The sequence below is a fragment of the Streptomyces sp. NPDC046335 genome, assembly GCF_055587985.1.
In genome coordinates this window covers 1-55176 of record NZ_JBVJFF010000004.1, presented here as the reverse complement: position 1 = coordinate 55176, position 55176 = coordinate 1, and the positions used below count along the sequence as shown (strand labels likewise).

51 protein-coding genes (1 of these 51 only partly in view) are annotated in these 55176 nt (G+C 72.5%); 25 read left to right on the top strand and 26 right to left on the bottom strand.

The window, feature by feature from the left end; translation table 11 throughout:
- On the top strand, positions 1-659 hold the 3' portion of the coding sequence (locus ACZ6JY_RS09685) for an enoyl-CoA hydratase/isomerase family protein (RefSeq protein WP_469194020.1). Its footprint begins 394 nt before the window's first position; 659 of the gene's 1053 nt are visible here — the last part of the coding sequence; its start codon lies beyond the left edge, outside the window; its stop codon occupies positions 657-659.
- A 43-nt stretch (positions 660-702) separates the two neighbouring features.
- Here the strand turns inward: ACZ6JY_RS09685 and ACZ6JY_RS09680 are convergent, their stop codons facing one another.
- The 3 genes from ACZ6JY_RS09680 to ACZ6JY_RS09670 all read right to left on the bottom strand — a co-directional run bounded on the left by ACZ6JY_RS09680 (position 703) and on the right by ACZ6JY_RS09670 (position 2926).
- Positions 703-1161 carry a hypothetical protein gene (locus ACZ6JY_RS09680; protein WP_469194018.1) on the bottom strand — a complete coding sequence of 153 codons (459 nt, stop codon included), beginning with the start codon at positions 1159-1161 and terminating at the stop codon, positions 703-705.
- A gap of 68 nt (positions 1162-1229) precedes the next feature.
- Positions 1230-1982 (bottom strand): ABC transporter permease, encoded by a 753-nt coding sequence (locus ACZ6JY_RS09675; RefSeq protein WP_469194999.1) that lies wholly within the window; start codon positions 1980-1982, stop codon positions 1230-1232.
- Positions 1979-2926 carry an ATP-binding cassette domain-containing protein gene (locus ACZ6JY_RS09670; protein WP_469194016.1) on the bottom strand — a complete coding sequence of 316 codons (948 nt, stop codon included), beginning with the start codon at positions 2924-2926 and terminating at the stop codon, positions 1979-1981. The genes ACZ6JY_RS09675 and ACZ6JY_RS09670 overlap by 4 nt, the downstream gene beginning before the upstream one ends.
- 108 nt (positions 2927-3034) lie before the next feature.
- Here ACZ6JY_RS09670 and ACZ6JY_RS09665 point away from each other — a divergent pair, with 108 nt between their 5' ends.
- From ACZ6JY_RS09665 to ACZ6JY_RS09655, 3 genes are all read left to right on the top strand, one after another.
- Positions 3035-4252 carry a sensor histidine kinase gene (locus ACZ6JY_RS09665; RefSeq protein ID WP_469194014.1) on the top strand — a complete coding sequence of 406 codons (1218 nt, stop codon included), beginning with the start codon at positions 3035-3037 and terminating at the stop codon, positions 4250-4252.
- A gap of 14 nt (positions 4253-4266) precedes the next feature.
- Entirely contained in the window at positions 4267-4929 is a 663-nt protein-coding gene (locus ACZ6JY_RS09660) for a response regulator transcription factor (protein ID WP_469194013.1), read from the top strand.
- Between the two features lie 97 nt (positions 4930-5026).
- The gene (locus tag ACZ6JY_RS09655) at positions 5027-6184 is read left to right on the top strand and encodes an ROK family protein (RefSeq protein WP_469194011.1); all 1158 of its coding nucleotides are present in this window, start codon (positions 5027-5029) and stop codon (positions 6182-6184) included.
- A 67-nt stretch (positions 6185-6251) separates the two neighbouring features.
- On the opposite strand, the gene ACZ6JY_RS09650 is transcribed toward ACZ6JY_RS09655, so the two are convergent.
- Both ACZ6JY_RS09650 and ACZ6JY_RS09645 read right to left on the bottom strand, forming a co-directional pair.
- Positions 6252-7013 (bottom strand): GntR family transcriptional regulator, encoded by a 762-nt coding sequence (locus ACZ6JY_RS09650; protein WP_469194009.1) that lies wholly within the window; start codon positions 7011-7013, stop codon positions 6252-6254.
- Between the two features lie 308 nt (positions 7014-7321).
- Positions 7322-8212, bottom strand: coding sequence for an RNA polymerase sigma-70 factor (locus ACZ6JY_RS09645; RefSeq protein WP_469194007.1), 891 nt, complete (start codon positions 8210-8212; stop codon positions 7322-7324).
- A 154-nt stretch (positions 8213-8366) separates the two neighbouring features.
- Here ACZ6JY_RS09645 and ACZ6JY_RS09640 point away from each other — a divergent pair, with 154 nt between their 5' ends.
- Complete coding sequence (locus tag ACZ6JY_RS09640; protein ID WP_469194005.1) at positions 8367-9254, top strand: alpha/beta fold hydrolase; 888 nt, start codon at positions 8367-8369, stop codon at positions 9252-9254.
- Here the strand turns inward: ACZ6JY_RS09640 and ACZ6JY_RS09635 are convergent.
- Entirely contained in the window at positions 9212-9622 is a 411-nt protein-coding gene (locus tag ACZ6JY_RS09635; RefSeq protein WP_469194003.1) for a VOC family protein, read from the bottom strand. The genes ACZ6JY_RS09640 and ACZ6JY_RS09635 overlap by 43 nt on opposite strands.
- Positions 9623-9975: 353 nt before the next feature.
- Here ACZ6JY_RS09635 and ACZ6JY_RS09630 point away from each other — a divergent pair, with 353 nt between their 5' ends.
- Together ACZ6JY_RS09630 and ACZ6JY_RS09625 are read left to right on the top strand one after the other, a co-directional pair.
- Entirely contained in the window at positions 9976-11592 is a 1617-nt protein-coding gene (locus ACZ6JY_RS09630; protein WP_469194001.1) for an alkaline phosphatase D family protein, read from the top strand.
- Between the two features lie 101 nt (positions 11593-11693).
- Entirely contained in the window at positions 11694-13148 is a 1455-nt protein-coding gene (locus tag ACZ6JY_RS09625; RefSeq protein WP_469193999.1) for a GNAT family N-acetyltransferase, read from the top strand.
- On the opposite strand, the gene ACZ6JY_RS09620 is transcribed toward ACZ6JY_RS09625, so the two are convergent.
- Entirely contained in the window at positions 13060-14337 is a 1278-nt protein-coding gene (locus tag ACZ6JY_RS09620) for a trans-sulfuration enzyme family protein (protein ID WP_469193997.1), read from the bottom strand. The two genes, ACZ6JY_RS09625 and ACZ6JY_RS09620, sit on opposite strands and share 89 nt — an antisense overlap.
- Before the next feature lie 60 nt (positions 14338-14397).
- On the opposite strand from ACZ6JY_RS09620, the gene ACZ6JY_RS09615 reads away from it, so the two are divergent.
- The 3 genes from ACZ6JY_RS09615 (at position 14398) to ACZ6JY_RS09605 (ending at position 17491) form a co-directional block, all read left to right on the top strand.
- Positions 14398-14904, top strand: coding sequence for an Lrp/AsnC family transcriptional regulator (locus ACZ6JY_RS09615; protein WP_469193996.1), 507 nt, complete (start codon positions 14398-14400; stop codon positions 14902-14904).
- 60 nt (positions 14905-14964) lie between these two features.
- Positions 14965-15654: a hypothetical protein gene (locus ACZ6JY_RS09610; protein WP_469193994.1), complete on the top strand. Its 690-nt coding sequence runs from the start codon at positions 14965-14967 to the stop codon at positions 15652-15654.
- Positions 15655-15781: 127 nt separating this feature from the next.
- Positions 15782-17491, top strand: a complete 1710-nt coding sequence (locus tag ACZ6JY_RS09605) for a DUF885 domain-containing protein (RefSeq protein ID WP_469193993.1) — start codon at positions 15782-15784, stop codon at positions 17489-17491.
- 30 nt (positions 17492-17521) lie between these two features.
- Here ACZ6JY_RS09605 and ACZ6JY_RS09600 read toward each other — a convergent pair whose 3' ends face one another.
- Together ACZ6JY_RS09600 and ACZ6JY_RS09595 are read right to left on the bottom strand one after the other, a co-directional pair.
- Positions 17522-18379, bottom strand: coding sequence for an SDR family oxidoreductase (locus tag ACZ6JY_RS09600; RefSeq protein ID WP_469193991.1), 858 nt, complete (start codon positions 18377-18379; stop codon positions 17522-17524).
- 304 nt (positions 18380-18683) lie between these two features.
- Positions 18684-19259 carry a rhodanese-like domain-containing protein gene (locus ACZ6JY_RS09595; protein WP_469193989.1) on the bottom strand — a complete coding sequence of 192 codons (576 nt, stop codon included), beginning with the start codon at positions 19257-19259 and terminating at the stop codon, positions 18684-18686.
- A 93-nt stretch (positions 19260-19352) separates the two neighbouring features.
- On the opposite strand from ACZ6JY_RS09595, the gene ACZ6JY_RS09590 reads away from it, so the two are divergent.
- A complete protein-coding gene (locus tag ACZ6JY_RS09590; protein ID WP_198501875.1) occupies positions 19353-19799 on the top strand; it encodes an Lrp/AsnC family transcriptional regulator in 447 nt (148 codons plus the stop codon).
- Positions 19800-19811: 12 nt separating this feature from the next.
- Here the strand turns inward: ACZ6JY_RS09590 and ACZ6JY_RS09585 are convergent, their stop codons facing one another.
- From ACZ6JY_RS09585 to ACZ6JY_RS09575, 3 genes are all read right to left on the bottom strand, one after another.
- Entirely contained in the window at positions 19812-22871 is a 3060-nt protein-coding gene (locus ACZ6JY_RS09585; RefSeq protein WP_469193987.1) for an AAA family ATPase, read from the bottom strand.
- Complete coding sequence (locus ACZ6JY_RS09580) at positions 22868-24031, bottom strand: exonuclease SbcCD subunit D (protein WP_469193985.1); 1164 nt, start codon at positions 24029-24031, stop codon at positions 22868-22870. The genes ACZ6JY_RS09585 and ACZ6JY_RS09580 overlap by 4 nt, the downstream gene beginning before the upstream one ends.
- Before the next feature lie 95 nt (positions 24032-24126).
- Positions 24127-24753: a YigZ family protein gene (locus ACZ6JY_RS09575; protein ID WP_469193983.1), complete on the bottom strand. Its 627-nt coding sequence runs from the start codon at positions 24751-24753 to the stop codon at positions 24127-24129.
- A 160-nt stretch (positions 24754-24913) separates the two neighbouring features.
- On the opposite strand from ACZ6JY_RS09575, the gene ACZ6JY_RS09570 reads away from it, so the two are divergent.
- Positions 24914-25579, top strand: coding sequence for a 4'-phosphopantetheinyl transferase family protein (locus tag ACZ6JY_RS09570; protein ID WP_469194997.1), 666 nt, complete (start codon positions 24914-24916; stop codon positions 25577-25579).
- Positions 25580-25696: 117 nt separating this feature from the next.
- Here the strand turns inward: ACZ6JY_RS09570 and ACZ6JY_RS09565 are convergent, their stop codons facing one another.
- The gene (locus tag ACZ6JY_RS09565; RefSeq protein WP_469193981.1) at positions 25697-26380 is read right to left on the bottom strand and encodes a transcriptional regulator; all 684 of its coding nucleotides are present in this window, start codon (positions 26378-26380) and stop codon (positions 25697-25699) included.
- 150 nt (positions 26381-26530) lie between these two features.
- Between ACZ6JY_RS09565 and ACZ6JY_RS09560 the strand changes: the two genes are divergently transcribed.
- Entirely contained in the window at positions 26531-26986 is a 456-nt protein-coding gene (locus ACZ6JY_RS09560; protein ID WP_447035371.1) for a tellurite resistance TerB family protein, read from the top strand.
- Positions 26987-27010: 24 nt separating this feature from the next.
- Here ACZ6JY_RS09560 and ACZ6JY_RS09555 read toward each other — a convergent pair whose 3' ends face one another.
- Positions 27011-27943, bottom strand: coding sequence for a M56 family metallopeptidase (locus tag ACZ6JY_RS09555; protein ID WP_469193979.1), 933 nt, complete (start codon positions 27941-27943; stop codon positions 27011-27013).
- A gap of 23 nt (positions 27944-27966) precedes the next feature.
- Positions 27967-28374, bottom strand: a complete 408-nt coding sequence (locus ACZ6JY_RS09550) for a BlaI/MecI/CopY family transcriptional regulator (protein WP_469193977.1) — start codon at positions 28372-28374, stop codon at positions 27967-27969.
- A gap of 139 nt (positions 28375-28513) precedes the next feature.
- On the opposite strand from ACZ6JY_RS09550, the gene ACZ6JY_RS09545 reads away from it, so the two are divergent.
- The gene (locus tag ACZ6JY_RS09545; protein ID WP_469193975.1) at positions 28514-29089 is read left to right on the top strand and encodes a TerD family protein; all 576 of its coding nucleotides are present in this window, start codon (positions 28514-28516) and stop codon (positions 29087-29089) included.
- Positions 29090-29140: 51 nt separating this feature from the next.
- Positions 29141-29551 (top strand): CoA-binding protein, encoded by a 411-nt coding sequence (locus tag ACZ6JY_RS09540; protein ID WP_469193973.1) that lies wholly within the window; start codon positions 29141-29143, stop codon positions 29549-29551.
- Here ACZ6JY_RS09540 and ACZ6JY_RS09535 read toward each other — a convergent pair.
- Entirely contained in the window at positions 29548-30624 is a 1077-nt protein-coding gene (locus ACZ6JY_RS09535) for a PucR family transcriptional regulator (RefSeq protein WP_469193971.1), read from the bottom strand. The two genes, ACZ6JY_RS09540 and ACZ6JY_RS09535, sit on opposite strands and share 4 nt — an antisense overlap.
- A 109-nt stretch (positions 30625-30733) precedes the next feature.
- On the opposite strand from ACZ6JY_RS09535, the gene ACZ6JY_RS09530 reads away from it, so the two are divergent.
- From ACZ6JY_RS09530 to ACZ6JY_RS09520, 3 genes are all read left to right on the top strand, one after another.
- Entirely contained in the window at positions 30734-31174 is a 441-nt protein-coding gene (locus ACZ6JY_RS09530) for a nitroreductase family deazaflavin-dependent oxidoreductase (RefSeq protein ID WP_469193969.1), read from the top strand.
- A 152-nt stretch (positions 31175-31326) separates the two neighbouring features.
- Positions 31327-32211: an AAA family ATPase gene (locus ACZ6JY_RS09525; RefSeq protein WP_469193967.1), complete on the top strand. Its 885-nt coding sequence runs from the start codon at positions 31327-31329 to the stop codon at positions 32209-32211.
- 5 nt (positions 32212-32216) lie between these two features.
- Complete coding sequence (locus ACZ6JY_RS09520; RefSeq protein ID WP_469194995.1) at positions 32217-33605, top strand: vWA domain-containing protein; 1389 nt, start codon at positions 32217-32219, stop codon at positions 33603-33605.
- 13 nt (positions 33606-33618) lie between these two features.
- Here ACZ6JY_RS09520 and ACZ6JY_RS09515 read toward each other — a convergent pair whose 3' ends face one another.
- Positions 33619-34281 carry an endonuclease gene (locus tag ACZ6JY_RS09515; protein ID WP_469193965.1) on the bottom strand — a complete coding sequence of 221 codons (663 nt, stop codon included), beginning with the start codon at positions 34279-34281 and terminating at the stop codon, positions 33619-33621.
- Positions 34282-34452: 171 nt separating this feature from the next.
- On the opposite strand from ACZ6JY_RS09515, the gene ACZ6JY_RS09510 reads away from it, so the two are divergent.
- The 3 genes from ACZ6JY_RS09510 to ACZ6JY_RS09500 all read left to right on the top strand — a co-directional run bounded on the left by ACZ6JY_RS09510 (position 34453) and on the right by ACZ6JY_RS09500 (position 39421).
- A complete protein-coding gene (locus ACZ6JY_RS09510; RefSeq protein ID WP_469194993.1) occupies positions 34453-35706 on the top strand; it encodes an ATP-grasp domain-containing protein in 1254 nt (417 codons plus the stop codon).
- 79 nt (positions 35707-35785) lie between these two features.
- Positions 35786-37822, top strand: a complete 2037-nt coding sequence (locus ACZ6JY_RS09505) for a CocE/NonD family hydrolase (protein ID WP_469193963.1) — start codon at positions 35786-35788, stop codon at positions 37820-37822.
- A gap of 39 nt (positions 37823-37861) precedes the next feature.
- Complete coding sequence (locus tag ACZ6JY_RS09500; protein ID WP_469193961.1) at positions 37862-39421, top strand: FAD-dependent oxidoreductase; 1560 nt, start codon at positions 37862-37864, stop codon at positions 39419-39421.
- A gap of 22 nt (positions 39422-39443) precedes the next feature.
- Here ACZ6JY_RS09500 and ACZ6JY_RS09495 read toward each other — a convergent pair whose 3' ends face one another.
- The 6 genes from ACZ6JY_RS09495 to ACZ6JY_RS09470 all read right to left on the bottom strand — a co-directional run bounded on the left by ACZ6JY_RS09495 (position 39444) and on the right by ACZ6JY_RS09470 (position 46185).
- Entirely contained in the window at positions 39444-40415 is a 972-nt protein-coding gene (locus ACZ6JY_RS09495) for an anti-sigma factor RsbA family regulatory protein (RefSeq protein ID WP_469193959.1), read from the bottom strand.
- Positions 40412-41308, bottom strand: coding sequence for an MEDS domain-containing protein (locus tag ACZ6JY_RS09490; RefSeq protein WP_469193957.1), 897 nt, complete (start codon positions 41306-41308; stop codon positions 40412-40414). The genes ACZ6JY_RS09495 and ACZ6JY_RS09490 overlap by 4 nt, the downstream gene beginning before the upstream one ends.
- A gap of 75 nt (positions 41309-41383) precedes the next feature.
- Positions 41384-42541, bottom strand: coding sequence for an XdhC family protein (locus ACZ6JY_RS09485; RefSeq protein WP_469193955.1), 1158 nt, complete (start codon positions 42539-42541; stop codon positions 41384-41386).
- On the bottom strand, positions 42534-44657 hold the full coding sequence (locus tag ACZ6JY_RS09480) for a xanthine dehydrogenase family protein molybdopterin-binding subunit (RefSeq protein WP_469193953.1): 2124 nt from the start codon (positions 44655-44657) through the stop codon (positions 42534-42536). Before ACZ6JY_RS09480 ends, ACZ6JY_RS09485 begins: the two co-directional genes overlap by 8 nt.
- Complete coding sequence (locus ACZ6JY_RS09475; RefSeq protein WP_469193951.1) at positions 44654-45646, bottom strand: FAD binding domain-containing protein; 993 nt, start codon at positions 45644-45646, stop codon at positions 44654-44656. Before ACZ6JY_RS09475 ends, ACZ6JY_RS09480 begins: the two co-directional genes overlap by 4 nt.
- Complete coding sequence (locus ACZ6JY_RS09470) at positions 45643-46185, bottom strand: (2Fe-2S)-binding protein (protein WP_447035388.1); 543 nt, start codon at positions 46183-46185, stop codon at positions 45643-45645. Before ACZ6JY_RS09470 ends, ACZ6JY_RS09475 begins: the two co-directional genes overlap by 4 nt.
- A 235-nt stretch (positions 46186-46420) precedes the next feature.
- Here ACZ6JY_RS09470 and ACZ6JY_RS09465 point away from each other — a divergent pair, with 235 nt between their 5' ends.
- The 4 genes from ACZ6JY_RS09465 (at position 46421) to ACZ6JY_RS09450 (ending at position 49852) form a co-directional block, all read left to right on the top strand.
- Positions 46421-46999, top strand: a complete 579-nt coding sequence (locus tag ACZ6JY_RS09465; protein WP_469193949.1) for a TetR/AcrR family transcriptional regulator — start codon at positions 46421-46423, stop codon at positions 46997-46999.
- 217 nt (positions 47000-47216) lie between these two features.
- Positions 47217-47912 (top strand): type 1 glutamine amidotransferase domain-containing protein, encoded by a 696-nt coding sequence (locus tag ACZ6JY_RS09460; protein ID WP_447041796.1) that lies wholly within the window; start codon positions 47217-47219, stop codon positions 47910-47912.
- A gap of 3 nt (positions 47913-47915) precedes the next feature.
- Positions 47916-48500: a TetR/AcrR family transcriptional regulator gene (locus ACZ6JY_RS09455; RefSeq protein ID WP_469193947.1), complete on the top strand. Its 585-nt coding sequence runs from the start codon at positions 47916-47918 to the stop codon at positions 48498-48500.
- Positions 48501-48502: 2 nt separating this feature from the next.
- The gene (locus ACZ6JY_RS09450) at positions 48503-49852 is read left to right on the top strand and encodes an aldehyde dehydrogenase family protein (protein WP_469193945.1); all 1350 of its coding nucleotides are present in this window, start codon (positions 48503-48505) and stop codon (positions 49850-49852) included.
- Positions 49853-49876: 24 nt separating this feature from the next.
- On the opposite strand, the gene ACZ6JY_RS09445 is transcribed toward ACZ6JY_RS09450, so the two are convergent.
- The 3 genes from ACZ6JY_RS09445 to ACZ6JY_RS09435 form a co-directional block, all read right to left on the bottom strand.
- The gene (locus ACZ6JY_RS09445) at positions 49877-51241 is read right to left on the bottom strand and encodes an FAD-dependent oxidoreductase (protein WP_469193943.1); all 1365 of its coding nucleotides are present in this window, start codon (positions 51239-51241) and stop codon (positions 49877-49879) included.
- A 242-nt stretch (positions 51242-51483) separates the two neighbouring features.
- On the bottom strand, positions 51484-53724 hold the full coding sequence (locus tag ACZ6JY_RS09440; RefSeq protein ID WP_469193941.1) for a penicillin acylase family protein: 2241 nt from the start codon (positions 53722-53724) through the stop codon (positions 51484-51486).
- Positions 53725-54390: 666 nt separating this feature from the next.
- Positions 54391-55023, bottom strand: coding sequence for an acyl carrier protein (locus tag ACZ6JY_RS09435; protein WP_469193939.1), 633 nt, complete (start codon positions 55021-55023; stop codon positions 54391-54393).
- Positions 55024-55176 lie beyond the last annotated feature (153 nt).

The following is a 55176-nucleotide window of genomic DNA, read 5'->3' as shown; positions in this document are numbered from 1 at the left end:
TCACCGAGCGCTCCCGGATCGCGATGCCCGAGACCGGCATCGGCTTCGTGCCGGACGTCGGCGGTACGTACCTCCTCACGCGCACGCCCGGCGAACTGGGCACGCACCTCGCCCTGACCGGCTCCCCCGTGGCGGCCGGTGACGCGCTGCTCTGCGGGCTCGCCGACCGCTACGTGCCCTCGAAGCGCCTGCCGGAGTTCACCGCAGCCCTCGCCGCCATGCCCGCGGCCGACGCCGTGCGCCGGTACGAGACCGCCGCCCCCGGGGCCGAACTGGCCGAGCACCGCGAGTGGATCGACCACTGCTACGCGGCCGGCACCGTCGAGGAGATCGTGGACCGGCTGCACGCCTGCGGCGAGCGGCACGCCAAGGAGGCGGCCGAGACGCTCCTGGCCAAGTCCCCGACCGCCCTCAAGGTCACGCTCGCCGCGCTGCGCAAGGCCCGTGAACTCCCTGACCTGGAAGCCGTGCTCGCCCAGGAGTACCGCGTGTCCTGCGCCATGCTGGGCGCGCCCGACCTGCCCGAGGGCATCCGCGCCCAGGTGGTCGACAAGGACCGCAGGCCGCGCTGGTCGCCCGCGGAGCTCGCTCAGGTGACGGAGGCGGAGGTGGCCCGCTTCTTCGCCGAACCCGTCGGGGGACCGCTGCGCCTCGGCTGACCCACAAGTCCCGCGGCGGCCCCGCCGACCGCCGGACCGTGTGTCAGGGCGGGGATATCTCCGTCACCACGGCGAGCAGTTGGAAGGGCAGTTCCTTGTCCCACTGGGCGACGCCGAGGGCTACCCAGCGGCCGTCCACGTGCCACAGGTGCAGGTCGGGCACGGACGAGGCGAGCTGGGCCCACGGCTCCGGTATCTCCTCCGCGGCGTCGTCACCGAAGCCCGCGCCCATCATCCGGTCGAGGAGGCTCGCCAGGCTGAACCGCTGGGGCGGCCCCCAGCGGTCGGCCAGGAGGACCGTCAGGCCGTCGCGCTCGGCCTCGTACTGCTCCTCCGTGAGGTGCCAGCGGGTGCCGTCGTCCTCCCAGAAGGTGTCGCTCGTCAGTAACTCCCCGATGTGGTAACCGGGCCCTTCGGAGCCGCACTCCGACCTGCCGTGCTCCGCGGGGAACTCCCGGGAGCGCAGCAGGTCGATCACGGCGAGATGCTGTGCGGTACTCATGAGGCCAAGTAAAGCGGGCGGCACTGACAATCAGTCATCCGCCGGATGTCGCGGAGCCGTCGGCGGCCTCACGCGTCGCGTCGGCGCACCGCCCACCAGCCCGCGAGCAGCGCGGCGGCCGCCCAGGCCGCCAGCACGGCAAGTCCGGCCCAGGGCCCCAGCGTTCCCGTCGGTGCCTCGTGCAGCACCTGCTGGCCCGCCTTGTCGGGCAGGAAGGCCGCGACGCCGCTGTCCATGTCGCCGACCACGAAGGACACGATGAGCGTGAAGGGGATGAGGATGCTCAGGACGGCGACACCACTGCGCAGCACCGCCGTCAGGCCGACCGCGAGGAGCGTCATCAGGGCGAGGTAGATCCCGCCGCCCACGCAGGCCCGCACCGCGCCGGGGTGACCGAGGCCGATGCCGTCGTCGCCCAGGAACGCCTGGCCGACCAGGAAGGTGCCGAAGCCGGTGAGCAGCCCCGCGAGCAGCGCGAGGCCGCCGACGACCGCGACCTTGGAGCCGTAGAAGAGCCCGCGGCGCGGCACCGCGGCGAGGGAGATCCGCAGGGCACCGCTCGTGTACTCCGACGCGACGGCGGTCGTACCGAAACTGATGGCCGCGATCTGGCCGAAGTTGAAGGCGTAGAAGGCGTCGAAGAGCGGTTCGGCGTCGGCGCTGTCCGCCTCGGCCACGCCGACCGTCGCGAACACCAGGGCGGTGATGGCGACGGTCGCCGCGAACACGGTGACCAGCGAGATCAGGCTGGACCGCAGGGACTTGACCTTGATCCACTCTGCGTGGGCGACGGGCAGCACGGCGCTGTGGGACACGGTCAGACCTCCTGGGTGGACGGGGCGGCGGGCGTGGCCGGAGCGGTGGCCGAGAACTCGGTCTCCTCCGCCGTGAGCGCGAGGTAGGCCTGCTCCAGGGAGGCCCGTTCGTCGGCGAGTTCGAGCACGGGGATGCCGGCGGCCGCGGCGAGGGCGCCGATCTCGTCGGCCCTGGCGTCGTCGACCGTCCAGCGACCGTCGTCCGCGTCCCCGAGCACGTACCCCTTGGCCAGGAGGATGCCGCGGAGCCGGTCGGGTTCGGTCGTGCGCACCCGCACGCTCGGGTGGCTGTGCGCCTCGATGAAGTCGGGCATCGGGGTGTCCGTGAGGAGCCTGCCGCGGCCGAGGACCACGAGGTGGTCGGCGAAGGTGGCGGTCTCGTTCATGAGGTGGCTGGAGACGAGGACCGTACGGCCCTCCCGGGCGAGGCGCCGCATCAACTCGCGTATCCAGATGATGCCCTCGGGGTCGAGTCCGTTGGACGGCTCGTCGAGCATCACCACGGCGGGGTCGCCGAGCAGGGCCGCGGCGATGCCGAGACGCTGCCGCATGCCCAGCGAGAACGTCTTGATCCTGCGTCCGGCCACCGTCTCGAGTCCGGCCTCTTCGAGGACGTCGTCGACGCGGCGCGCCGGGATGCGGTTGCTGACGGCGAGGGCCAGCAGGTGGTTGCGGGCGGTGCGTGAGCCGTGTGCCGCCTGGGCGTCCAGAAGGGCCCCGACGTGGCGCAGGGGTTCGTCGAGGCCGGCGTAGGCGCGGCCGCCGACCGTGGCCGTGCCCGAGGTCGGCCGGTCGAGGCCGAGGACGAGGCGCATGGTCGTCGACTTGCCGGCGCCGTTGGGGCCGAGGAATCCGGTGACTTTGCCGGGGCGGACGCTGAACGAGAGGGCGTCCACGGCCCGGGTCGTGCCGTACTCCTTGGTGAGGTCTTGGACGTCGATGCTGGTCATGGGGCAAGCCTCGCCGCGTGCGGGCCCCGTGGTCTTCCCCCGTCCGGGGAGTCCGTCTCCCCCGGGCGGGGGAGCCGCGCGGCGCGGCCCTGCTGGCACGATGACGGTATGCCCGGCTTCCTGAAACCCCTGACGCGCGCGATCACTTACACGCGCTGGCTGCACGTCTTCCTGGGGTCGGGCGTCGCGTGGGTGAGCGCCTCGATCTATCCCGGGCTCTACAAGCCCACGTACATCGACTGGGTACTCGTCGCGGTCGTCCCCGCTCCCCTGCTGATGGCGGCCGCCATGGTGCCCGCCATCCGCAGGGCCGAGGGGCTACAGGCCCGCATGATGCTGTTTCCCGGTCAGCACGCGCGCGTGGCGGGCGGGGAGGTGGAGGAGTCCGGCATCTCCGTGGCCCCTTCCGCCTCCTGGCGTGACCGGGTGCGAACCGCCGTGTGGCTGGTGTTCCGCCTGGAGGCAGGCATCGCCCTGGTCCTTGTGACGGGCCAGCTCCTCGGGACGGTCTTCGTCCTGACGGGGGCGAACGGCCAGCCCCCGGAGTCCGATGGCCTGCTGTTCCCCATGCCCGATCCCGGCTGGTTCAGACTGCCGCTGAGCGTCCTCCTGGCCCTCGCGGAGTACGGCGCGCTGCTGGCGGCGGGCCATGTGACGGCCGTGGTGGCCCGCCGTCTGCTCGGCCCCTCCGCCGCCGAACGCCTCGCCGTCATGGAGGAGCGCACCGAGCAGCTCCTTGAACGCAACCGCATCGCGCGCGAGCTGCACGACTCCATCGGCCACGCGCTGACCGTCGCCGTCGTCCAGGCGGGCGCCGCGCGGGCCGCGGCCGACCCGGAGTTCACCGCGCGGGCCCTGGAGGCGGTCGAGGAGACCGGGCGGGCCGCTCTGGAGGACCTGGAGCGGGTCCTGCGGGTGCTGCGCGAGGACGAGCAGCCCGTGGGCGCCCGGCCGACCCTCGCCGACGCCGAGCGTCTCCTCCAGTCGGCGCGCGCCTCCGGGGCGAAGGTGGACGTGGAGGTGACGGGCCCTGTGGAGCGGCTGCCCGGTCCGGTCTCCCGTGAGGGGTACCGGATGCTCCAGGAGGCGTTGACCAACGTCCTGCGCCACTCGGGTCCCGTGCCGGCGCGGCTGCGGATAGCCGTCGACGACAGCCGCCTGGTGATGGAGGTGCGCAACGCGCTGCCGGGCGGGGCCGGTCCGACGGGGCGCGGCGGCAGCGGTCTGCGCGGCATCCGGGAGCGGGCCACGCTGCTCGGCGGGCGGGCCACCACGGGCCCCCTGGACGGCGACTGGCAGGTTCACGTCGAACTGCCCCTGCGGTGATCTACGCTGGCCGGATGCCGGTCTCAGTGCTCCTCGTGGACGACGAACCCCTCGTACGCGCGGGTCTGCGCGCCGTCCTGGAGGCGCAGCCCGACATCCGTGTCATCGGCGAGGCGGCCGACGGGGCTGCGGTCATTCCGCTCGTCCGTCAGCTGCGGCCCGATGTGGTCGCGATGGACGTCCGCATGCCGCTCCTGGACGGCATCGAGGCCACCCGCGCGGTGCTGCGCACGGTGCGAGAGCCTCCCAAGATCCTCGTGGTGACGACCTTCGAGAACGACGAGTACGTGTACGAGGCGCTGCGCGCGGGCGCCGACGGCTTCCTGCTGAAGCGGGCGCGGCCCGCGGAGATCGTCAACGCCGTGCGTCTGGTGGCCGAGGGCGAGTCGCTGCTCTTCCCCGCGGCGGTGCGGCAACTGGCGGGCGAGCACGGCAGGCGGCGCGGCAACGCCGAGGCCCGGGCCGCGCTCGACCGGGCGGCCCTGACCGAGCGTGAGGCGGAGGTGCTGAAGCTGATGACGCGCGGCCTGTCCAACGCGGAGATCGCCGGCCGTCTCGTGGTCGGCACCGAGACGGTGAAGTCGCACGTCAGCGCCGTCCTCGGGAAGCTGGGGGCGCGCGACAGGACGCAGGCCGTCATCGTCGCGTACGAATCCGGTTTCGTGGCACCACGATGACGGCCGGGGGCGGCGGGAAGGCGGGCCCGGCACTCGCCGGGGCCCTGTCCTACGAGTACGATCCGCCCATCATGCGCACGAGCTGGAAGGACGGACGTTGGGGCAGCTGACCGGCGGGGACCCCTCTCTGTTGCGGCGGATCAACTCCGCGGTGGTGCTGCACGCGCTGCGCGCCGCGGACTTGGCGACGCTCACGGAGATCACCCGCGTGACCGGGCTCTCCCGGCCCACCGTGGAGGGGGTCGTCGAGGGGCTCATCGAGGCCGGGCTCGTGGTGGAGTCCGCGGCCGATGACAGCGGTGCCCGGCGTCAGGGCCGGCCGGCCAGGAAGTTCCGCTTCCGGGCGGAGGCGGGTCATCTGCTCGGCCTGGAGATCGGGCCGCACCGGGTGGCGGCCGTCCTGTCGGACCTGGACGGCAAGGTCCTGGGAACGGCGTCGAAGGACGTCTCCGAGGACGCCCCCGCGGACGACCGCCTGGAGCGCCTGCGCACCACGGTCGCCGATCTGCTGCGCCGCGCGGGCATAGCCCGCAACACGCTGCGCGCCGTCGGCGTGGGCAGCCCCGGCATCCTGGAGGCGGACGGCGCGGTGCGCCTGAGCACGGCGCTGCCCGAGTGGACGGGGCTCCAGCTCGGCGAGCGGCTGCGCCGGTCCTTCAAGTGCCCGGTGCTCGTGGAGAACGACGCCAACGCCGCCGCGGTGGCCGAGCACTGGAAGGGCGCGGCGGCCGGCATCGACGACGTGGTGTTCGTCCTCGCGGGGCTGAGCCCGGGGGCGGGGTCGCTGATCGGCGGGCGGCTGCACCGCGGCTTCGGCGGCGCGGCGGGCGAGATCGGCGCGCTGCACCTGCTCGGCCGTGAGGTCACTCCGGAGACGCTGCTCTCCACCACGGGCGAGCCGCTGCACCCGCTGGACGAGCAGGCCGTCGCCGCGGTCTTCGCCCACGCCAAGGGGGGCGACGAGCGGGCCCGGGCGGCCGTGGAGCGCTTCATACAGCGCCTCGTGCACGACGTGGCCGCCCTGGTGCTCGCCCTCGACCCGGAGCTTGTCGTGGTGGGCGGCTGGGCGGCGGGCCTGGACGGCGTCCTCGAACCGCTGCACCGCGAGTTGGCGCGCTACTGCCTTCGTCCGCCCCGCGTCGCGCTGTCGCTGCTGGGTGAGGCCGCGGTGGCGACGGGGGCGCTGCGTCTCGCGCTCGACCACGTCGAGGAGCAGCTCTTCGCCGTCGAGGGCACGGTCACCGCACGCCGTTGAGAGCACGCGACCCCGCCGGGCCGAGGGGCCGGGCGGGGTCGTCGTACGCGTACGGGGTGCGGCGCCGTCAGGAGGCCGGGTGCTCGGGGCCGTGGTGTATCTCCACGGAGCCTGAGTCGCCGAAGGTGAGGCGGCAGGTGTCCGCGCGGTAGGTGGCGACGGAGACGGCGGCCGTGCGGCCCTCGGCGAGGAAGCGGGTCGTCACGAGCAGGACCGGGGCTCCCGGGAGCCGGTCGAGCGCCTTGGCGTCGTCGGCGCGCGCCGAGCCGAGCTCGACGGCCCTGTCCTGGCCTTCGAGGCCGAGCCGTGCCAGCTCGCGCAGGACCACGCGCGCGCGGGCGGCGCCGGAGGGCGCGTCCATGCCGGTGAGCTCGGCGACGGACGACGTCGGTACGTACAGCAGCTCGGCGGCGACGGGCTGGCCCTGCGAGACGCGGGTGCGCCTGATCACGTGGACCTGCTCGTCGGGGAGGGTCTCCAGCATCCGGGCGATGTCCGCCGGCGGGGCCGCGGGCGCGCAGTCCGCGGGCTGCCAGGCGTCACCGGCCGCGCCGGGCCAGGAGCCGTGGGCGGAGCCGACGGCCACGCCCATGCGCGGCGGCGCGACGGTCGTACCGACCCCGCGGCGGCGCTGAAGCCTGCCTTCCAGCTCCAGCTGTTCGAGCGCCTGACGGAGCGTGGCGCGGGCGACGCCGAAGCGGGCGGCCAGGTCGCGCTCGTTCGGCAGGATCTCCCCGACGGCGAACTCGGAGTCGAGCGCCTCACTGAGCACGGTCTTCAGATGCCAGTACTTCGGCTCCGGCGCCGTTTCAAGCTGCGTGGTCCCCACCCTGTCCTCCGCAATCGCCGTTTACCGGCGGCGTTTTAGCGCCCTTGTTTATTAAAGGTTCCTGCACTATCTCTGCGACCATAGGCCCGCACCCACCCTTGGTCAAGACCAATCCTCGATCCGTAACGGTCCGCACAGGGGTGATGCCACAGAGCATTCACGCGGAGTTCGCACGCGGCCAAGCAGGCCTTATCGGCCACCGGGGGCCCGGAAGGCGGAAGATCGCACAGGAAAGGGGCCCCCGCCCGGCGGCGAGGACCCCTTTCTCACGAAACACACGCTTTGCGTGGGTCCCTATTGGTTGAGCCCTAACGGGTCAGCGTCACGAGCTTGTCCGGATTGCGGACGATGTAGACGCTCTGGATACGGCCGTCGACCACATCCAACTGGAAGACGCTGTCCGGCTTGCCGTCCACGAGGAACACCAGGGACTCCGCGCCGTTGAACTCCGCGAAGCGGAATTCCCGCCGGGCCGATCCTTCGACGCCCTTGCGGGCGGCGCCGTGCAGAAAACGGCCCACCTTGTCCGCGCTCTCCAGGACGCGCAGCGGGGCCTTGGCCTTGCCCCCGCTGTCGCCGACCAGGCGCACGTCCGGGGCGAGGAGCGACATCAGCCCGTCGAGGTCGCCCTCCGTCGCCGCGGCGAGGAAGCGCTCGGTCAGGACGCGGCGCTCGGCCGGGTCCACCCGGTAGCGCGGGCGGCCGGCGTCGACGTGCTTGCGGGCCCGCCCGGCGAGCTGGCGGACGGCGGCCTCGCCGCGGTCGAGCGTGGCCGCGATCTCGGCGAAGGGGAAACCGAACGCCTCGCGCAGCACGAAGACGGCACGCTCCAGCGGCGAGAGGGACTCAAGAACGACGAGGACCGCCAGGGAGACCGACTCCGCGAGCACAGCGCGCTCGGCCGTGTCCGGCACGGTGGGCCCGTAATCGGTGACATAGGGCTCGGGCAGCCAGGGCCCCACGTAGGCCTCGCGCCGGGACTGCACGTGGCGCAGCCGGTCGATGGCGAGCCGCGTGGTGACGCGCACCAAGTAGGCGCGGGGTTCGCGCACCTGGTCGTGGTCGGCGGCGGACCAGCGGAGCCATGCCTCCTGGACGACGTCCTCCGCGTCGACCACCCGGCCGAGCATCCGATAGGCGACGCCCATCAGGACAGGACGGTGTTCTTCGAAGACGTCGGTCACGCTGTCGTTAGCCACCACTCCATCCCAGCCCACGGGAGACCGGCTGTCCAGGAGAAAAAAAGCGGGGCGCGCCACCCTCTTGAAGTGGAGGCTACTGGGCGGTAATTGTTGCTGACAACACGTCTAACGATTTGCCGAGCCGTCGCCCGCGGCGGGGACAGGAGCAGCCATGGCCACCGAGGTGTCCTTCGACGTCGCGTCGCCCGGCGGCCCGCGCACCGCGACGATCTCCTACGCGCGCTCGGGCGCCGGCGAACCCCTGCTGCTCCTGCACGGCATCGGCCACCACCGGCAGGCCTGGGACCCGGTGGCGGAGATTCTCGCCGCCGAGTACGACGTGATCGCCGTGGACCTGCCCGGCTTCGGCGTCTCGCCCTCGCTGCCGGACGGCCTGCTCCACGACCTCCCGACGGTCGTCCCCGTACTCGGCGCCCTGTGCGAGGCCCTGGGCATCGAACGCCCCCACGTCGCGGGCAACTCCCTGGGCGGCCTGCTCGCCCTGGAGCTGGGCAGGCGAAGGCTCGTACGGTCCATCACCGCGCTCTCCCCCGGCGGCTTCTGGACGCCCGCGGAGCGCCGCTACGCGTTCGGCACGCTGCTCGCCATGCGGCACGGCGCCCGCCTGCTGCCCGTGCCCGCGATCGAGCGCCTCTCGCGGTCCGCGGCCGGGCGCACCGCCCTCACCAGCACCATCTACGCCCGCCCCTGGCGACGTTCACCCGAGGCGGTCGTCGCCGAGACGCTCGCGCTGCGCCACGCCACGGGCTTCGAGGCGACGCTCACGGCCGGGCGCGACGTCCCCATGGGCGAGGACGTCACGGGCCTCCCCGTCACCATCGCCTGGGGCGACCGGGACCGGCTGCTGCTGCCCCGCCAGGGCATCCGCGCCAAGCGGGCCATTCCGGGCGCGCGGCTCATCCGCCTCCGCGGCTGCGGCCACGTCCCGATGAACGACGACCCCGCCCTCGTCGCCCGCGTCATCCTGGACACCTGCCGCGCGGGAGGGGCCCCCGCTCAGGAGTTGGACCACGCGCGCGTGGAGAGCACGAGCCGGTAGCCGTCCGGGTCCTCGACCGTGACGCCCCACTCGTTCCAGTAGGGGTTGGGGGACGTGACCCGCTTGCCGCCGTGCTCCTCCAGCCGCGCGAGGAGTTCCTCGGGCACCTGCCCGTCCACGTAGACGACGAGCAGATCCTCCTCGGTGGGGCGCGGCCGGACGGGAGCGGCGGCCTCGTTGACGAGTTCGAGGTGCCAGGAGGCGTCGGGCCACCCCACCATCAGCAGGGCATGCTCGCCGGGGGCGTCGCCGCCGTCCCCCCGGTACACGACGCTCAGGCCGAGGCCGTCGACCCAGAAGCGTTCCGCCGCCGCCAGGTCGCGCGACGGACGGGCGATGCGGATGTGGCTCTGACCGTTGACGGGCATGGCGTTCCCCCTGGATGTGCGGCTCGATGTGCGACTCGATGTGCCGCTCGATGCGCGGCGCGCCCTGTGACGTGCCCTGGTCATGAGCGTAGGCAGCCGTGGATCTTGTGACCATCGGTCGTACGTCGGGGGCGCGCGGCCTCGGCATCCATCCCCAGACCTGCGTCCGACGGCCTAGGACCGGACGGGGGACCGGACGGTCAGGCTCGGCGCGACCGGCCCGAGGCGATCCTCGCGCGGCGGTTCCCCTGCCCGGGTGACGAGTTGTTCACTTGTGGTTCGCGTGAAGGCTGTGGCGCGCCCCCGACGGGGCGCCCGCAGACTGGTCGCACCCGTCAACTGGAGGCGCATTCATGTCATCACGTCAGCCGAGCCCGTCCCCCCGTCGCCGCAGCCTGCTGCGCGGATCGCTCGCCGTACCCGCGGCGCTCGCCGTACCCGCGCTCGCCGTGCCGGCGCGGGCCGGGGCGGCTCCCGCGCCGACCGGGGCGGCTCCCTCGCTCGCCCTCTCGGGCCGCCCGGGGGCCAAGTGGGGTGTGCAGGCGGGGGACGTGACCGCGCACGCGGGGCTCGTCTGGGTCCGCTCCGACCGTCCGGCGCGGATGATCGTGGAGACGTCGGCCACCGAGTCGTTCCGCGGCGCCAGACGCTGGCGCGGGCCGCTGCTCGGCCCGGACACGGACTTCACAGGGACGACGCGGCTGCGCGGCCTGCCCGCGGGCGAGCAGATCCACTACCGCGTGCTGCTCGCCGACCCCGACGACCCGCGGCGCACCGGCGAGCCGGTCGGCGGCACGTTCCGTACGACGCCCAAGGGCCGCAAGGACGGCGTGCGCTTCCTGTGGTCGGGCGACATCGCGGGGCAGGGCTGGGGCATCAACCCGGACCGCGGCGGCTACCGGATCTTCGAGGAGATGCGCCGCCGCGACCCCGACTTCTTCCTGTGCAGCGGCGACAACATCTACGCCGACGGGCCCATCCTGCCCAGCGTGACGCTGCCCGACGGCAGCGTATGGCGCAACGTCACGACGGAGGAGAAGTCCAAGGTCGCCGAGTCCCTCGCGGAGTTCCGCGGCGCGTTCCGCTACAACCTGCTCGACGAGAACCTGCGGCGGTTCAACGCCCAGGTCCCGTCCATCGTGCAGTGGGACGACCACGAGGTGCGCAACAACTGGTACCCGGGGCAGATCCTGGACGACGCCCGCTACACCGAGAAGAACGTGGACGTGCTCGCGGGCCGCTCCCTGCGGGCGTTCAGCGAGTACTTCCCCATCTCCACGCTGCCGCCGGGCGACGAGGACGGCCGGGTCTACCGCGTACAGCGGCACGGCCCCCTCCTGGACGTGTTCGTCCTGGACATGCGCACGTACCGCAACGCCAATTCCACGAACAGGCAGCCCGAGGACGCCACCGGCATCCTCGGCGCCCGGCAGCTCGCCTGGCTGAAGCGGGAGCTCTCACGCTCGCGTGCGGTGTGGAAGGTGATCGCCTCCGACATGCCGCTCGGGCTCGTCGTGGCGGACGGCAGAACGAACTTCGAGGCCGTCGCGCAGGGCGACCCCGGCGCCCCGCTCGGCCGTGAGCTTCAGATCGCCGAACTCCTGCGGCACATCAAGCACCGGAAGATCACAGGCACGGTGTGGCTCACCGCCGACGTGCACTACACCTCGGCGCAGCACTACGACCCCTCGCGCGCCGCGTTCAAGGACTTCGCGCCGTTCTGGGAGTTCGTGTCGGGGCCGCTGGCCGCGGGCGGCTTCCAGGCCGCGAAGCTGGACGGAACCTTCGGACCCGAGCAGACGTTCATCAAGGCACCGAACCGCTCGAACACCTCGCCGGCCGAGACCCCGCAGTATTTCGGCGAGGTCGACATCGACGGGGACAGCGGCGAGCTGACCGTGCGGCTGCGACAGGAGGGCGGTGGCGTGCTGTTCACCAAGGCACTCAAGCCCGGGCGCGTGGGGCAGTAGCGGGCGGCGCAAAGCGGGCAGATGGCGACTTAACCCATCGGTCACAGCACGTTTGTGATCACGCAACACCGGTCCCGCACAGTGGCCGTATGCGCACTGACATGTCTCATGTGACTCGGACCAAGCACGGCCGCCCCGCCCACCACTGGCGGCGCGACGTGGTCGAACTGGCGGCCCTGTTCACCGCCGTGGCGGTCGCGGACGCCGTGGCGAACATGATCGGGCACGGTCCCGGAGGGCCTGCCCTCCTCGTGATCTCGGCCGTGGTGCTCATCGCCACGGCCGGGTTCCACATCTGGTGGGCACGGCGCCACAACCACGCGCCGCCGCCTGCGGCACACGATATCGGCGCCCGGCCGCCCACCCCCGCGGAGCAGGCCAGGCCCGAGGGTCCGCGGACGCCGGAGGCGGCTCCCGCCGGGAGGACGTCACTCTGGCGGATGCGTACGACCGTACGGGACGAGCCCGGCTCGCTGGCCGCGCTGTGCGGGGTGTTCGCCACCCGGCGGGTGGACATCCTGAGCCTCCAGACGCACCCGCTGGCCGACGGCACGGTCGACGAGTTCCTGCTGCGCGCCCCCGAGGAGCTGTCCGCCGCCGAGATCACCCGGGCGATCGCCCACGCGGGCGGCTCCGGCACCTGGATCGAACGCGCGGACGCCCACGACCTGGTGGACGCCCCCACCCGCATCCTCGGCCTGGCCACCCGCACCGCCCTCGACGCCGCCGAGCTGCCGCTGGCGCTGCGCCACCTGCTCGGCCGCTGCACCATCCGCTCGCTGCCCGCGGCGTCGCGGGGCACGGCACCGGAGCTTCCGGCGGACGGGGCGCTGGACGAGACCGTACTGCGCCTGAACGGCCCGGACGGCGAGACGATCACCGTGGAGCGGCCGTATCTGCCGTTCACGCCCACGGAGTTCGCACGCGCCCGTGCGCTGGTGGAGCTGGACACGCGGCTCGGCCCGCGCGTCCCACGCAGCCAGGACATCCTCACGCTGCCCGAGGGCAACTCCATCACCGTGCGCCGCGCCGACACGGGCGACGTCGAGGCCGCCAAGGCCATGCACGAGCGCTGCTCGGTGCGCACCCTCGGCATGCGCTACCACGGCCCGGTGCGCGACGCCGACCGCTACCTCAACCACCTGCTCAGCCCCCGCTTCGGCCGCACCCTGGCCGTGCGGACCGCCTCCGGCCGGATCGTCGGCCTCGGCCACCTGCTGTGGGACGGCGACGAGACGGAGGTCGCCCTGCTCGTCGAGGACGAGTGGCAGCGGCGCGGCATCGGCGGCCACCTGCTCGGCAGGCTCGTGTCGATGGCGGTCGAGGCGGGCTGCGAGAGCGTGTACGCGGTGACGCAGGCGTCCAACACCGGCATGGTGGCCGCGATGCGCGGGCTCGGCCTGCCCCTCGACTACCAGATCGAGGAGGGCACGCTGGTCATCACGGCCCGCCTCGAAGCGACCCCCGTCAGCTCGCGCCCGCCGTACGACGAGCCCCTGAGCCACGAGGCCGCCGCCGGTCCGCGTCAGCGTCCGCTTCCTCGGACGGAACGCTGACGGGGCCGAGTGCGCGGTCGAGGTCGTTCCACAGGTCCTCGACGTCCTCCAGGCCGCAGGACAACCGCAGCAGACGGTCGCTCACCCCGGAGGAGTGCCGGTCCGCGGCGTCCACGACGCGATGACTGATGGACGCCGGGTGCTGGATGAGCGAGTCGACGCTGCCGAGGCTGACCGCAGGGGTGATCAGCCGCACCCCGGCGATCACCTCGTGCGGGTCGCCGTGCACCTCGAAGGCGACCATGGCGCCGCCGAGCCGCGGGTAGTGGACGCGCTCCACGCGCGGGTCGGCGGCCAGGCGCCGTACGAGCTCCGCCGCCGTCTCCGACGCGGCACGCACGCGTACGGGGAGGGTGGCGAGGCCGCGCAGCAGCAGGTAGCCGGCGAGCGGGTGCAGCACCCCGCCGGTGGCGAAGCGCACCTGGCGCAACTGCCGCGCGAACTCCTCGTCGCACGCGACCACCCCGCCGAGGACGTCCCCGTGCCCGCCCAGGTACTTGGTGGCGCTGTGCAGCACCAGACGCGCGCCGCTCTCGGCGGGCCGCTGGAGTACGGGCGTGGCGAAGGTGTTGTCGGCCAGGAGCGGCACCTCGCCGCAGGCCTTGGCCACCGCGGCCAGGTCCAGTTCGGCGAGGGTGGGATTGGCGGGCGACTCGACCATCACGAGCCCCGTGTCGGGCCGGACGGCCTCCGAGATGGCCTTGCCCAGAGCCTCCGCGCTGTCGGCGCCCGCGCCGTCCCACCGGTCCACCCAGGTCACCTCGGTGCCGAGCAGCCCCGCGGTGAGCATGTGGTCACTGCATCCGTACAGCGGCCGGACCGCCACGACGTGACGCAGGCCCGCTGAACCCCGTACGAGCAGGACCGCGGTGAGCGCCGCCATGCCGCTCGCGAAGGCGACCGCGCTCTCGGTGCCTTCGAGCCGGGCGAGGGCGGTCTCGAAGCGGGCCACGGTCGGGTTGCCGAGCCGGGCGTAGACGGGCGGTCCGTCGTCGAGTATGCCCTCGGCAGCGAAGGCGTCGATGCGGGCGGCCTCACCACGGCTGTCCGAGGAGGGGTAGGTCGTCGAGAGGTCGATCGGTGCCGCGTGCAGGCCGAGTCCGGCGAGGTCCTCCCGCCCGGCGTGCACGGCCTCGGTGGCGAGGGCCCGGGTGCCGTCTGTGCTGACTGTCTCCGTGTTCGCGTCCATGCCTCACAGGCTGAACACACGCCGGGCCATCGCCCTCGAATCCCGTGCTACGTTCGCCCGATGCCCGAATCCGTCGCACTGGACCCGGTGGACCTCCACATCCTGCGCATCCTTCAGAACGACGCCCGGACCACGTATCGCGACCTCGCGGCGCAGGTCGGTGTCGCGCCGTCCACGTGTCTGGACCGCGTGACCCGGCTGCGGCGCTCCGGAGTGATCCTCGGACAGCAGCTCCGTCTCGACCCGGCGAAGCTCGGGCGCGGGCTGCAGGCACTGCTCTCGGTCCAGGTGCGGCCGCACCGCAGGGACCTCGTGGGCCCCTTCGTGGAACGCATCAGGGAGCTGCCGGAGTCGCTGTCCCTCTTCCACCTCACGGGCCCGGAGGACTTCCTGGTGCACGTGGCGGTGGCCGGCCCCGCGGACCTCCAGCGTCTGGTCCTCGACGAGTTCACCGCGCGGCGTGAGGTGGCGCGCGTGGAGACGCGGCTGATCTTCCAGCAGTGGGACTGCGGTCCGCTGCTGCCGCCGGAGGCCGGGGGCGAGGGGGCCGCGGGGCACGACCGGTGAATGACGGGCACGCGTGACATCTGGATTACTGTGTGCCGACGCTCGACCCTGGGGGGACACATGCGCGTACGCACCACCGCGGCCACGGCCGCCCTGCTCCTGGCCGCTCTGACGGCCTGCGGCGGCAGTGACGGCGATGACGGCGGCGACACGGCCGACTCGAAGGCGTCCGGTGAGAAGAAGACCGCGGCGTCGGGGAAGCCCGACTGCATGGCCGAGGACATCAGCCAGGCCGACTGGATGAAGTACTGCTCCGACGAAGGCGCCGACGCCGGTGCCGGTGCCGGTGCCGGTGCCGGTGCCGGAACGGGCGCGGACGGCACTGAGGCGCGGCCGACGGACCTGAGGTTCGGCGAGTCCTACGCCTGGCCGGATGGGCTGAAGGTGTCGGTCACCGAGGCGAAGGTGTTCACCGGCCATGACGCGGAGCTCCTTGAGTCCGCCAAGCCCGGCGAGACCGACTTCCGGGTGAAGCTGAAGGTGACGAACAACGGCAAGTCCGCCGTCGCCCTCGACGACCTGTCCCTCGTCGTCGAGGGCGCCACCAACGGCGGCCAGGCGTCGGTGACGTCGTTCGCGAAGGGGTCCGAGCCCCTGGAGGGCCGCCTGGCTCCCGGCGTGTCGGCGACGAAGACCGACGACAACGCGCTCAAGACGAAGTACGGCAAGAAGATCGTCGTCACCGTGCAGCGCAACAGCGACGACTCCGACCTCGACTTCCCCGAGTTCGCCGGCTCCATCACCGGGTGATCCAGGGCTGATCTCGGCGATCATCCCGGCGATCATCTCGGCGAAGCGTGCGAAAGCGGACCTCGGTGCTCGACGTGCGGCTCAAAGGCACTGGCGCCCGCCGGACGCCTGGAGCCAGGATGTCCGCATGCCAGACACCAAGCACGCGCAGTCGAACACCGCCCCCCTCCCCCGCGACGTGGCCGACGCCTACGTGGACGACCTCATCGCCCTTGATCCGATCACCGGTACCTACCTCGGCGTGAAGGAGAGCGACAGCAGGCTCCCGGACACCTCTCCCGCCGGGCAGGAGGCGTTGGCGCTGCTCGCGCGGACGACGCTGGCCCGGCTGGACGAGGCGGAGCGCAGGCCCGGTGCCGACAGTGAGGCCGAGCGGCGTTGCGGCCGGCTCCTGCGGGAGCGGCTCACCGCCGAACTCGCCGTGCACGACGCGGAAGAGCACCTGCGCTGGGTCGGCAACATGCACACGACGCCGCACCAGGTGCGCGAGGTCTTCACCGTGACGCCGATGGAGACCGAGGAGGACTGGGCGACGATCGCCGAGCGGCTGCGGGCCGTGCCGGCCGCGTTCGAGGGCTACCGCGCCTCACTCGAACTCGGCCTGGAGCGCAAGCTGTTCGCGGCGCCGCGTCCCACCGCCACGTTCATCGGACAGCTCACCGAGTGGACGGGCGAGGAGGGGGACGGGCGCGGCTGGTTCGAGGAGTTCGCCGCCGGCGGGCCCGAGGCCCTGCGCGCCGGCCTCGACACGGCGGCCCGCGCCGCCACCGCGTCCGTCACCGCGCTGCGCGACTGGATGCGGGAGGTCTACGAGCCCGCGATCGAGGGCACGCCGGACATCGTGGGCCGCGAGCGCTACGCCCTGCTCTCCCGTTACTTCAACGGCACCGACCTCGATCTGGACGAGGCGTACGCGTACGGCTGGACGGAGTTCCACCGGCTGCTCGCGGAGATGCGGGCCGAGGCCGAGAAGATCCTGCCGGGCGCCGCGACCCCCTGGGTGGCGCTCGCCCACCTGGATGAGCACGGCACGCACATCGAGGGCGTCGAAGAGGTGCGGGTCTGGCTCCAGGAGCTGATGGACGAGGCGATCGAGGCGCTGGACGGCACGCACTTCGAACTCGCCGAGCGGGTGCGCAGGGTGGAGTCCCACATCGCCCCGCCCGGCGGCGCCGCCGCCCCCTACTACACGGGCCCGTCCGAGGACTTCACGCGGCCCGGCCGTACGTGGCTGCCGACGATGGGCGACACCCGTTTCCCCGTCTACGACCTCGTCTCGACCTGGTACCACGAGGGCGTTCCGGGCCACCACCTCCAGCTCGCGCAGTGGGCGCACGTCGCGGAGAACCTCTCCCGCTACCAGGCGACCGTCGGCATCGTCAGCGCCAACGCGGAGGGCTGGGCGCTGTACGCGGAGCGGCTCATGGACGAGCTGGGCTTCCTGACCGATCCGGAGCGCAGGCTCGGTTACCTCGACGCCCAGATGATGCGCGCGCTGCGGGTCATCGTGGACATCGGCATGCACCTGGAGCTGGAGATCCCGGCGGACTCGCCGTTCCACCCGGGTGAGCGCTGGACGCCCGACCTCGCCCAGGAGTTCTACGACGCGCACTGCAGCCGCCCCACGGACTACGTGGCGAGCGAGATGACCCGCTACCTCACGATCCCCGGCCAGGCCATCGGCTACAAGCTGGGCGAGCGCGCCTGGCTGCTCGGCCGGGAGAACGCGCGGCGCCGCCACGGGGACGCGTTCGACGCCAAGGCGTGGCACATGGCCGCGCTCTCGCAGGGGTCGCTCGGCCTCGACGACCTGGTGGAGGAACTCTCGAAGCTGTGAGTACGGCGCCGGTGGCACCGTCGCCACTGGTCAGCGTCGGCAGCCGCCCTCGGAGTCGATGACCTGCCCGGTGATCCACTCGGCCTCATCGGTGGCGAGCCAGGCGATGAGCCGGGCCGGGTCGTCGGGCATGCCCCAGCGGCCCGCCGGGAACATCGCCTCGACCCGGGCGTAGGCGTCACCCGTGAGGTAACCGGTGTCGACGGGGCCCGGGTTGACGCTGTTCACGGTGACCGGGAGGTCGGCGAGCGCGGTCGCGAGCGAGCGGGTGGCCGAGGCGAGGGCGCCCTTCTGGAGGGCGTAGGCGATCTCGCCGGGCATGCCGCCCGCGATGTCCTGCCCGGACGTCATCATGACGACACGCCCGCCGGGCGACCGGGGCGGCAGCTTCGCCCGCAGGCGGGCGTACGCCTGGACGAGCAGGATCACCGACCGCGTATCGACCGCCCAGTGGGCGTCGAGCATGGCCGCGTCGATCTCGTCGAGCGTCCCGTCGCTGCCGCTCAGCGCGTGGTTGGCGACCAGGATGTCGATCCGGCCGCCGAGCGCCTCGGCGGCGGTGTCGATCAGCGTGGCGGGGGCGGCGGGCTCGGACAGGTCCCCCGGCCCCGCGCAGACCGTGGCGTCCGGGTCGCCGAGCGCGGCACGCACTCCTTCGACGACGTCCTCCGGCTGGTCCGCTCCCCACGGCATCGCGGCGTCGTGCGGCACGTGGTGATGCAAATAGACCCCGGCCCCGTACGCGACGAGCCGCCGGGCCACGGCATACCCGATACCGCCCCGCCGACTGGCCCCGGTGACAAGCGCGGTCCTCCCCCGCAGAGGAAGCGGATCCCGACGAAGCTGGGCGGGGGCGGGAGCGGAAGCGGGAGATGGCAAGTTCGGCATGCGGCTCATGATGGGGGGTGGGGGCGGGGGCGTGCACGGAATTTCGGGGCGGGGTGAGGGGTGGGCGTGGGCGAGCGCTGGGCCGGGGGGACGAGCGCTGGGCGTGGGCGAGGCCGGAGCCGGGCCACGCACGGCCGGCGCTCGACCGGCGACAGCCTTGGCAAGGTCACGCACAGCGGCGCTCACCCAGCGGCAGCCGTCGTCAGGGGCGATGCACAGCGGCCCTCACCCAGTGCCGGCCCTCGGCAAGGCCACGCACGGCCGGCGCTCGACCGGCGACAGCCTCGGCAGCCCCCCGTAGTCGTCAGCAGCCGCAGTCCGCTGTGTCGGCCGGTGCCGTAAGTGGGTCCGCGGGGCTTTGCTGCCTGCCCTCCCAGGTCTCGAACGCGAAGCCTTCCCTCGCCCAGTACTCGAAGCCGCCCAGCATCTCCTTGACCTGGAAGCCCCGCTCGGCGAGGGCCAGGGCGGCGCGGGTCGCCCCGTTGCAGCCGGGGCCCCAGCAGTAGGTGACCACCGGCACCGACGCGTCGAGGAGTTCCGTCGCCTGCTCGGGGATGAGCGCGGTGGGCAGGTGGATCGCGCCCGGTATGTGGCCCTGGTCCCATGACGCCGTCGAGCGGGTGTCGATCACGACGAAGCCCGGGTCGCCGCCGGCGGCGAGCGCGGACGCCACGTCGGAGACGTCGGCGTGGAAGGCGAGGCTCGCGCCGAAGTAGGCGGCGGCCGCGGCCGGCGACGCCGGCGGGACCCGCAGCACCGGGTTCACCGCTGTCGTGGCGGCTGCGAGCGAAACAGCGGTTGTGACCGACGCGGCGGACGCGTCCCCCTTCCCCACCGCACGGGTGGACCCACCGCTGACCTGCGTGTTCGTGTTCTCCATGGCAGAAAATCTATGGTAACCGACCCGAAGTCTGAAGTGGCGATCCCCTGCCTGCCCCTTGATCAGCCGGGGTTTCCCTGCTATCCCTCGGAGATGACCGGCTATTCCACGGACGCCACCGACTGGCGCATACTCGACGTCCTCCAGCGCGAGGGCCGCGCCAGCTACGCCGAACTGGCGCGCGCCGTCTCGATGTCGCCCAGCGCCGTCACCGAACGCGTGCGCCGCCTGGAGGAAGCAGGCGTCATCCAGGGCTACGCGGCGGTGGTCGACCCGGAACGCCTCGGGCTTCCGATCCTGGCCTTCGTACGCCTGCGGTATCCGACGGGCAACTACAAGCCGTTCCACGACCTGGTCGAGGCGACCCCCGAGATCCTGGAGGCGCACCACGTCACCGGCGACGACTGTTTCGTCATCAAGGTCGCCGCACGCTCGATGAGCCACCTGGAGGAGGTCTCGGGCCGGATCGGCGCCCTGGGGTCGGTGACGACGAGCGTCGTCTACTCCTCTCCCCTGCCGAGGCGCCCCCTGGGCCGCTGAGCCGGCGCCGCCTCAGGCCCCGCCCCGCTGCCGTACGGACGAACCGTCCCGCCCCTTCACCACCTCCAGTTGCGCGTGCACCCGCCGCCGCAGATCCGCGACATGGCTGACGATGCCCACGCTGCGGTCCCGCTCGCGCAGCGAGTCGAGGACGTCCAGGACCTCGTCCAGGGTCTGGTCATCCAGGCTGCCGAAGCCCTCGTCGATGAAGAGCGTGTCCAGCCGTACGCCGCCCGCCTCGTCCGTGACCACGTCGGCGAGGCCCAGCGCGAGCGCGAGCGAGGCGAAGAACGTCTCGCCGCCCGAGAGGGTCGCCGTGTCGCGCTCGCGCCCCGTCCACGCGTCGACCACATGCAGCCCGAGACCCGAACGGCCCCGCCCCGTGCGGTCGTCGGAGTGGACGAGGGTGTAGCGCCCCGAGGACATCCGCCGCAGCCGGACCGTGGCGGCCGCGGCGACCTGTTCGAGCCTGGCTGCGAGTACGTACGACTCCAGGCGCATCCTGCGTTCGTTCTCCGCCGAGGTCCCCGCGGCGAGCCCCGCGAGCCGCGCCACCCGGTCGTACGACGCGCGCAACGGCGCCAGTTCGCGGGTGGCCGCGGCCGTGCGGGCGGAGAGCCGGTCCAGCTCGGCGCAGCGCCGCGCCGCCGCGTCGCACGCGGAACCGGCGGCCCGCAGCCGCCGCCCCGCGTCCTCGGCCGCCGTCCGCGCGGCCGTCAGGTCCACGGCGGGCCGCTCGGCGGCGGCCGCCGTCTCCGGCTCGGCGAGGACGGAGCGCACCGCGGCCTCCTCGTTCCGCCAGGCGTCGATGCGGTGCTGGACCTCGCGGTACCGGACGTCGTCGAGCAGCGCGGCGGCCGCGGCCGCCGGTGTGTCGAAACCGGCGCGGAAGGCCGCGTCGGAGAGCCGTGCGTCCGCGTCCTTCAGGCGCTCGGCGGTGTCGTCGGCCGAGCGCGCGGCGTCGGCGGCCTCGGTGAGCAGCGCGGCCTGCCGCTCCAGTTGCGCGGCGCGCGCCGCGACGCTGCCGGTGGTCCCACGCGCGCGGGTCAACTCCTGCGCGAGGCCTTCCTGTTCGCGGTCGAGGGCGTCCCGCAGGGTGGCCCGCGAGGCGGCCCTCCGCGCGGCCTCCTGCTGTACGGCCAGCCTGCGGTCGTACTCACCCTCGGCCCGCGCGAGCGCTTCCCGCGCCGCGTGCAGCCCGGAGGCACGGTCCCGGGCCTCGGCATGGGAGCGGCGCAACTCATCGACGGCGGCGGCCAGTTCATCGGCCGCGGGGTCCCCGCCCGCGTCGGGCTCTCCCCCTTGCCCGCCGCGCGCGGCGGCGGCCTGGGCGGCGAGCGCTTCCCGTACGTCGCCCAGTGCGCGCTCGGCGGCCGTGCGGGACCCCTCGGCGGCCCGGTGGGCGGTCAGTGCCTCCTCCTCCGCGCCGCGGTCCACGTGCCCCGCGCCCTTGCGCGCGGGCGCCGGGTGCTCCGTCGCCCCGCAGACCGCGCACGGGGCGCCGTCCGTCAGGTGCGCGGCCAGTTCGGCCGCGATGCCGGTGAGGCGCTGCTCCTTGAGGTCGAGCCAGCGCTCGTGGGTGGCGGTGGCGTGCTCGCGGGCGGCGAGGGCACGCTCCTGAGCCGCCGTCGCGTCCTGCGCGAGCCGGTCGCGGCGCCGGGCCGCGTCAAGGCGGGCCACGGCGGGTTCAAGGCGCCCGGCGAGGCGCTCGGCGTGGGTCACGGCTTCCTGGGCGGAGGCGATGCGTTCCTGGAGTGCCGTACGGGTGGCGTCCCAGCCGTCCAGCCATGCCGTCGCGTCCTGCGACAGCTCGTCGTCGGCGCGCTCCTGGCGGTCGAGGGACGTGCGCTCGTCCGCGATGTCGGCGAGCCGCCGCTCGGCGCGGCGGGCGGACGCGAGGCCGCCCAGCTCCTCGGCCGCCTTGCGTGCGGCGGCGGCGAGCCCGGCCGCCGCGGAGGCGGCGAACGTCTCGGGAAGCCGGGCACGCGTGCGTGACTCCTCCCGCGCGGCTCCGCGGTGTGCCTCGTCGGCGGCCTGGCGCAGGTCGAGGGCGGGGGCGACCGTCTCGGCCTTGCGTGCCCGCTCCAGGCACCGCTCCCACTCGTGGAGCTCGTCCTCGCGCGCGTGCAGCCGTGCCAGGCGCTCCCGCGCCTGGGCGAACCTGCTCTGCAACTGGTCGAGGTCCCGAGCCTCACCGAACCGGCGGTCCGCAGCGGCCTGCGCGGACTCCGCGGCCGTGAGCGCGCACCGCGCGACCGTCAGGCGTTCACGGGCATCCGCGCGGGCCACGGCCGCCCAGGCGAGGACCTCCGTCGCGAGGCCCGGATCACCCGGCGCGAGGTCCGGCAGCGGCAGCTCGGTGCCCCGGCCGTCGTCCGCCGCGGCCTGCTGCATGCGGTGCGCGTCGGCCAGGAGGGCCGCGTCGCCCGCCTTGACCTCGGCCTCCGTGGTGCGCCGCTGCTCGGCGAGGCGCTGTTCGACGGCGGCGAAGCGGTGGGTGTCGAAGAGCCGCCCGAGCAGCTTTCCGCGTGCCTCCGCGTCCGCGCGAAGGAAGCGTGCGAAGTCACCCTGGGGCAGGAGGACGACCTGGCAGAACTGCTCCTTGCTCATGCCGAGCAGTTGGCTGATCTCCTCGCCGATCTCCTGGTGGGAGCGGCTGAGGTCCTTCCAGCCGCCGTCCGCGCCGGCCCCCGGCGCGCCCTCGTACTCGCGCAGCCAGCTCTGCGCCTTCTCCGTCGTCGTGCCCGTCCCGCGCTTCTTGGGCCGCTCCCACGGCGGCTGCCGGGTGATCTCCAGGCGACGTCCCGCGACGGTCAGTTCGAGGCGGACCTCCGTGCGCGCGCCCGTCCGCGCGTGGTCGCTGCGCAGGGTCATGCCCTGCTTGCCGCCCTGCCGGTCGCCCGGCACCGATCCGTACAGCGCGAAGCAGACGGCGTCCAGGACGGAGGTCTTGCCCGCCCCTGTCGGGCCGTGCAGCAGGAAGAGCCCGGCGGCCGAGAGGTCGTCGAAGTCGATGTCCTGCGGGGTGCCGAAGGGCCCGAAGGCGGTGAGGCGGAGCCGGTGGAGTCTCATCGGGCGACCTCACGCAGCGTGTCGTGGGCACGGACCGCGTCGAAGGCCGAGCGCAGCACGTCCTGCTCCGCCTCGTCGGGTCCCGCGCCGCGCACATGGACGACGAAGTCGTCGGCGATCTGCTCGTCGCTGCGGCCCTTCAGCCGCTGGGCGTAGGAGACGTCCGGGTCGTCGGGTGCGCGGTCCGGGTCGAAGACGAGGCTGAGCGTGTGCGGGAAGCGCGCGCAGAGCCGGGCCATGGGGTCGTCGGGCCGCACCGCGTCGGTGAGGGTGGCCTCGACCCATGCCTCCTCGTGCCGGTCGAGGGCCGGATCTTCCAGGAGCTCGTCCAGTGTGCCCCTGACGCGGGCCAGGGCGCGCGGCACCGGGCAGTCGACGCGCTCGGCCTCGATGTCCCCCTCGGGCCCGATGTCGACGAGCCACATGCTCTTGCGGTGGTCGGCCTCGGAGAAGGAGTACGGCAGCGGGGAGCCGGAGTAGCGCACGCGCGCGGCGAGCGTCTGGCTGCCGTGGAGGTGACCGAGCGCCGCGTAGTCCACGCCGTCGAAGACCTCCGAGGGCACGGCCGCGACTCCGCCGACCGTGATGTCCCGCTCACTGTCGCTGATCCGGCCGCCGCTGACGAAGGCGTGGGCGAGGACGACGGAGCGGGTGCCGCGCGCGCGGGTCGCGAGGTCTGCGCGGACGCGGTCCATGGCGGCACCGAGGACCGCCTCGTGCCCCGCCTTCGCCACGTTGAACTCGTCCTTGACCAGGGCCGGTTCGAGGTAGGGCAGTCCGTAGAAGGCCACGTCCCCGTGGTCGTCGGCGACGATCACGGGTTCGGCGCAGGCGGCGGGGTCGGTGCGCAGATGTATGCCCGCGCGGTCGATGAGTCCGGCGCCGACGCCGAGGCGGCGCGCCGAGTCGTGGTTCCCGGAGATCATCACCGTGGGCACACCGAGCTCCGCGAGCCGGTGCAGCGCGTCGTCGAAGAGCTCGACCGCGGCGAGGGGCGGCACCGCCCTGTCGTACACGTCGCCGGCCACCACGACGGCGTCGACGTCGCGCTCGCGGACGGTCGTCACCAGGTGACCGATGAAGGCGGCCTGGGCGTCGAGCATGTTCACGCGGTGGAACGAGCGGCCCAGGTGCCAGTCGGACGTGTGCAGCAGCCTCATGATCCCCGAGACTAACGGGCGGGTCGGACATCACGGGCGGCTACTGCCGTATCCGCTCTCGACCGGGGCCCCCTCATCCTCGGGGGCACCGCGCGTCAGGCGTCTCCGTACGCCTCTCCGCCGAGTTCGAACTCCGCGGCTCCTGCGGTGACATCGGCGAGCCAGCCCTTGAAGGCGTCCACGTCGGCGTCGGGCAGGCCGATCTCGATCGTGACCGCTTCGCCGTAGCGGACGTCGCGCACCTCACGTCCCGCCGTGCGCAGATCGTTCTGCACCTTGCCCGCGCGCTGGTGGTCGACGGTGACCGTGGCGAGGCGGAAACGGCGGCGGGTGACGGTGCCGAGAGCGTCGAGCGCCTCGCCGACCGATCCTCCGTAGGCACGGATGAGACCGCCCGCGCCGAGCTTGACGCCGCCGTAGTAGCGGGTCACCACCGCCACGACGTACCGCATGTCGCGGCGCGTCAGCATCTGGAGCATCGGTACGCCCGCGGTGCCGCCGGGCTCGCCGTCGTCACTGGCCCTCTGTACCGCCGCGTCGGCCCCGATCACGTACGCGAAGCAGTTGTGGGAGGCCGTCGGGTGCTCCTTGCGGACGCGCGCCACGAAGTCCTGCGCCTCCCGCTCGGTGGCCGCGGGCGCGAGGGCACACAGGAAGCGCGAGCGGTTGATCTCGGTCTCGTGCACGCCCTCGCGGGCCACTGTGCGGTACTCGTCCGGCATCACGCCAGCGTATGCGCTCATCCGGTGCCGCCCCCACCCCGGCGGTGGCGCTCCGGAGTACGGTCATCTGCTACGCGCGCGTGCCGCCCGCCGGGTACGGTGATCTCTCGTGACATCACCCTCGCTATCCGTGCGCCCGGTCCCGGAGTCCTCCGGGCCCTTGGCTTCTCTGCTCGCCGCCGTGCCCGTCACCGTCGAAGAGACCCATGACGACCGCGCCGACGCGGTCCTCTTCCCGGAGGAGGAGGCAGTCGTGGCGAACGCCGTGGCCAAGCGGCGCAACGAATTCACCACCGTCCGGCACTGCGCCCGGACCGCGCTGTCCCGCATCGGCGTGCCGCCCGCGCCGATCCTGCCGGGGCAGCGGGGCGCGCCGCGCTGGCCGACCGGTGTCGTCGGCAGCATGACCCACTGCGCCGGGTACCGCGCGGCGGTCGTGGCCCGCGCCGACCAGGTGATCTCGCTCGGCATCGACGCCGAGCCCGGTGAGCCGCTGCGTGACCCCGGGGTCCTGGAACTGGTCGCCGACGAGACGGAGCGTGCCGCGCTCGCGGATCTCGGCGCGCGGCAGCCTGCCACGCCCTGGGACCGGCTGCTGTTCAGCGCCAAGGAGTCCGTCTACAAGACGTGGTTCCCGCTCACCGGCCGCTGGCTGGGTTTCGACGAGGCGCGGCTGGACCTCGCGATCGACGGGACGTTCACCGCGCGGCTGCTCGTCGAGGGCCCCGTGGTGGAGGGCGCCGAGCTGAAGGTGTTCTCCGGCCAGTGGGTCGTGCGCGACGGCATCGCGGCCACGGCGATCGTCCTGCCGGTCACGCGTACGTAGCCGGATGCCGGGCACGCGCGCGTGGCGGATCTCTGTCGGATCGCCCACGTGTGGCGGATGGTCTCCGTCGGATCGCCCCGCGCGCGGCGCCCCCTCGACGGTGAAACCGGGCTGCCGTCACCTGCCCCGCAGCGCCTTGTCCCCGCTTGCGAGCGTCGCCCAGAACATCTCTTCGTAGCCCTGCACGAGACGGCCGTAGCGCAGGTGTGCCGCCGTGACGCGGCGGCGTTCCAGGCCCGCCCGCACCGCGGCGAGCGCCTGCCGGTCCAGCTCCGGCGCGGGCTCGGCGAACAGGTCGAAGAAGCCGCAGGCCTCGTCCCGGAGGCCGTACCGCTCGCGCAGCGCGCGGGCGATCACCGCGCAACACGCTCCCCAGGAGGCGAAGTTGGCGGTGAGGGCGATGACGACGTCGGCCGGCTCGGCGTTCAGCGCGAGCCAGGCCGCGTACGCCGGGTAGGCCTGGCACCCGGCCTGCGGTTCGTACGTCGCGCTCTCGGCCGCGTCGACCTCAAGGGCGTCGAGCAGCGGGGCGAGCCGTTCCTCCGCGAGGGTCTCGCCGTCCGCGAGGGACTCGAAGAACGCGGCGGACTCCGGGTCCTTGGTCTCGGCCGCACGCTCGGCCAGGTGCTGGAAGGACCGCCGGTCGGCGGGGATGACGTGCCCCTGTTCGAGGGCGAGCACGGCGAGCGTGCGCGGCGCCGCCGTGCCGTCGGCGACGCGGGGGACGAGCGGGTTCGCTCCTGGGTCGAGGGCGAGGCGGGCGGCCGTGGTCCGCAGGAGCTCTTGTGCCGTCGGCGTCATCACGCGCACCTTCCGCTGGGCGGGAACTTCTCGGTTCGACTGCTAGTTTCTACTCTGTTGTAGAACTTGCCGCGGTCGTCGGCCCCCGCACTCCGTGGGCCGTGGACCGTGGCGACGCCCCTGGTACACCGATAGTTTATGGAGTTCTCCATGGCCCTGTGGGATCGCCTCAAGGAATCCGCGTCGACGATGCAGACCCAGCTGATGGCGAAGAAGAACGACCTCAAGAGCGGCGCCTTCCGCGACGCCAGCATGGCCATGTGCGCCTTGGTGGCCGCAGCCGACGGCACCGTGGACCCCTCGGAGCGCCGGCGCGTGGCCCAGCTCATCGGGACGAACGAAGTGCTGCAGAACTTCCCCGCGGACGACCTCAGGCGCCGCTTCGAGGGGTACGTGGACCAGCTCACCGCCGACTTCGCGTTCGGCAAGGTGAGCGTCATGCAGGAGGTCGCCAAGGCGAAGAAGAAGCCCGCGGAGGCCCGCGCGGTCGTCCAGATCGGCATCATCATCGGCGGCGCCGACGGTGACTTCGACAAGGACGAGCAGGCCGTCGTGCGCGAGGCGTGCTTCACGCTCGACCTGCCGCCGCACGAGTTCGACCTGTAGGAAGCACGAGGGCCGCGGGGACTTTCAGAGCGGCGTGGCCGCCCGCAGGATGAGGACCATCGTGACCGCGGAGTTCGCCGAGGACATCGCGGACACGGCGGTGCCGAAGGCCGCGCACCACAGCGCGAGCCCCATCGAGGTGAACACCGAGGGCCGGATGCGGGCGGCCGGCGCGGGCGCGAGCAGCGCGGCGACGCGGCGCGGCACCGGCCCCGGCGCCGCCAGCCCCGCGAGGGTCGGCGCGGGCACACCCCGCGAGACCAGGGCGGCCTTGCCGATCGCGCGGGCCACGGTCCGCCGGTCCCGGACGGCGCGGGCCGCGCTCTCGTCGGCCCACCGCTCGGCGGTGAAGGCGACGGAGGTGCGCAGCGGCCGCAGGAACGGGTTGGCGCGGGCCGCGAGCTGCGTGACGAGCAGGTGCTGGTGGTGCCGTGCGGTCAGATGGGCCCGCTCGTGGGCGAAGAGCGCGCGCCGCTCCGGCGCCGTCAGCTCGGCCAGCATGCCGGTGGTGACCACGACCCGGCCGCCGTCGCGCGACGGAAGGGCGTAGGCGTACGACGCCTCGTCCGGAAGGACGGCGACGGACGTGCCGGGCAGCCCCGCCAGCGCGCGGCGCGCCCGTCGGCGTACGCGCGCGTGCCGCCACAGCAGGCGGGCGCAGACCGCGCAGACGGCGAGCAGGGCGGGGATGGCGGCCCGCCCTGCGAACTCGTCATAGGGGACGGCGGCCCGCACCTCGGGGTCGGACCAGCCGTCCGGCAGCGGGTTGCCGGGAAGCTGGGCGGTGCCGACGACCATGAGCAGCGCCAGGCAGAGCGTGCTGCACACGGCCATCACACCGGCGACGGCGGTGAGCACGCGCGTGGCGGCGCGCGGGTGCAGATGCTGCTCGGCGAGGCGGGCGACCGGCCAAGCGGTCAGCGGCAGCACCAGTGGCAGGAAGACGAAGACGCCCATCAGAGAAGAGCCCCCTTCGGGCGTCAGTCGTCCGCTTCGGCGTCCGCCCGGCCGAGCAGGTCGCGCAGGAGCTGCTCGTCGTCGGGCGTCAGCGTGGTGACGAAGCTGGCGAGGACCGCCTCGCGGTCACTCTCCCCGTCGAGCACCTTGCGCATGCGGAAGGCGGCGAGCCCCGCCTCGTCGGACGCGGACGACCAGGCGAAGGAGCGGCCCGCGCGTTCCCTGGTCACCACGTCCTTGGCGAGCAGACGGGTCAGGATGGTCATCACCGTCGTGTAGGCGAGATCACCGCCGATCCGCTCCTGCACCCAGGCGGCGCTGACCGGCTCCTGCGCGGCGTGCAGCGCGGCGAGCACCTGTTGTTCCAGTTCGCCCTGCGCGCGGCGGCGCAGCCGTGGCTGCCGCTGCCCGTGCTCGTCGTCATGCTTCATGCCCGGCTCCCTCCAGCCCTTGTCATGCTCCGCGGGGAGCGCGCCACATCGTAACGGCCCGCCACCGAACATCCGTCTTCTACAGTCCTGTAGTTTTTGATGGACCGACTCATTCGTACTCATACCTCAGGAGGACATCGTGGGAGTTTCCCTGGCCAAGGGCGGCAACGTCTCGCTCAGCAAGGAGGCCCCCGGCCTCACCGCCGTACTGGTCGGTCTGGGCTGGGACGTGCGCACCACGACGGGCACGGACCATGATCTGGACGCCAGCGCACTGCTCTGTGACGCGTCCGGCAAGGTCGTCTCCGACCAGCACTTCATCTTCTACAACAACCTGACGAGCCCGGACGGCTCGGTCGAGCACACCGGCGACAACCTCACCGGTGAGGGCGAGGGCGACGACGAGGCCGTGAAGGTGAACCTCGCGCAGGTGCCCGCCGACATCGACAGGATCGTCTTCCCGGTCTCCATCCACGACGCCGAGAACCGCGGCCAGAGCTTCGGCCAGGTCCGCAACGCCTTCATCCGCGTGGTCAACCAGGCGGACGGCGCCGAGATCGCGCGCTACGACCTCTCCGAGGACGCCTCCACGGAGACCGCCATGGTCTTCGGCGAGCTCTACCGGCACGGTGCGGAGTGGAAATTCCGCGCGGTCGGCCAGGGTTATGCCAGCGGGCTGCGAGGCATCGCGTCGGACTTCGGCGTGAACGTCTGACCGACGGCGGCCCGGGCGGCCGCCCGGCCGCACTTCACCGAGGAGGCAGGTATGTACGGCGACCAGGAGACGGTACGCAGGATCCTGACGGAGCACGGGGACACCTGGGCGGTCGTGGGCCTGTCCGACAACCGCGACCGCGCGGCGTACGGCGTCGCGGCCGTACTGCAGCGCTTCGGCAAGCGCGTCGTGCCGATCCACCCCAAGTCCCCGACGGTCCACGGCGAGCAGGGGTATCCGTCCCTGGCCGCCGTGCCGTTCAAGGTCGACGTGGTCGACGTCTTCGTCAACAGCGCCCTGGCTGGCCCGGTCGCCGACGAGGCGGTGGCGGCCGGCGCCGCGGCCGTCTGGTTCCAGCTCGGCGTGATCGACGAGGCGGCGTACGACCGCACGCGCGCGGCCGGCCTGGACATGGTCATGGACCGCTGCCCCGCCATCGAGATCCCGCGTCTCGGCCGCTAGAGAGCTGCCTGCGAGAACTGGGTGTCGGGCCAGTCGAGCAGGCGCGCCCCGATGACCGCCGTCTGCAGCGTGTACCGGTGCACGGGGTCGGCCGGGTTGGCGCCGGTGAGCTTGTGGATGCGCTCCAGCCGGTAGGTCAGCGCGCGCACGCTCAGGGCCAGGGCGCGGGCCGTCTCCGCGGCGACACAGCCGGAGTCGAAGTACGCGGTGAGCGTGTCCAGGAGCGGGCGGGCCCCGCCGCGGGCCTCCCGCAGCGGGCCCAGCGTGTGCAGCACCAAGTCGGCCATGGCCTGCCGGTCACGGGTGAGGACGGGGTAGACAAGCAGGTCGGCGGCGCGCAGCACAGGGGCGTCGAGCTCCAGGCGCTCCGCGAGGTCCAGGGCGCCGAGCGCCTCCTCGTACGACTGGACGACTCCCCCGGGGCCCGGCCGGGGGCGGCCGATGGCGACGCGGCAGCCGTCGGTGGCGGCGTACGCCTGCTTGGCGAAGAAGGTGAGCACCTCGGCCTGGTCGCCCGGCGCGACGCACACCAGGCGGCCGTCCTTGGTGGTGAGCAGGATGCTCCGGTCGCCGAACCTGCCGATCAGGGCGTTCTCGACCTCACGGGGGACGGCGTGCCCTTCTTCGTAGCCGCGCGGGTCCTGCGCGACGGCGACCGCGTGTTCGTAGGAGAGGCGCAGGCCGAAGCGCTCCGCGCGTTCGGCGAGCAGGCCGAGGTCACTGCGCCCGTACAGCAGGTCGTCGATGAACTCCCGGCGTGCCGCCTCCTCTTGGCGTACGGCCAGGCGCTGGGCGCGTTCGTAGCCCTCGGCCAAGGCGTCGACCGCCTGCTCCGCCGCGGCCAGGACGCTGTCGGCGGCGTCCGACCGCCCGTGCGGCCAGTGGTCACGGGTCGCCGCCAGGTGCGCGCCGACCAGGGCGCGCAGGCCGTGCCCGGCGTCGGCCGCCCGCTCCCCCAGGGCGCGCCGCGAGTCCAGCTCCTCGCGGGTCAGCCGGCGTCCCGTCCGGGAGGCCGCGGTGAGGATCTCGGCATAGCCGTCGAGGTAGTCGTCCGGTATGCCGTGCCCCGCCATGTTCGCCCCCGTCGTGTCGATGAATCGTTACCGCCCTTTTTAGCGCATGGCGGTGCGGGCTGTGCGCCGTGATCAGGAACGAACGGCCCGCGCCCGCCGTTCACGGGACATGCCTCTGACTGGAGAGTACGAACCGGGAACGTGGGACTGGGTGAGCAAGCAGGCCGAGTTGATCGAGAGTTCGGGCGGGACCGACGGCACGGCCCTCATGGGCAAGCCCGTGATCCTGCTGACGTCGGTCGGCGCCAAGAGCGGCAAGCTGCGCAAGAACCCCCTGATGCGCGTCGAGCACGACGGGGAGTACGCGGTGGTCGCGTCCAAGGGCGGCGACCCGGCGAACCCGTCCTGGTACCACAACCTCGTCGCCGAACCCCACGTCGAAGTGCAGGACGGCACGGAGAAGAAGGACTACCGCGCGCGGATAGCCTCCGGCGAGGAGCGGCAGATCTGGTGGGACCGCGCGGTCGCGGTCTGGCCGGACTATGCCGAGTACCAGAAGAAGACCACCCGCGAGATCCCGCTCTTCATCCTGACCCCCTTCGACTCCTGACGCCCTTCGAGTCCTGACGCCTTCGACTCCTGACGCCTTCGACTCCTGACCCTCCCGGCGTTCCCGCCTCCCGGTGCTTGCCCGGCCCCGTCACCCGCCGGGCCGCCGGGGCGGGCCCCTCGTGCCCGCACGACCCACCTGGAGAATCCACCATGACGTCCGAGCCCCCGGCGACCGGTTACTTCACGTCGGTCGACGACGTCGCGGCCCGTCTCGCCGAGACCGGGTACCTCGCCTCCCCCGCGGTCGCCACCACCGTCTTCCTGGCCGACCGGCTCGGCAAGCCGCTGCTCGTGGAAGGCCCGGCAGGCGTCGGCAAGACGGAGCTGGCGAAGGCCGTCGCCCAGGTCGCCGGGGCGCGCCTGGTCAGGCTCCAGTGCTACGAGGGCGTCGACGAGTCCCGCGCGCTCTACGAGTGGAATCACGCCAAGCAGTTGCTCCGCATCACCGCGGGACGCGACGAGTCGTGGGACGAGACACGCACCGACATCTTCAGCGAGGAGTTCCTGCTCTCGCGCCCGCTGCTCACCGCGATCCGCGGCGACGAGCCGAAGGTGCTCCTGATCGACGAGACCGACAAGGCCGACGTCGAGGTCGAGGGCCTGCTCCTCGAAGTGCTCAGCGACTTCCAGGTGACGGTGCCCGAGCTCGGCACGATCGTGGCGGAGCGCCGCCCGTTCGTCGTCCTGACCTCCAACGCCAGCCGTGAGCTGTCCGAGGCGCTGCGCCGCCGCTGCCTGTTCCTGCACATCGGCTTCCCCGACGAGGAGTTGGAGCGCCGCATCGTCCGGATGAAGGTGCCCGGCCTCGACGAGGCGCTCGCCGCGTCGGTGGTGCGGGTGGTGGGGGCGCTGCGCGCGATGGACCTGCGCAAGGTGCCCTCGGTCTCGGAGACCATCGACTGGGCGCGCACGCTGCTCGCCCTCGGCGCGGACACACTGGACGAGAGCGTCGTGCGTGACAGCCTCGGCGTCGTCCTCAAGCACCAGGACGACGTGCTGAAGGCGGCCGCGAAGCTGGACCTGGACGCCGTGTGACCACCATGGCGGGCGGCCTCCCCCGGCGTCTCACCGGCCTGGTGGCGGCGCTGCGTTCGCACGGTCTGCGCATCGGCCCCGGCGAGAGTGTCGACGCCGCGGAGGCGTTGCGGGCCCTTGGTCTCGACGACAGGGAGCGGGTCAGGGAGGGCCTCGCCGCGGCACTGCTGCACCAGCAGAGCCAGCGGGCGGTCTTCGACCCAGTCTTCGACCTGTACTTCCCGCTGGGCATCGGCGCCCCCGGCAGCGGGGACCGGGACACCCCGCAGGACCGGGACACCCCGCCGGACCGCGAGGCGCTGCGCGAGCGCCTGGTGGCCGCGCTCGCCGCCGACGACCGGGCGCTGCTCGGACAGTTGGCGGCCCAGGCGGTCGACGGCTTCGGTGGGTACGGCTCGGGACAGGGTGGCTCCGACGGCTGGTCCTCGTACCAGACCCTGGAGCGGCTGCGGCCCGAGACGCTCCTGGCGCGCGTGCTCGCCGCTCTGCGCGCGGAATCCGGTGGGGACGCCGCGTTCACGGACCGTCTGGAGGCCGACGAGGTCCGGCGCCGCATCGAGGGCTTCCGTGAGCGGGTCCGCTCGGAGGCGCGCCGCCGGGTCGCCGAGCGGCGCGGCACCGAGGAGATCGCCCGCCGCGCCGTGGCGACCACCGCCGACCGGGTCGACTTCCTGCTGGCGGGCCGTGCCCAGCTGGACGAGCTGCGCAGGACCGTGCACCCGCTGGCCCGCAGGCTCGCCACCCGCCTGGCCGCCCGCCGCAGACGGGCCGCGCACGGCTCCATCGACCTGCGCAGAACCCTGCGCGGCTCCCTGTCGACCGGCGGCGTGCCGATGCGGCCCGTGCTGCGCCGCCGCCGTCCCGGCCGCCCGGAGCTTGTGCTGCTCTGCGATGTGTCCGGTTCGGTGGCCGGCTTCGCGAACTTCACGATGCTGCTGGTGCAGGCGCTGCACGACCAGTTCAGCAAGGTGCGCGTGTTCGCGTTCGTCAACCGCGTCGACGAGGTGACGGGGCTGCTCGCGCACGGGACGGCGGACCCGGCGGGCCTCGGCTCCCGCATCGCCGGCGAAGCCGCGGTCACCGGCTGGCACGGCAGCAGCGACTACGGCACTTCTCTGGGCGAGTTCGCGGAGCGGTACGCCGACGCGGTCGGCCCGCGCTCCACGGTCTTCGTCCTCGGTGACGCCCGGACGAACATGAGCGACCCCAACCTCCCCGCGCTGCGGCACATCGCCGAGCGGGCCCGCCAGGTGTACTGGCTCAACCCCGAGCAGCGCTCGCAGTGGTCGACGGGCGACTCGGCTGCGTACGCGTACGCCGAGCTGGTCGAGATGCACGAATGCCGCAACGCACGGCAGCTCGGCGCGCTGATCGCACGGCTGCTCCCGGTCTGACGCTCAGCCGCGCCTACCCCCCGTGCCACTTGTCCAGCGAGGCCCGGACCAGCGCGGCCGACAGGACGGCGGGCTCCACGTCGCCCGCGAGCCGCGTCAGCTCATCCGGATCGTCCGGCAGCCCGAGCTGCCGCGCCCCGTCCAGCGCCTTGTCCCCGAAGTAGGGCCCCACCCGCGGCCACACCCGCTGCACCTCGCGCAGGAAGATGGCCGCGCCCGTCGGGCCGATCCCCGGCACCCGTTGCAGGCTCTCGCTCAGGGCCTTCACGTCGGCGCCCGCCTCGTCCCGCATCCGGCGCAGATCACCACCGTAGTCCCGCTGTACGAGGAGCGCGCCGTCACCGAGCCGCGTGGCGGTGCTCTCGTCGTAGCGCCGGTAGCCGCCCCGGCCCAGCGCGTCGACACGCTCCTGCCACGTCGCGTCGGCCATGCGCCGGGCGTCGCGCATCCCGGCGTCGAACAGCTCCCTGGCCGCGCCCACCGCCGCGCTGCCGCGGATCGGCGCGCTCAGCAGGACGGAGAGGACCAGGAGCTCGTACAGCGGCTGCGGTGTGTCGCGCAGCTTGATGCCGGCCTCCTCGGCGTAGGTGCGTCCCTCGGCGTCGAGGAGCTCCCTGACGATGTCCTTCTCCCCGCCACCTCTGCCGCCACGTTTCCCGTCTCGTCGCTCGGCCACGGCTCTCCTCTCGGGTCAAGGGTGGGTTCCGCTTACCCAGGATGGCCGACGTGTGCGCCTCCGGCCTGCGGGTACTCAGCGCCACTGACGCTGTCGAGAGAAGGAGCATCCGTGGCTGCACGCCAGAAGAACGTCTTCGTCGTAGGTCTGGACGAGGCCAACCTGCCGACGATGAGGGACATACCGCACGCGGCGGACTGCCGGTTCCATCAGCTGCTCACGATCGAGGAGCTCCAGCACGGCGAGGTCTCCGTACCGGAGCTCCTGGCGAGGGCGGAGAAGATCCTCGACGCGTTCGACGGCGAGATCGACGCGATCGTCGGCTACTGGGACTTCCCCGTCAGCACGCTGGTGGCGATGCTGGGCGACCGGTACGGCACCCGCAGCACCAGCCTGGAGTCGGTCGTCAAGTGCGAGCACAAGTACTGGAGCCGCCTCGAACAGCAGAAGGTGGTCGACGAACATCCGCGCTTCGGCCGGGTCGACCTGGAGGCGGCGGAGCCGGAGCCCCCGGAGGGCGTGCGCTTCCCCATGTGGCTCAAGCCGGCGCTCTCGTACTCGTCGAAGCTGGCCTACAGCGTCCATGACCCGTACGAGTTCCGGGACGCGGTGGCCAAGATCAAGGACGGGATCGGCCTGGTCGGCCGGCCCTTCGAGTACATCCTCGACCAGATCGACGTGCCCGAGGAGATGGCGGGCATCGGCGCGCAGGTCTGTCTCGCGGAGGAGGCTCTGTCCGGGGTCCAGGTCGCCGTGGAGGGTTACGTCCACCGGGGTGAGGTCACCGTCTACGGCGTCCTCGACTCGATCAACTATCCGGACTCCTCCTGCTTCCTGCGCCACCAGTACCCCTCCACCCTGCCGGAGCCGGTGGTGCGCCGGCTGCACGACGTATCCGAACGGGTGATGCGGCAGATCGGGATGGACTCGGCGACCTTCAGCATCGAGTACTTCTACGACCCGAGCAATGACGAGCTGAACCTGCTGGAGATCAACCCCCGCCACTCGCAGTCGCACGCCGAGCTCTTCGGGTTCGTGGACGGCATGTCCAACCACCACTGCATGGTCAGTCTCGCCTTCGGCGAGGACCCCGCGTTCCCGCACGGCCAGGGCCCGTGCGCGACCTCCGCGAAGTGGTACTACCGCTGGTTCGCCGACGGTGTGGTGCATGACGTGCCCACCCGTGAGGAGCTCGACCGCATCGAGCGTGAGATCGGGCACGTGCGCATCGAGGTCCTCGTCGAGGACGGCCAGCGGCTCTCCGACGCCGTCCACCAGGACAGCTACAGCTTTGAACTCGCCCACATCTCCACCGGGGGCGACAGTGAGGAGGAGCTGCGGAGCAAGTACGACCAGTGCGTGGCGGCCCTCGGCCTCACCTTCGACGACACGGAGCCGGGCGGGCGCGACCTCACCAACGACTAGCGCCCCCCGAACTCCACGCCCCGCCCCACACCGCTCCGCCGGACGGCGGAACGGTCGACCGAGAGGATGGCACGGCCACATGCGTTACGTGGGCAATCTCCCGTACGCGACCAAAGAGGAAGAACACGTCGTCGTCCCGATGTCCGACGGCACCCGTCTGTCGGCGCGCGTCTGGCGCCCGACATCCTCGGACGACGCGCCCGTCCCGGCCGTCCTCGAGTACATCCCGTACCGCAAGCGCGACCTGAGTTCCGTGCGCGACTCGATCCACCACCCCTACATCGCAGGACACGGCTACGCGTGCGTGCGGGTGGACGTGCGCGGCACGGGTGAGTCCGAGGGTGTCCTCAAGGACGAGTACCTGGAGCAGGAGCAGGCCGACGCCGAGGAGGTGCTCGCCTGGCTGGCCGAGCAGCCCTGGTGCGACGGGTCCACCGGCATGATGGGCATCTCGTGGGGCGCGTTCGCCGCCCTCCAGGTCGCCGCTCGGCGGCCGCCGAGCCTGAAGGCGATCGTCATCTCCTCGTTCACGGACGACCGGTACGCGGACGACATGCACTACATGGGCGGCGCGATGCTGTCCGACAACCTCGCCGAGGCGGGCACCATGTTCGCCTACGGCACCTGCCCGCCCGACCCGGCCGTGGTCGGCGACCGCTGGCGCGAGATGTGGCACGAGCGCATGGAGGGCACCCGCCCCTGGGTCCTCGAATGGCTGCGCCACCAGCGCCGCGACGCGTACTGGCAGCACGCCTCGGTCTGCGAGAACTACTCGGACGTACGCTGCCCCGTCCTGGCCTCCAGCGGCTGGGCGGACGGCTACTCCAACGCCGTGGCCCGGCTGCTCGGCAACCTCGACGTGCCGCGCAAGGGCCTCGTCGGCCCCTGGTCGCACAAGTACCCGCACCTGGGTGAGCCGGGCCCCGCCATCGGCTATCTCCAGGAAGTGGTCCGCTGGTGGGACCACTGGCTCAAGGGCGAGGACAACGACGTCATGGAGGGCCCCATGCTGCGGGCCTGGATGCAGGACAGCGTGCCGCCCTCGACCTCCTACGAGGAGCGCCCCGGCCGCTGGGTCGGCGAACCGGAGTGGCCCTCGCCGCACATCCAGGACATCTCCCACCCCCTGCTGCGCCACCGCATCACCCGGCAGGGCGAGGTGCCGCAACCTGCGGAGTCCGGCGATGCCCTGACCGTGCAGTCACCACTGTCGGTCGGCCAGTTCGCCGGCAAGTGGGCCTCCTACAACGCGCCGCCCGACCTCCCCTACGACCAGCGGGAGGAGGACGGCGGCTCGCTGGTCTTCGACTCCCCCCAGCTGACCGAGGCGCTGGAGATCCTCGGCTCGCCCTCCGTCGACCTCGACCTGTCCGTCAGCGAGCCGGTGGCCACCGTCGCCGCCCGCCTCTCGGATGTCGCCCCCGACGGCCGGGCCACCCGCGTGACGTACGGCGTGCTCAACCTGACCCGCAGGGACGGCACCGGCGAGCCGCAACCACTGGAGCCCGGCAAGCGTTACCGCGCGACCCTTCAGCTCAACGGCGTGGCGCAGTCGTTCCCGCCCGGCCACCGCATCCGGCTCTCCCTCTCCACGTCGTACTGGCCGCTCGCCTGGCCGCCGCCCTGCCCCGTCCTGCTCAGCGTGTACGAGGGCACCAGCGCGCTGCGGCTGCCGGTGCGTCCCGTGGCGGAGCCGGACAACGCGCCGCACCGCCCCTTCGAGGAGCCCGAGGGCACCGAGCCGCTGGCCACCACCCGGCTGACACCGCCGGACCAGCGCTGGGAGGTCCGGCGTGACCTGGTCAACTACGACTCGGCACTGGAGATCGTCAAGGACCGGGGCGTCGTGCGCTTCGAGGAGATCGGCCTGGACGTCGGCTGCCGCGCCTTCGAGCGGTACACCTCCACCGGGGAGGACTTCACGTCGGTGAGCGGTGAGTCGGCCTGGACGGTGACCTTCCGGCGGGGCGACTGGGACGTGCGCGTGGAGACCCGCACGGTGCTGCGGTGCGACAAGGAGAACTTCCTCGTCGACGCCACGCTCGACGGCTACGAGGGCGCGCGGCGCGTCTTCTCCCGTACGTGGAACGAGACAGTGCCCCGCGACTGGCTCTGACGGAGCCCCCCGAGAACCCCCGATACCAAGGAGATCCCCATGTCTGGCTCGCCCCCCACTCCCGCCGGTCCGCTGCCCGGCCGCCCCGAGTCGTACTGGATGGACACCGCCCCGGCGACGTCCCACGCGCCTCTGGCCGAGGACATCGAGGTGGACGTCGCCGTGGTCGGCGGCGGCGTCGCGGGGCTCAGCACGGCGTGGGAGGCGGCCCGCCGGGGCCGGACCGTGGCCGTCCTGGAAGCCGACCGCATCGCCGCCGGGGTGACCGGCTACACCACCGCGAAGCTGTCCTCGCTGCACTCCCTCGTCTACGAGCGGCTCCGCGGCACCCGCGGGCCCGAGGCCGCCCGCCTGTACGCGAGCTCGCAGCAGGCAGCCGTGGAGCGGGTGGCCGCCGTCAGCGCCGAACTCGGCGTGGACTGCCAGCTGGAGCGGGCGCCCGCCTACACGTACACCATCCGCCCCGAAGGGACCGACGAGCTGCGGGCCGAGGCGGCCGCGGCCGCGGAGGCCGGTCTCTCGGCGGAGTACACGGAGGTCACCGGCCTGCCCTTCGAGGTGGCGGGCGCGGTGCGCGTGGCGGACCAGGCGCAGTTCCATCCTCGTAAGTACCTGCTCGCGCTCGCCGACGACCTGCGCGCGCGGGGCGGTGTCATCCACGAGCGCACGCGGGTGACCGGCCTGAAGGAGGGCGCCCCCTGCCGGGTGACGACCGAGTCGGGGCACACGGTCACCGCGAAGGCCGTCGTCGTCGCGACCCATTACCCCGTGTTCGACCGGGCGCTGCTCTTCGCCCGCCTCTCGGCCAACCGGGAGCTCGTCGTCGCCGCGCCGCTGGCCACCGCCGGACAGGACCCGCAGGGCATGTACATCACCCAGGACGAGGGTAAGCGTTCGGTGCGCACCGCTCCGTACGGGGACGGCGGGCGGCTGCTGATCGTCACGGGCGAGGGCTTCACCCCGGGCACCGGCGACGCCGCGGCCGGGTTCCGGGCCCTCGACACGTGGATGCGGGAGCGCTTCGACGTCGGGGAGACTGTCTACCGCTGGGCCGCCCAGGACAACTCCGCGACCGACGGCGTCCCCATGGTCGGCCCCTTCCACCCCGGCGCCCGCAACACGTACGTGGCCGCGGGGTTCGGCGGCTGGGGCATGAGCAACGGCGTCATGGCGGGCATGCTGCTCGCCCGGCTGATCGACGGGGAGAAGTCCCCCTGGTCGGACCTGTACGACCCGCGCCGGCTGCTGAGCACCGTGCGGGAGGCTCCTGCGCTGCTCGGCCAGCAGGCCGAGGTGGCCAAGCACTTCGTGGGCGACCGCCTCAAGTCCTCGCATGTGGACTCCGTGGACGAGATCCCCGCAGGTTCGGGAGCGGTGGTGCGGGTCGAGGGGAGCCGCTGCGCGGTCCACCGTGACGAGGGCGGCGCGCTGCACGCCGTCTCCGCCCGCTGCACCCACCTCGGCTGCCTGGTCGCCTTCAACGAGGCGGAGACCACGTGGGAGTGCCCCTGCCACGGCTCCCGCTTCGCCACCGACGGTTCGGTGCTCCAGGGGCCGGCGACCCGTCCCCTGGAGCGCCGGGAGCTGCCCGGCTCATAGAGACACGCCGCTCCAGGAGGCCTCAGCGGCGGAAGTGCAGCCGCAGGACCGCTCCCTCGCCGTCGAAGTCCTCGGTGACCAGGTCACTCAACTGCCGTACGACCCACAAGCCGTGGCCCTTCGGGGCGTGCGGGTCGGGCGGGACATGGCCGAGGAAGCCCGTGCCCCGCAGGGAGGGGGCGGTGCGTCCGCCGCCGCTGTCGGCGACCTCGCAGACCACCCAGTCGGAGTCGCTGAGCAGCCGCAGCACTCCGCCGCCGCCCCCGAAGCGGACGGCGTTGACCACCGCCTCGTGGACGGCCGCGACCATGTCCCGCGCGCGGTCCTCCGCGATGCCGCAGCGCCGGGCGTACTCGGCGACGGCCAGACGGGCGGCGACCGACTCCCCGCGGGTGAAGGTGACCGCGCGCGGTGTGGCGGAGGAGGCGAGCGGGTCCGCCGACGCGCGGGCGAGTTCGGAGCACTCGGCGTAGAAGTCGGCCGGGTCCGCGTACCGGCCGCTCGGCTCCGGCGCGGCGGCCCCCGACGTCACCTCCGGGTGGGTGCGCCCGACGGTGTCGAGCACGTCGGCGGGGAGCACCCGGGCGTCGTAGGGGCAGACGATCCAGTGGCCCGAGTCGGCGAACGCGGCGTTGACCACCGACTCGTAGCGGATCCACTCGCGGGTCTCGACGGCCGTGCGGCCGGTCCACACCGGTTCCCCGATGACGCGGATCCGGCGGGCGCCGCCCTCCTCCCGCGCGGTGCAGTAGTCGTGGTACTTGCCGAGGGTGCGGGAGGGATAGTGGTACCAGTCCAGGGCGTCGAAGAAGTCCACGTCCCGCGCGGCGCCGCCGAGGGCGTCCCGCAGCAGCGTGATGTTGCGGGACGCGACGACGGCAAGCACCACGTCGTCCGCCGCGAGGCCGTCCCTGACGAAGCCTGCCGTGCCGGAGAGGAACGCGTCGTCCGAGGCGTAGGACAGTGCCTGGTGGACGAAGCCGAGGCTCGTCATGCCCCCTCACGCCCCTTTCCCGTGAAGAGGCCGGGCACGCGGTCCCAGCCGGTGACGCGCAGGACTCTGCGCACATGGGGGGCCACGCCGTCGAGGACCATGCCGCCGCCCAGCGCGTGGAGGCTCAGCCCGGTGAAGACGAACAGGCGCAGCGCGCAGACGTCGATGAAGGTCAGCTCGCGCAGGTCGACGCGGGTGCGGTGTGGTGCCTCCGCCCGCCCCGCGGCCCGCTCGGTCTCGGCGCGCAGGGCGCGGGCCACCGCGATGAGGTTGCTGTCGTCCACCTCGCCGCGCAGGGCGAGGCCCGGCGGGGTGAACGTGCGGGTGATGCGCAGCAGTTCGTCCTGCCAGACGTCGTCGGCGACCGCCCTGCCGTGGTGCAGGGCGTCGAGTGCGGCCAGTTCGGGCGGGTCGAAGGCGCGGCGGTCGTACTGGCACAGGCCGACCACCGGCAGCACCTGGAAGACGGGGTCGAGGAGCTTCTCGGCGTCGCCGAGCCCTCCGGGCGCCCGCGCGTCCCGCCGCGGGGATGCCTCCATGACGACGCGCAGGCCGAGGAGACCGCCGGAGACCGCGCTCTCGGCCTCGCGGCACACCAGCTCGCCGAGGTCGTCCGGGTCCGCTTCCGCTTCCGCGCTCCGCAGGGACTTCGTCCGCAGCCTGCCGCGGGCGAGTGCGTCGGGCACGTCGTGGCCCTGGCGCCGCAACCGTTCCCGCAGGTCGGGGGGCGCCTGGGCCGAGGTCAGGAGCAGTCCGCCCTGGCCGCTCGCGAGGCCGTCCACGAGGAAGGCGGCGAGCACCGCCTCGCGTTCCTCTTCCGTTTCGTAGCCGTGGAAGAGATGGTCCCCCGGCCGCATCTCCCCCACCGCAAGCAGGGCGGGAGCGGTGTCCATCCCCATGCACCCCCTCCGGTGCGCGCCACTGCCGCACCGCTACCCGGTGTGGCCGAACGATTACACCGTACGCATTCAGGGCCTCTCGCGGGACGGGCTTCGGTGATCCGCCGCCAAGACCATCTCGGGGTGGATCGGTGTCCGCGAGCCGGTCAGTGGACGCCCGGTGCCTCCCTGGCGGGCCGCGACGATCTCCGCGGCGATGGACAGCGCGGTCTCCTCGGGCGTGCGGGCGCCGAGGTCGAGGCCGATGGGCGAGTGAAGGCGCGTCAGTTCCCGCTCGGTGACGCCGACTTCGCGGAGCCTGCGGTTGCGGTCCTCGTGGGTGCGGCGGGAGCCCATGGCCCCGACGAACGCCACGGGCAGCCGCAGCGCGGCTTCGAGCAGGGGCACGTCGAACTTGGCGTCGTGGGTGAGCACGCACAACACCGTGCGGTCGTCCGTCTCGGTGCCTTCGAGGTAGCGGTGGGGCCAGTCGACGACGACGTCGTCCGCCTCGGGGAAGCGGGCTGGCGTGGCGAAGACGGGGCGGGCGTCGCACACGGTCACGTGGTAGCCGAGGAACTTCCCCGTGCGGACCAGGGCCGCCGCGAAGTCGACGGCCCCGAAGACGATCATCCGGGGCGGCGGCACGCTCGACTCGGCAAGGACCGTCACGGCGCTCCCGCAGCGCGATCCGCTCTCCGAGACGACGAACTGCCCGGTGCGGCCGGCCGCGAGCAGCGCCCGGCTCTCCCCCGCCGCCGTGCGGTCCAGGTCCGGGTGCCCGCCGAGGCTCCCTTCGTGCGCCGCGTCGGGGCGCACCACGAGGGGCCTGCCGAGCAGTTCGGCCGGCCCCTCGATGACGCGGGCCAGTGCGGTGGTCTCCCCGCGGGCGGCGGCGCGGAGGGCGGTGGCGAACACCGCCCTGTCGGGAGAGTCCGCGCGGACCGGTGTGACCAGGACGTCGATGACGCCGCCGCAGGTCAGGCCCACCGCGAAGGCGTCCTCGTCGCTGTAGCCGAACCGCTCGGCCACGGTCTCGCCCTCGTGCAGGGCGGTGACGCACAGGTCGTACACCGCCCCTTCCACGCAGCCGCCCGATACCGAGCCGATGGCCGTGCCGTGACCGTCCACGGCCATGGCGGCGCCGGGACCCCGCGGTGCGCTGCCGCCGACGCTCACGACGGTGGCGACCGCGAAGTCCCGGCCCTCCGCGACCCAGCGGTTCAGGTCGTCGGCGATGTCAAGCACGCGGGCTGCCCGCCTGGAGCACACGGTCGGGGCGGATGGGCAGGTTCCGGTGGCGGACGCCGGTCGCGTGCCAGACGGCGTTGGCGATGGCCGCTGCGGCGCCCACGATGCCGATCTCGCCGATGCCCTTGATCCCGATCGGGTCGTCGGGGTCGGGGTCGTCGACCCAGTCCGCCTCGATGTGCGGCACGTCGGCGTTGGCGGCGAAGTGGTAGCCCGCGAGGTCCGCGCCGACGTGGGCGCCGGTGAGCTGGTCCCTGACCGCCTCTTCGTGCAGGGCCATGGACAGGCCCCACGTCATGCCGCCGACGAGCTGGCTGCGCGCCGTCAGGGGGTTGATGATCCGGCCGGCCGCGAAGATGCCGAGCATGCGCCGCACCCGCACCTCACCGGTGCCGACGTCCACGGCGACCTCGGCGAACTGGGCGCCGTAGGAGTGCCGTTCCTTCTGGGCGAGCGCGCCGATGGCGGCACTCGTGTCCGCCCTGGTGGTGAGCCCCTGCGGCGGGATGTCGCCGCCGAGCGCCAGTTGCTCGCGCAGCTCGGTCGCCGCGTCCCGTACCGCCCAGGCCCAGGAGCGGGTGCCCATCGAACCGCCGGCGATCGTCGCGGGCCCGAAGTCGCTGTCGGCGATGCGCACGCGGATACGGGCGGGCTCCACCTCCAGGGCGTCCGCGGCGACCAGGGTCAGCGCGGTGCGGGCCCCGGTGCCGATGTCGGAGGCGGTGATCCGCACCGTGAAGGTGCCGTCGGGCTCGGCGGTGGCGGAGGCCGTGGAGGGGGCGACGATCACGGGGAAAGTCGCCGACGCCATTCCGGTGCCGAGCAGCCAGCGTCCGTCGCGGCGCGTCCCGGGGCGCGGGTCGCGCTCGGCCCAGCCGAACCTGCGGGCCCCTTCCTCGAAGCAGGTCTTGAGGTTGCGGCCGGCGAACGGCAGGCCCGAGATGGGGCCCACCTCCGGTTCGTTGCGGACGCGCAGCGCGATGGGGTCCACGCCGCTCTTCTCCGCCAGCTCGTCGAGCGCGGACTCCAGCGCGAAGGAGCCGGGAGCCTCGCCCGGCGCCCGCATGTAGGTGGGCGTCGGCACGTTGAGGCGTACGACGCGGTTGACGCTGTGGTGGGCGTCGGCGGCGTACATCGGGCGCCCGAACGAGGCGCTCGGCTCGACGAACTCGTGGACGGTCGACGTCAGGTTCAGCCCCTGGTGGTCGACGGCCCGCAGCCGCCCGTCGGGGCCGGCGCCGAGCCGCACGCGCTGGACGGTGGGGCTGCGGTAGCCGACGAGGGAGAACATCTGGCGGCGGGTCATGACGACGCGCACCGGCCGGTCCAGGACGGTCGCCGCCATCACGGCGAGGACCTGGTGGACCCGCAGGCCCTTGGAGCCGAAGGCGCCGCCGACGTGTTCGGAGCGCACACGGACCGCGGCCGGGTCGAGGGAGAACAGCTTCGACAGCTCGTCCGCGATCCAGGTGCTGCCCTGGTTGGAGTCGACGACCTCCAGGCGGCCGCTGTCCCACCGGGCGGTAGCCGCGTGCGGCTCCATCGCGCTGTGGTGTTCCTCGGGCGTGCTGTACTCGGCGTCCACCACGTGTGTGGACGCGGCGAGTTCGGCCTCCACGTCGCCCTTCTCGACGCGCATGCCGTCGCCGTCCGGCGTGTAGGTGCCGGGTCGTCCGGCGTGGAAGTCGACGTCGTGCGGCTCCTCGGCGTAGTGGACGACGAGCGCCTCGGCGGCCTCCCTCGCCTGTTCCGGGGTCTCGGCGACGATCAGCGCCACGGGCCAGCCCGCGCAGGGGATCTCGTCGGTCTGGAAGACCGCGACGGTGGGGTCGGGGCGTCCGAGCATGCCCTCGTAACTGGCGTCCACCCTCGGCGCGTTGCCGTGGTGCAGGACGTCAAGGACTCCTGGCATCCGCCGGACGGGCTCGGCCTCGACGGAGAGGATGCGGCCGCGGGTGACGGTGGAGAGCACCAGCCAGCCGTGGGCGAGGTTCGTGAAGGGCATCTCCGCCGCGTAGCGGGCCGCTCCGGTGACCTTGTCGAAGCCCTCGACGCGGGTGTGCGCGGAGCCAACGGCGCCGGTGACCGCGGTGGGTCCGGTGGTCGTGGTCATCGGGCGGCCTCCTCGGTGAGTTCGGTGAGCACGGCCACGGTGAGGTTGCGCAGGAGCGTGACCTTGTAGCCGTTGCGGGCGAGCGGGCTCGCGGCGGCCAGTTCCGCGTCGGCGGCGGCGGCGAACGCCTCCGCGGTCGCGGGGCCGCCGGTGAGCGCGCGTTCGGCGGCGTGGGCCCGCCACGGCCGGGACGCGACCGCGCCGTAGGCGAGGCGCGCCTCGCGTACGACACCGTCATGGACGTCCAGGGCCGCGGCGATCGAGCCGATGGCGAACGCGTACGAGGCACGCTCGCGCACCTTGCGGTAGCGGGAGGCGGCGGCGACCGGGGCCGGCGGCAGGGTGATGCCGGTGATCAGCGCGCCGGAGGGCAGCGCGGTCTCCAGGTGCGGGGTGTGACCCACCGGCAGGTAGAAGTCGGCCAGCGGCAGTTCGCCGGGCCCTTCGGCGGTTTCGTAGCCGACCACGGCGTCGAAGGCGGCCAGGGCCACGCCCATGTCGGAGGGGTGGACGGCGACGCAGTGCTCGGTGGCGCCGAGGATCGCGTGGTTGTGGTGCTCGCCCTCGACGGCGGGGCAGCCGCTGCCCGGGTTCCGCTTGTTGCACGGCTTGCTCACGTCGGTGAAGTAGCCGCAGCGGGTGCGCTGGAGGAGGTTGCCGCCGACGGTGGCCATGTTGCGGAGCTGGCCTGACGCGCCCGCGAGGACGGCCTGGGCGAGCGCGGGGTAGCGGCGCCGGACCTCGGGGTGGGCGGCGAGGTCGCTGTTGGTGACCGTCGCGCCGATGCGCAGGCCGCCGTCTTCGGTGGACTCGACGCTGTCCAGGGGCAGTTCGCGTACGTCGACGAGGCGCGCGGGCCGCTCGACGCCGGTCTTCATCAGGTCGACGAGGTTGGTGCCGCCGCCGAGGTAGCGGGCGTCGGGGTCGGCGCCGAGCAGGGCGACGGCCCCGGAGACGTCGTGGACGCGCTGGTATCCGAAGTCCTTCATACCGTCTCCTCCTCGGCGCGCGCGGCGCGCGCGACCGCCTGCACGATCGACACGTAGGCCCCGCAGCGGCACAGGTTGCCGCTCATCCGTTCCCGTATCTCCTCGGCGGTCAGTTCGGGCACGCCCGCTTCTGGCCGTACGTCGGTGGTCGCGGCGCTCGGCCAGCCGGCCGCGTGCTCCTCGATGACGCCGAGGGCCGAGCAGATCTGGCCCGGCGTGCAGTAACCGCACTGGAAGCCGTCGAGGTCGAGGAAGGCCTGCTGCACGGGGTGCAGCCGGTCCCCGTCGGCGACGCCCTCGATGGTGGTGATCTCGCGCCCCTCGGCGGCGACCGCGAGCTGAAGGCAGGAGACGGCGCGGCGGCCGTCAATCAGGACCGTGCAGGCACCGCACTGGCCCTGGTCGCACCCCTTTTTGGTGCCGGTCAGGTCGAGCCGCTCGCGCAGCGCGTCGAGCAGGGTGGTCCGGTGGTCGACGGACAGCGTGTGCTTCTCACCGTTGACGTTGAGGGTGAGGGCACTGGACGTCGATGGAGCCATGAGCAGCCTTCTTTCGCGGATCGCGGAGAACGAGGCGGTCCCGGCGGTGGTTCGGGAGGCGGTGGCGCTGTACAGAGGGGGAACAGGGGCGGCACGAAGGCGCGGACCGTCCCCGGTGGCTGTTTCTGCCGCTATGGTGGGCCCAAGCGGACAGTTGTCCGTTAGCTTCAGAACTTAGTGGACACCTGTCCGGTTAGCAAGGTCCAACCGGACACGGCGCGCGAGAGGAGACGCAGTGGGCCAGCATCGGGACGGTCCCCTGCGCTCCGACGCCCAGCGGAACCGCGACCGCATCCTCGAGGTCGCCCTCGCCGAGCTGACGCGGGCGAGCGACGCGCCGCTGAGCGTGATCGCGAAGAAGGCGGGCGTCGGCCAGGGGACCTTCTACCGCAACTTCCCCAGCCGCGAGGCGCTGATCCTTGAGGTCTACCGCTACGAAGTGCGGCAGGTCTCCGAAGCCGCCTGCCAGTTGCTGCACACCCGCGCCCCCGACCAGGCCCTGCGGGAGTGGATGGACCGCCTCGTCCAGTACGCGATGGCCAAGGCCGGCCTCGCCGACGCCATCCGCAAGGCGACCAGCGCGCTCGGCAGCCTGGCCGGAGTGGGGTACGGCCCGCTGACCGAGGCCGTGGCGCTGCTCCTGGAGGCGAACGAGGAGGCGGGCACCATCCGCCCCGGCGTGACCCCGGACGACTTCCTGCTCGCCATCGCCGGACTGTGGCAGATCGACCCGCACGGCGACTGGCAGGCGCGCGCCGGACGCCTGATGGACCTGGTCATGGACGGCCTGCGGGCCGGTGCCCCCGGACGCTGAGCCCGTTCGGCGGTACGCCGCCGCGCCGGTATGCGGTTCGTATTCCCGGCTCCCCCATCGGTTTCCCGATACCTCCCATTGGTTTCCGCATTGGATACCTATGTCCGATCGGTCTACCTTCGAGATGTCGACGCACTGACGTTCTGCACACGGAATGTCAGTCGGAATGTCAGTGCCCGGCGACCCCCACCCTCGTCGTCACCTCGGAGAGCACACCATGTCGAAGATCCTTTTCGTTGTCACCGGCGCCGACCAGTGGACGCTGGCGGACGGCAGCAAGCACCCGACCGGCTTCTGGGCCGAGGAGGCCGTCGCCCCCTACAAGGCGTTCAAGGCCGCGGGCCACGAGATCGTCGTCGCCACCCCCGGCGGTGTCGTCCCGACCGTCGACCGCGGCTCGCTCGCCCCCGAGGCCAACGGCGGGCAGGAGGCCGCCGACGAGGTGGCCGCAGCCCTCGACGGCTTCACCGAGCTCAAGCACCCGGTCAAGCTCGCCGAAGTGGACCTCGCGGACTACGCCGCCGTCTTCTACCCCGGCGGCCACGGCCCCATGGAGGACCTCGCCGTCGACGCCGACTCCGGCAGGCTCCTCACCACGGCCCTGGAGATCGGCATGCCGCTCGGCGTGGTCTGCCACGCCCCCGCGGCCATGCTCGCCGCCACCAGGGACGACGGCACCAACGTCTTCGCGGGGTACCGCCTGACCGGCTTCACCAACGCCGAGGAGACCCAAGCGGGCCTCGCCGACAAGGCCAAGTGGCTGCTCCAGGACCGCCTCGTCGAGGCCGGCGCCGACTTCCAGGAGGGCGAGCCCTGGGCGCCGAAGGTGGTCGTCGACCGCAACCTCGTCACGGGCCAGAACCCCGCGTCCTCCGCCCCGCTCGCCGCCGAGCTCCTGAAGAAGCTGGCCTGAGCGATGGCCACCGACCGGCTCGACGAGGTCCTCGACGCCGCCTACGACTGCCTGACGCGGTACGGCGTGCGACGCACCACGATGGACGACATCGCCACCTCCATGGGCGTGTCCCGGTCAGCGGTCTACCAGTACGTACGCGGCAAGGACGACGCCTTCCGCAGGCTCGCCGGACGCCTCCACGAACAGGCGCTCCGGCGGGCCGGGGAAGCGGCCCGCGCCGATGCGCCCGCCGAGGAGCGGCTGCACGGCATCCTGGCCGCCAAGCTCGACCTGGTCCTGCGCCTCGGCCAGGACTCCCCGCACGCCGCCGAACTCCTCGACGGCAGGGCCCGTCTGTTCGGCGCCATCTGTACGTCGTTCACCACGGACCTACGTGATCTCCTGACGGCCCTGTTCGACGAGGCGGGCACCGCCGACGGCGTCGAGCCGCCGCAGGCCGCCGACATCTGCGTCGCGCTCGTCGTCGGCCTCGAATCCGTGCCCGGCGCCCACGATCTGCTGCGCCCGGCGTCCGCCGCCCTCGCGGCCGGACTACTCGGCACGGGCCCCTCGCACCCCCGCACCCCCACCCCCCAAGGAACGTAACGATGAGCACCACCACCCCCACCCAGAACGCCCAGGACACCGAGGACATCCCCGCCCTCGTCGCCCGGCTCCGCGCCGCCTTCGCCACCGGCCGCACCCGGCCGCTGGCCTGGCGCGAGGAACAGCTCACCCGGCTGCGCGCGCTCCTGACCGAGAACCGCGACGCCGTCACCGACGCCCTCTACAGCGATCTGCGCAAGCCCCGCCCCGAGGCTTCCGCCGCCGAGGTCGACTTCCCCGTACGCGAGATCGACCACACGCTGGCCCATCTCAAGGCGTGGCTCGAACCGCAGGCCCTCGACCAGGCCGCTCTCGCCGGGCTGCCCCCGGGGTCCACGGCCGGCACGCTCTACGAGCCGCTGGGCACCGTCCTGGTCATCGCGCCCTGGAACTACCCGGTCCAGCTCTCCCTGGTACCGGTCGCGGGCGCGCTCGCGGCGGGCAACGCCGTCGTCCTCAAGCCCAGCGAGGTCGCCCCTGCCACCTCGGCGCTGATGGCCCGCCTGCTGCCCCGGTACCTGGACCGCGAGGCGGTCGCCGTCGTCGAGGGTGACGTGCCGCGCACCACGGAGCTGCTCGCCCAGCGCTTCGACCACATCTTCTACACCGGCAACGGCACGGTCGGCCGCATCGTGATGCGCGCCGCCGCCGAACACCTCACCCCCGTCACCCTGGAGCTCGGCGGCAAGTCACCGGTGTTCGTCGACCGGGACACGGACGTCACCGCCGTGGCGGCCCGCCTCGCGGACACCAAGTTCCGCAACTCCGGGCAAACCTGCGTCGCCCCGGACTACGTCCTGACCGACCCGGCCACCGCCCGCGCCCTGGAGAGCGCCCTCGCCGAAGCGGTGGAGAACCTGTTCGGCCCCGACCCGCAGTCCTCGGCCGCGTACGGGCGCATGGTCAACCAGCGGCACTTCGACCGCGTGGCCGCGCTGCTCGACTCCGGGACCACGGCGTTCGGCGGGCAGACCGACCGTGACGACGTCTACATCGCGCCGACCGTCCTGACCGGCGTGAAGGGCGACGACCCCGTGATGCGCGAGGAGATCTTCGGCCCGGTCCTGCCCATCGTGGAGGTCACGGACCTGGACGAGGCCATCGCCTTCATCAACGACCGCGACAAGCCGCTGGCCCTCTACGGTTTCACGGACAACGAGACCACCCGGCACCGCCTCGCCACGGAGACCTCGTCCGGCGGGCTCGGCTTCGGCCTCCCGATGGCCCACCTCCGCGTGCCGGAGCTGCCGTTCGGCGGCGTCGGCGAGAGCGGCATGGGCAACTACCACGGCCCGCACTCCATCGCCACCTTCAGCCACCGCCGCGCACGGCTCGACGTGCCGGTGAGCTAGGTAGTGCGGGCTCTGCCGGGTCGCTTACGCGCCGCTCGCGTCCAGCATGTCCTCGCGCTCGACGAGCTTCACGCGCTCGCGGCCCTGCGGCTCGCCCAGCGCCTTCTCGGCGGCGTCGAGGCGGTACCAGCCCTCCCAGGTGGTGAAGCGGACGTTCCGCTCGGCGAGGAAGGCGTCCACGGCCTCGGGGGCGGGCGCCTCCGGGGTGAGCAGGCGGCCGTTCTCGTGGTCGTCGATGAGGCTGGCGACCGTCTCGTTGGCGTCACCCTTGGTGTGCCCGATGAGGCCTACGGGTCCGCGCCGGATCCAGCCGGTGACGTACGTCGACGGCAGGTGCTCGCCGGACTCCTCGATCACCCGGCCAGCCCGGTCGGGGACGGTTCCGGACGCCACGTCCCAGGGCAGCTTCGGCAGCTCGTCGGAGAGGTAGCCGACGGCACGGTAGACCGCGCCGAGGTCCCAGTCCTTGAACTCGCCGGTGCCCTTGACGTTGCCGGTGCCGTCGAGGGCGGTGCGCTCGGTGCGCAGGCCGACGACCTCGCCGTTCTCGCCGAGGATCTCCACGGGCGACTCGAAGAAGTGCAGGAACAGCTTGTGCGGGCGGTCGCCGACGTCACGCATCGCCCAGTTCTCCAGCGTCTTCGCGACCATGTCGGCCTGCTTGTTGCCGCGCCGCGTGGCGATCGAGCCGTCGTCGTAGTCGATGTCCTCGGGGTCGACGATGACCTCGATGTTCGGGGAGTGGTCGAGCTCCCGCAGCTCCATCGGGCTGAACTTGGCCTGCGCGGGTCCGCGGCGGCCGAAGACGTGCACCTCCAGGGCCTTGTTGGCCTTGAGGCCCTCGTGGACGTTCGGCGGGATCTCGGTCGGCAGCAGTTCCTCGGCGGTCTTGGCGAGGATGCGCGCCACGTCCAGCGCGACATTGCCGACGCCCAGAACGGCGACCTTCTCGGCCTCGAGCGGCCAGGTGCGCGGCACGTCGGGGTGCCCGTCGTACCAGGAGACGAAGTCGGCGGCCCCGTACGAACCGTCGAGGTCGATGCCGGGTATGTCGAGGGCGCGGTCGGCCGTGGCTCCGGTGGAGAAGATCACGCCGTCGTAGAAGCTGCGCAGATCGTCCAGGCTGATGTCGTTCGGGTAGTCGACGTTGCCGAAGAGGCGGATCTGGGGCTTGTCGAGCACCTGGTGCAGGGCCGTGATGATGCCCTTGATGCGCGGGTGATCGGGGGCGACGCCGTACCGGATGAGACCGAACGGCGCAGGCATCCGCTCGAAGAGGTCGATCGACACACCGGGATCGACGGCCACTGCGGACTTCAGCAGCGCGTCGGCAGCGTAGATCCCGGCGGGGCCGGCTCCGACAATGGCTACCCGCAGAGGGCGAGGCATGTTCAGGTTTCCCTTCGAGCGGTGGCGGGGGGGCACGCACCTGGAAGCCTAAACTAAGGCAAACCTAAGTCAGTAGCCGGGTCGAATTTATGACCTCATAAGGCCAGCTTATGGGATCATCCAGGGCTGGCTTATGGGTGTGTGGTCGGCTCACGGGCAAGGGCGAGGTCGCCGCCGTGGTGGCCGGCGTGGTTGCCGAGGGGATGCGGCCGCTTGGGCGAGCCCATCCCCTCGGCCACCGGTCACACGCCCGGCCGGTACCTCCGCTCGATGTGCCCGTCGAGCTCGTCGGGGTAAAAGTAGACGGGCCGCAGGTCGCCGCTCGAGTAGCGTTCCACCTGGTCGTCGAAGTGCGGCGAGTCCGGATGCCCGCTCACGCCGCCCGCCGTCACTGCCCAGGCCCGCAGCCGGGGCCCGAACTCCACCACTGCCACGAAGCTGTTGCCGCTGGTGCCGTAGTAGCGCTTCGTCCCGGGGTAGCTCTTCGCGCCGAACGACGCGAGCGAGCCCCAGCGCGCAGAGGTGAAGGGGACCGGACTGCTCGGCTTGTCGTCGCTGAACTGCTGCACGATCGCACCGTCGTTGCGCTGGTAGCGGTTGATGTCGCCCCACGGCACCCGCCAGCCGCCGAAGTCCCGGCCAAGGCGCGCCACCGCTGTGCCGAGCGCGTCGAGCCGCTGGGTGTCGGTGGCACGCTCCGCCATGTAGTCCCACACCGAGAGGCCGGCTTCCGCGGCGGCCCGGAACGTGAGTTCCCACAGGTCCTCGCCCCAGAACACGGCCACCGACGTGGCGGTCGACTCGGCGGACCAGCGGGTGTCCCAGTCGCGCAGCAGGGCGACGGGCCCGGCCAGCCGCCTCTTCTGCTTGTCTGCCCTCGGCAGCGCGTCCCACGCGGAGACGAGGCCGGGGAGCAGCCGGGCAAAGGCGGTGAGGTACGGGTCGAAGGCGGCCTCGATCAGCGTCCGCGGGGTGAAGTCGTCGCGCGCGCTCAGCACTCGGACCGCCTGCGGCCCACGCGGGTTCTCGCCGAACCGGTCGAAGTAGCGCGGGTAGTCGGCCGCGTCGGGACTGTCGTCGCCGGCGGCGGTCCAGGGCCAGTTGTTCGTGTTGAACGCCCAGCCGTTCTTCGGGTTCACGGCCTGCGGCATGCTCGCCAGTCTGTGCAGTCCGTTCCAGTCGGTGGCCGGGTCGCTGCCGTCGACGGTCTTGAGGTAGTCGAAGCGGTCGTCCCGCCTGGGCATGAACTGCGGCATCAGGAAGGCGATGTCACCCTTGGAGTCCGCGAAGAGGGTGTTGTTCGAGCTGTTGGCCTTGAGTTCCGCGACCTGGATGTACTCCTCGTAGTCCTGGGTCGTGGTGCGCAGGAAGCTCTGCTTGAGCGCGTCGACGGGCTTGTTCATCAGCGCACACGCAATCCATCTGCCGCCCTCCTCCCGGACGATGGGGCCGTGGTGCGTGGCGTACGTGGTGAAGTCGCGCTCCTTCTGTCCGCCGTCCTCGGTACGGACGGACAGCGTGACCTTTTTCGCGGTCACGGGGCGCAGCCTTTCGCCGTAGCGGTAGGAGAGCTTGCCGTCCTTGCGGGTCACGATCGTCTCGGCGAAGTTGTCGATGTTGTCGACGCCGCTCGACGTGTGCATCCAGCCGGTGTCGGCGTTGAAGCCCTGGTAGATGAAGAACTGTCCCCAGGTGGCGGCGCCGTAGGCGTTGAGTCCCTCCTTGCTGGTCACGTGCTGTTCCGCGCGGAAGAAGAAGCTGGTGTGCGGGTTGATGAGGAGCAGCGCGTGGCCGTTGCGGGTGCGGCTCGGGGCGATCGCCATACCGTTGGAGCCGGTGGGTTCGCGGAGCGTCAGGCCGCGCTCCTCGTCGGTCAGCGGGATCTCGCGCTTGCTGTAGAAGGCTTCGAGCTGGCTGAGCGGGATGGATTCGATGTCGCCGCCGATGCTGCCTTCGGAGAAACTGAGCGGCATCCACGGCTCGAAGTGGTCGATGACGCGCGGGCGTACGTCAGGGTGGGTGGCGAGGTAGAAGTTCAGGCCGTCCGCCCAGGCCCGCGTCAACTTTCGCAGCCAGGCGGGACACTTTGCGTAGCTCTTCTTCAGTTGCTCGTGGTCGAGGTAGAGCCGCTGGCGCAGGTCCTGCCATATCGCGCTCTCGCCCTCGGCCTCGGCGAGACGCCCCAAGGCCACCAGGTAGTTGGTCTCGACCCGGTTGAAGTCGTCCTCGGCCTGGGCGTACATCATCCCGAACACCGCGTCGGCATCGGTGTCGCCCATGATGTGGGCGACGCCCCAGTCGTCACGGGTGATCGTCACGTGCGCGGCATGTGTGGCCCAGCGACCTTCGGCGGGCCGGGTCGCTGCGGCGAACGCGGCACCGGACGGCAGGCCCGCCGCGACTACGGCCAGTCCGGCGGCGCCGCCCAGGACGCGGCGCCGGCTCGGACCGGCGTTCTGGCCCGTGCTCCGTGCATGGCTCATCAGTGCCTCCACCTTCGTTCGAGACGTTCGAGATATTCCGGACGTTCGAGACGTTCGAGACGTTCGGGGATCAAGGAATCATGCGACTTCGGGCGGTCCCGGTGACGTTGGCAGCTCCCTGCCAGGGAAGCCTTGAGTCTCCCGGCGCCCGGTCCGCCCTCGGGACGCAGGCGACGGCCGGTCACCACGCTCGCGAACGGAGCCGGATCGCAGACATCCGCACAGTCGCTCGCCACGTTCCGCACTACCGAGATCATGCGCGGGAGCCTTCCTGATCTTCCCGCCGGGCGCTACCGCTTGGCGCTCACTTCTTCGTGCGCAGAGCTTCCGGAAGTCGATCACGGCCTGTGGCTGGCGCGAGCCCGGCCGTACGACGGCCGGGGACCTCACGTCGCCGGTGCTCGCCCTGGGCAGTGCCCTGCACTCGACCGGCTGCCCGTCATCGAGTGCAGGGAAGACCGACGGCGGATGAGGTGCGCATCGCCACCGTGCGCACGCTCAGCGCTGCGGCCATGGCGTCCAGGGCCGCGCGGGGCTCGTACCTCCGACGGCTCAGGGCCGAACGCCGTCACCGCACCTCCGACCCGCGGTGGGATACGACAACCCACCGCGAGCCGTACCCGGACCGACTACGGAGCCGTCCCGCGAAGGAGGGGCTCGCAGAGATCAGGCGGGGTCCGCGTCGTCCATCGCGATCTGGATGAGACTGTCGACGTCCATCTCGTCAATCGCCTCCGCCTTGTTGTCCCAGCGCGGGGTGGACCGCTGCCCCTCCGGCTGGGCCAACCGCAACAACGCGTCCAGCAGACCCGCCTGTCGCAGCCTCGCCACCGGAATGGCGGCCACCACCTCGCGGATCTCCCGCTCCTCCCGCCCACCGCCGCACTCAGCCGCGGCGACCACGCCCGCTCCCGTGCTTTCGGTACGCGAGCCATTCGCCGCGGCACCGACATGAGCCTGGAAGGCCTCGCACAGGTGGTGGGCGAGGGCGGAGGGTGTGGGGTAGTCGAACACCACGGTGGTGGACAGTGCGAGTCCCGTGGCCGTACGCAGCCGATTACGCAACTCGACAGCCGTCAGCGAGTCAAACCCCGCCTCAAGGAACCCGCGGTCGGCCACCACGTCTTCGGTGGCGAGATGTCCGAGGGTGGTTGCGGCGTGGGTGCGTACGAGGTCGAGGAGGGTCTCGGCCTGTTCCGCAAGGGTGAGTTCGCCCAGTCGTTGCCGCAGCCCCGCCGTGGTGTCCCGCTCCGCGTCCGCTGCCTCACCCCGCTCCCCCGGCCCCTCACCCACAGCCATGACTTCAGGAAGATCACTGATCAACGGGGAAGGACGCACCGAGGTGAACGCCCGGGCAAACCGCGGCCAGTCCATGTCCGTGACCGTCACACACCCCTCACCCCGCTCCACCGCATCCCACAACGCCGCCACAGCCAACCCGGGCTCCATGAC

Bases quoted from the DNA above. Each gene is read 5' to 3' on its own strand.
- ACZ6JY_RS09680 (WP_469194018.1), bottom strand. From the start codon at position 1,161: ATGAGTACCGCACAGCATCTCGCCGTGATCGACCTGCTGCGCTCCCGG.
- ACZ6JY_RS09670 (WP_469194016.1), bottom strand. From the start codon at position 2,926: ATGACCAGCATCGACGTCCAAGACCTCACCAAGGAGTACGGCACGACC.
- ACZ6JY_RS09665 (WP_469194014.1), top strand. From the start codon at position 3,035: ATGCCCGGCTTCCTGAAACCCCTGACGCGCGCGATCACTTACACGCGC.
- ACZ6JY_RS09660 (WP_469194013.1), top strand. From the start codon at position 4,267: ATGCCGGTCTCAGTGCTCCTCGTGGACGACGAACCCCTCGTACGCGCG.
- ACZ6JY_RS09640 (WP_469194005.1), top strand. From the start codon at position 8,367: ATGGCCACCGAGGTGTCCTTCGACGTCGCGTCGCCCGGCGGCCCGCGC.
- ACZ6JY_RS09635 (WP_469194003.1), bottom strand. From the start codon at position 9,622: ATGCCCGTCAACGGTCAGAGCCACATCCGCATCGCCCGTCCGTCGCGC.
- ACZ6JY_RS09630 (WP_469194001.1), top strand. From the start codon at position 9,976: ATGTCATCACGTCAGCCGAGCCCGTCCCCCCGTCGCCGCAGCCTGCTG.
- ACZ6JY_RS09625 (WP_469193999.1), top strand. From the start codon at position 11,694: ATGTCTCATGTGACTCGGACCAAGCACGGCCGCCCCGCCCACCACTGG.
- ACZ6JY_RS09620 (WP_469193997.1), bottom strand. From the start codon at position 14,337: ATGGACGCGAACACGGAGACAGTCAGCACAGACGGCACCCGGGCCCTC.
- ACZ6JY_RS09615 (WP_469193996.1), top strand. From the start codon at position 14,398: ATGCCCGAATCCGTCGCACTGGACCCGGTGGACCTCCACATCCTGCGC.
- ACZ6JY_RS09610 (WP_469193994.1), top strand. From the start codon at position 14,965: ATGCGCGTACGCACCACCGCGGCCACGGCCGCCCTGCTCCTGGCCGCT.
- ACZ6JY_RS09605 (WP_469193993.1), top strand. From the start codon at position 15,782: ATGCCAGACACCAAGCACGCGCAGTCGAACACCGCCCCCCTCCCCCGC.
- ACZ6JY_RS09600 (WP_469193991.1), bottom strand. From the start codon at position 18,379: ATGCCGAACTTGCCATCTCCCGCTTCCGCTCCCGCCCCCGCCCAGCTT.
- ACZ6JY_RS09595 (WP_469193989.1), bottom strand. From the start codon at position 19,259: ATGGAGAACACGAACACGCAGGTCAGCGGTGGGTCCACCCGTGCGGTG.
- ACZ6JY_RS09590 (WP_198501875.1), top strand. From the start codon at position 19,353: ATGACCGGCTATTCCACGGACGCCACCGACTGGCGCATACTCGACGTC.
- ACZ6JY_RS09585 (WP_469193987.1), bottom strand. From the start codon at position 22,871: ATGAGACTCCACCGGCTCCGCCTCACCGCCTTCGGGCCCTTCGGCACC.
- ACZ6JY_RS09580 (WP_469193985.1), bottom strand. From the start codon at position 24,031: ATGAGGCTGCTGCACACGTCCGACTGGCACCTGGGCCGCTCGTTCCAC.
- ACZ6JY_RS09575 (WP_469193983.1), bottom strand. From the start codon at position 24,753: ATGCCGGACGAGTACCGCACAGTGGCCCGCGAGGGCGTGCACGAGACC.
- ACZ6JY_RS09565 (WP_469193981.1), bottom strand. From the start codon at position 26,380: ATGACGCCGACGGCACAAGAGCTCCTGCGGACCACGGCCGCCCGCCTC.
- ACZ6JY_RS09560 (WP_447035371.1), top strand. From the start codon at position 26,531: ATGGCCCTGTGGGATCGCCTCAAGGAATCCGCGTCGACGATGCAGACC.
- ACZ6JY_RS09555 (WP_469193979.1), bottom strand. From the start codon at position 27,943: ATGGGCGTCTTCGTCTTCCTGCCACTGGTGCTGCCGCTGACCGCTTGG.
- ACZ6JY_RS09550 (WP_469193977.1), bottom strand. From the start codon at position 28,374: ATGAAGCATGACGACGAGCACGGGCAGCGGCAGCCACGGCTGCGCCGC.
- ACZ6JY_RS09540 (WP_469193973.1), top strand. From the start codon at position 29,141: ATGTACGGCGACCAGGAGACGGTACGCAGGATCCTGACGGAGCACGGG.
- ACZ6JY_RS09535 (WP_469193971.1), bottom strand. From the start codon at position 30,624: ATGGCGGGGCACGGCATACCGGACGACTACCTCGACGGCTATGCCGAG.
- ACZ6JY_RS09530 (WP_469193969.1), top strand. From the start codon at position 30,734: ATGCCTCTGACTGGAGAGTACGAACCGGGAACGTGGGACTGGGTGAGC.
- ACZ6JY_RS09525 (WP_469193967.1), top strand. From the start codon at position 31,327: ATGACGTCCGAGCCCCCGGCGACCGGTTACTTCACGTCGGTCGACGAC.
- ACZ6JY_RS09520 (WP_469194995.1), top strand. From the start codon at position 32,217: ATGGCGGGCGGCCTCCCCCGGCGTCTCACCGGCCTGGTGGCGGCGCTG.
- ACZ6JY_RS09510 (WP_469194993.1), top strand. From the start codon at position 34,453: ATGAGGGACATACCGCACGCGGCGGACTGCCGGTTCCATCAGCTGCTC.
- ACZ6JY_RS09505 (WP_469193963.1), top strand. From the start codon at position 35,786: ATGCGTTACGTGGGCAATCTCCCGTACGCGACCAAAGAGGAAGAACAC.
- ACZ6JY_RS09500 (WP_469193961.1), top strand. From the start codon at position 37,862: ATGTCTGGCTCGCCCCCCACTCCCGCCGGTCCGCTGCCCGGCCGCCCC.
- ACZ6JY_RS09495 (WP_469193959.1), bottom strand. From the start codon at position 40,415: ATGACGAGCCTCGGCTTCGTCCACCAGGCACTGTCCTACGCCTCGGAC.
- ACZ6JY_RS09490 (WP_469193957.1), bottom strand. From the start codon at position 41,308: ATGGACACCGCTCCCGCCCTGCTTGCGGTGGGGGAGATGCGGCCGGGG.
- ACZ6JY_RS09480 (WP_469193953.1), bottom strand. From the start codon at position 44,657: ATGACCACGACCACCGGACCCACCGCGGTCACCGGCGCCGTTGGCTCC.
- ACZ6JY_RS09475 (WP_469193951.1), bottom strand. From the start codon at position 45,646: ATGAAGGACTTCGGATACCAGCGCGTCCACGACGTCTCCGGGGCCGTC.
- ACZ6JY_RS09470 (WP_447035388.1), bottom strand. From the start codon at position 46,185: ATGGCTCCATCGACGTCCAGTGCCCTCACCCTCAACGTCAACGGTGAG.
- ACZ6JY_RS09460 (WP_447041796.1), top strand. From the start codon at position 47,217: ATGTCGAAGATCCTTTTCGTTGTCACCGGCGCCGACCAGTGGACGCTG.
- ACZ6JY_RS09455 (WP_469193947.1), top strand. From the start codon at position 47,916: ATGGCCACCGACCGGCTCGACGAGGTCCTCGACGCCGCCTACGACTGC.
- ACZ6JY_RS09450 (WP_469193945.1), top strand. From the start codon at position 48,503: ATGAGCACCACCACCCCCACCCAGAACGCCCAGGACACCGAGGACATC.
- ACZ6JY_RS09445 (WP_469193943.1), bottom strand. From the start codon at position 51,241: ATGCCTCGCCCTCTGCGGGTAGCCATTGTCGGAGCCGGCCCCGCCGGG.
- ACZ6JY_RS09440 (WP_469193941.1), bottom strand. From the start codon at position 53,724: ATGAGCCATGCACGGAGCACGGGCCAGAACGCCGGTCCGAGCCGGCGC.
- ACZ6JY_RS09435 (WP_469193939.1), bottom strand. From the start codon at position 55,023: ATGGCTGTGGGTGAGGGGCCGGGGGAGCGGGGTGAGGCAGCGGACGCG.